At 42.5% G+C, this 57,671-nt stretch carries 45 protein-coding genes and 2 tRNA genes (1 of these 47 cut by a window edge); 31 read left to right on the top strand and 16 right to left on the bottom strand.

Annotation, left to right across the window (positions count from 1 at the left end; all coding sequences use genetic code 11):
* Positions 1 to 82 precede the first annotated feature (82 nt).
* The 3 genes from GGD38_RS16205 to GGD38_RS16195 all read right to left on the bottom strand — a co-directional run bounded on the left by GGD38_RS16205 (position 83) and on the right by GGD38_RS16195 (position 2,150).
* Positions 83 to 469, bottom strand: coding sequence for a hypothetical protein (locus tag GGD38_RS16205; RefSeq protein WP_375297288.1), 387 nt, complete (start codon positions 467 to 469; stop codon positions 83 to 85).
* Positions 470 to 517: 48 nt separating this feature from the next.
* The gene (locus GGD38_RS16200) at positions 518 to 1,102 is read right to left on the bottom strand and encodes a hypothetical protein (RefSeq protein WP_375297287.1); all 585 of its coding nucleotides are present in this window, start codon (positions 1,100 to 1,102) and stop codon (positions 518 to 520) included.
* Positions 1,103 to 1,256: 154 nt separating this feature from the next.
* Positions 1,257 to 2,150, bottom strand: a complete 894-nt coding sequence (locus tag GGD38_RS16195; protein ID WP_375297286.1) for a hypothetical protein — start codon at positions 2,148 to 2,150, stop codon at positions 1,257 to 1,259.
* A gap of 390 nt (positions 2,151 to 2,540) precedes the next feature.
* On the opposite strand from GGD38_RS16195, the gene GGD38_RS16190 reads away from it, so the two are divergent.
* From GGD38_RS16190 to GGD38_RS16170, 5 genes are all read left to right on the top strand, one after another.
* The gene (locus tag GGD38_RS16190) at positions 2,541 to 2,798 is read left to right on the top strand and encodes a helix-turn-helix domain-containing protein (RefSeq protein WP_375297285.1); all 258 of its coding nucleotides are present in this window, start codon (positions 2,541 to 2,543) and stop codon (positions 2,796 to 2,798) included.
* A 32-nt stretch (positions 2,799 to 2,830) separates the two neighbouring features.
* Positions 2,831 to 3,205, top strand: coding sequence for a hypothetical protein (locus tag GGD38_RS16185; protein ID WP_375297284.1), 375 nt, complete (start codon positions 2,831 to 2,833; stop codon positions 3,203 to 3,205).
* Between the two features lie 17 nt (positions 3,206 to 3,222).
* Complete coding sequence (locus GGD38_RS16180) at positions 3,223 to 3,747, top strand: hypothetical protein (protein ID WP_375297283.1); 525 nt, start codon at positions 3,223 to 3,225, stop codon at positions 3,745 to 3,747.
* Between the two features lie 62 nt (positions 3,748 to 3,809).
* Positions 3,810 to 4,301, top strand: coding sequence for a hypothetical protein (locus GGD38_RS16175; protein ID WP_375297282.1), 492 nt, complete (start codon positions 3,810 to 3,812; stop codon positions 4,299 to 4,301).
* Between the two features lie 136 nt (positions 4,302 to 4,437).
* Positions 4,438 to 4,863 (top strand): hypothetical protein, encoded by a 426-nt coding sequence (locus tag GGD38_RS16170; protein WP_375297281.1) that lies wholly within the window; start codon positions 4,438 to 4,440, stop codon positions 4,861 to 4,863.
* A 435-nt stretch (positions 4,864 to 5,298) separates the two neighbouring features.
* Here GGD38_RS16170 and GGD38_RS16165 read toward each other — a convergent pair.
* The 5 genes from GGD38_RS16165 to GGD38_RS16145 form a co-directional block, all read right to left on the bottom strand.
* Positions 5,299 to 5,372, bottom strand: a tRNA-Asn gene (locus GGD38_RS16165).
* 176 nt (positions 5,373 to 5,548) lie between these two features.
* Positions 5,549 to 5,905 carry a Rieske (2Fe-2S) protein gene (locus tag GGD38_RS16160; RefSeq protein ID WP_375297280.1) on the bottom strand — a complete coding sequence of 119 codons (357 nt, stop codon included), beginning with the start codon at positions 5,903 to 5,905 and terminating at the stop codon, positions 5,549 to 5,551.
* A 40-nt stretch (positions 5,906 to 5,945) separates the two neighbouring features.
* Positions 5,946 to 7,133 carry a GTPase HflX gene (gene hflX / locus GGD38_RS16155; protein ID WP_375297279.1) on the bottom strand — a complete coding sequence of 396 codons (1,188 nt, stop codon included), beginning with the start codon at positions 7,131 to 7,133 and terminating at the stop codon, positions 5,946 to 5,948.
* A 340-nt stretch (positions 7,134 to 7,473) separates the two neighbouring features.
* Complete coding sequence (locus GGD38_RS16150; RefSeq protein WP_375297278.1) at positions 7,474 to 8,262, bottom strand: outer membrane beta-barrel protein; 789 nt, start codon at positions 8,260 to 8,262, stop codon at positions 7,474 to 7,476.
* 291 nt (positions 8,263 to 8,553) lie between these two features.
* Positions 8,554 to 8,627, bottom strand: a tRNA-Ile gene (locus GGD38_RS16145).
* A 207-nt stretch (positions 8,628 to 8,834) separates the two neighbouring features.
* Here GGD38_RS16145 and GGD38_RS16140 point away from each other — a divergent pair.
* The 8 genes from GGD38_RS16140 (at position 8,835) to GGD38_RS16105 (ending at position 21,985) form a co-directional block, all read left to right on the top strand.
* Positions 8,835 to 9,377 (top strand): RNA polymerase sigma-70 factor, encoded by a 543-nt coding sequence (locus tag GGD38_RS16140; RefSeq protein ID WP_375297277.1) that lies wholly within the window; start codon positions 8,835 to 8,837, stop codon positions 9,375 to 9,377.
* 120 nt (positions 9,378 to 9,497) lie between these two features.
* Positions 9,498 to 10,625 (top strand): FecR family protein, encoded by a 1,128-nt coding sequence (locus GGD38_RS16135; protein WP_375297276.1) that lies wholly within the window; start codon positions 9,498 to 9,500, stop codon positions 10,623 to 10,625.
* A 168-nt stretch (positions 10,626 to 10,793) separates the two neighbouring features.
* Positions 10,794 to 14,195 carry a TonB-dependent receptor gene (locus tag GGD38_RS16130; protein WP_375297275.1) on the top strand — a complete coding sequence of 1,134 codons (3,402 nt, stop codon included), beginning with the start codon at positions 10,794 to 10,796 and terminating at the stop codon, positions 14,193 to 14,195.
* 18 nt (positions 14,196 to 14,213) lie between these two features.
* Positions 14,214 to 15,731, top strand: coding sequence for a RagB/SusD family nutrient uptake outer membrane protein (locus tag GGD38_RS16125; protein ID WP_375297274.1), 1,518 nt, complete (start codon positions 14,214 to 14,216; stop codon positions 15,729 to 15,731).
* Between the two features lie 150 nt (positions 15,732 to 15,881).
* Positions 15,882 to 17,213: a glucoamylase family protein gene (locus GGD38_RS16120; protein WP_375303846.1), complete on the top strand. Its 1,332-nt coding sequence runs from the start codon at positions 15,882 to 15,884 to the stop codon at positions 17,211 to 17,213.
* A 25-nt stretch (positions 17,214 to 17,238) separates the two neighbouring features.
* Complete coding sequence (locus GGD38_RS16115; RefSeq protein ID WP_375303845.1) at positions 17,239 to 19,038, top strand: family 43 glycosylhydrolase; 1,800 nt, start codon at positions 17,239 to 17,241, stop codon at positions 19,036 to 19,038.
* Positions 19,039 to 19,061: 23 nt separating this feature from the next.
* Positions 19,062 to 21,338 (top strand): beta-glucosidase BglX, encoded by a 2,277-nt coding sequence (gene bglX, locus GGD38_RS16110; RefSeq protein WP_375297271.1) that lies wholly within the window; start codon positions 19,062 to 19,064, stop codon positions 21,336 to 21,338.
* 35 nt (positions 21,339 to 21,373) lie between these two features.
* Entirely contained in the window at positions 21,374 to 21,985 is a 612-nt protein-coding gene (locus GGD38_RS16105) for an HAD family hydrolase (protein ID WP_375297270.1), read from the top strand.
* A 137-nt stretch (positions 21,986 to 22,122) separates the two neighbouring features.
* On the opposite strand, the gene GGD38_RS16100 is transcribed toward GGD38_RS16105, so the two are convergent.
* Positions 22,123 to 22,386, bottom strand: a complete 264-nt coding sequence (locus tag GGD38_RS16100; protein WP_375297269.1) for a hypothetical protein — start codon at positions 22,384 to 22,386, stop codon at positions 22,123 to 22,125.
* A gap of 337 nt (positions 22,387 to 22,723) precedes the next feature.
* Between GGD38_RS16100 and GGD38_RS16095 the strand changes: the two genes are divergently transcribed.
* The 10 genes from GGD38_RS16095 to GGD38_RS16050 all read left to right on the top strand — a co-directional run bounded on the left by GGD38_RS16095 (position 22,724) and on the right by GGD38_RS16050 (position 40,572).
* The gene (locus GGD38_RS16095) at positions 22,724 to 23,188 is read left to right on the top strand and encodes a ribosome maturation factor (RefSeq protein ID WP_375297268.1); all 465 of its coding nucleotides are present in this window, start codon (positions 22,724 to 22,726) and stop codon (positions 23,186 to 23,188) included.
* A 45-nt stretch (positions 23,189 to 23,233) separates the two neighbouring features.
* On the top strand, positions 23,234 to 24,481 hold the full coding sequence (gene nusA, locus GGD38_RS16090; RefSeq protein ID WP_375297267.1) for a transcription termination factor NusA: 1,248 nt from the start codon (positions 23,234 to 23,236) through the stop codon (positions 24,479 to 24,481).
* Between the two features lie 195 nt (positions 24,482 to 24,676).
* Positions 24,677 to 27,997, top strand: coding sequence for a translation initiation factor IF-2 (gene infB / locus GGD38_RS16085; protein WP_375297266.1), 3,321 nt, complete (start codon positions 24,677 to 24,679; stop codon positions 27,995 to 27,997).
* Positions 27,998 to 28,159: 162 nt separating this feature from the next.
* Complete coding sequence (locus GGD38_RS16080) at positions 28,160 to 29,533, top strand: peptidylprolyl isomerase (protein WP_375297265.1); 1,374 nt, start codon at positions 28,160 to 28,162, stop codon at positions 29,531 to 29,533.
* A 173-nt stretch (positions 29,534 to 29,706) separates the two neighbouring features.
* Positions 29,707 to 31,098, top strand: a complete 1,392-nt coding sequence (locus tag GGD38_RS16075) for a peptidylprolyl isomerase (protein ID WP_375297264.1) — start codon at positions 29,707 to 29,709, stop codon at positions 31,096 to 31,098.
* Positions 31,099 to 31,393: 295 nt separating this feature from the next.
* Positions 31,394 to 36,001, top strand: coding sequence for a PAS domain S-box protein (locus tag GGD38_RS16070; RefSeq protein WP_375297263.1), 4,608 nt, complete (start codon positions 31,394 to 31,396; stop codon positions 35,999 to 36,001).
* Positions 36,002 to 36,016: 15 nt separating this feature from the next.
* On the top strand, positions 36,017 to 36,658 hold the full coding sequence (locus GGD38_RS16065) for a response regulator transcription factor (RefSeq protein ID WP_132554895.1): 642 nt from the start codon (positions 36,017 to 36,019) through the stop codon (positions 36,656 to 36,658).
* A gap of 475 nt (positions 36,659 to 37,133) precedes the next feature.
* Entirely contained in the window at positions 37,134 to 38,981 is a 1,848-nt protein-coding gene (locus GGD38_RS16060; RefSeq protein ID WP_375297262.1) for an amidophosphoribosyltransferase, read from the top strand.
* Between the two features lie 249 nt (positions 38,982 to 39,230).
* Positions 39,231 to 39,866, top strand: a complete 636-nt coding sequence (locus GGD38_RS16055; RefSeq protein ID WP_375297261.1) for a response regulator — start codon at positions 39,231 to 39,233, stop codon at positions 39,864 to 39,866.
* Between the two features lie 211 nt (positions 39,867 to 40,077).
* Positions 40,078 to 40,572: a histidine phosphatase family protein gene (locus GGD38_RS16050; protein WP_375297260.1), complete on the top strand. Its 495-nt coding sequence runs from the start codon at positions 40,078 to 40,080 to the stop codon at positions 40,570 to 40,572.
* Between the two features lie 8 nt (positions 40,573 to 40,580).
* Here GGD38_RS16050 and GGD38_RS16045 read toward each other — a convergent pair whose 3' ends face one another.
* Positions 40,581 to 41,411 (bottom strand): glycosyltransferase, encoded by an 831-nt coding sequence (locus tag GGD38_RS16045; RefSeq protein WP_375297259.1) that lies wholly within the window; start codon positions 41,409 to 41,411, stop codon positions 40,581 to 40,583.
* 492 nt (positions 41,412 to 41,903) lie between these two features.
* Here GGD38_RS16045 and GGD38_RS16040 point away from each other — a divergent pair, with 492 nt between their 5' ends.
* A complete protein-coding gene (locus GGD38_RS16040; protein ID WP_375297258.1) occupies positions 41,904 to 42,152 on the top strand; it encodes a hypothetical protein in 249 nt (82 codons plus the stop codon).
* Positions 42,153 to 42,223: 71 nt separating this feature from the next.
* On the opposite strand, the gene GGD38_RS16035 is transcribed toward GGD38_RS16040, so the two are convergent.
* On the bottom strand, positions 42,224 to 43,480 hold the full coding sequence (locus tag GGD38_RS16035; RefSeq protein ID WP_375297257.1) for a pyridoxal phosphate-dependent aminotransferase: 1,257 nt from the start codon (positions 43,478 to 43,480) through the stop codon (positions 42,224 to 42,226).
* A gap of 166 nt (positions 43,481 to 43,646) precedes the next feature.
* Here GGD38_RS16035 and GGD38_RS16030 point away from each other — a divergent pair, with 166 nt between their 5' ends.
* The 3 genes from GGD38_RS16030 (at position 43,647) to GGD38_RS16020 (ending at position 47,822) form a co-directional block, all read left to right on the top strand.
* Positions 43,647 to 45,083, top strand: coding sequence for a redoxin domain-containing protein (locus tag GGD38_RS16030; protein WP_375297256.1), 1,437 nt, complete (start codon positions 43,647 to 43,649; stop codon positions 45,081 to 45,083).
* A gap of 8 nt (positions 45,084 to 45,091) precedes the next feature.
* Entirely contained in the window at positions 45,092 to 47,038 is a 1,947-nt protein-coding gene (locus tag GGD38_RS16025) for a peptidylprolyl isomerase (RefSeq protein WP_375297255.1), read from the top strand.
* Positions 47,039 to 47,108: 70 nt separating this feature from the next.
* Positions 47,109 to 47,822: a porin family protein gene (locus GGD38_RS16020; protein ID WP_375297254.1), complete on the top strand. Its 714-nt coding sequence runs from the start codon at positions 47,109 to 47,111 to the stop codon at positions 47,820 to 47,822.
* Positions 47,823 to 47,876: 54 nt separating this feature from the next.
* Here GGD38_RS16020 and GGD38_RS16015 read toward each other — a convergent pair whose 3' ends face one another.
* Both GGD38_RS16015 and GGD38_RS16010 read right to left on the bottom strand, forming a co-directional pair.
* Positions 47,877 to 49,424: a hypothetical protein gene (locus GGD38_RS16015; RefSeq protein ID WP_375297253.1), complete on the bottom strand. Its 1,548-nt coding sequence runs from the start codon at positions 49,422 to 49,424 to the stop codon at positions 47,877 to 47,879.
* A gap of 103 nt (positions 49,425 to 49,527) precedes the next feature.
* Positions 49,528 to 50,481: a methylenetetrahydrofolate reductase gene (locus tag GGD38_RS16010; protein ID WP_375297252.1), complete on the bottom strand. Its 954-nt coding sequence runs from the start codon at positions 50,479 to 50,481 to the stop codon at positions 49,528 to 49,530.
* A gap of 277 nt (positions 50,482 to 50,758) precedes the next feature.
* Between GGD38_RS16010 and lptB the strand changes: the two genes are divergently transcribed.
* The 4 genes from lptB (at position 50,759) to nhaD (ending at position 55,635) form a co-directional block, all read left to right on the top strand.
* Complete coding sequence (gene lptB / locus GGD38_RS16005) at positions 50,759 to 51,544, top strand: LPS export ABC transporter ATP-binding protein (protein WP_375297251.1); 786 nt, start codon at positions 50,759 to 50,761, stop codon at positions 51,542 to 51,544.
* 173 nt (positions 51,545 to 51,717) lie between these two features.
* Complete coding sequence (locus tag GGD38_RS16000) at positions 51,718 to 53,232, top strand: GH3 auxin-responsive promoter family protein (RefSeq protein ID WP_375297250.1); 1,515 nt, start codon at positions 51,718 to 51,720, stop codon at positions 53,230 to 53,232.
* Positions 53,233 to 53,527: 295 nt separating this feature from the next.
* Positions 53,528 to 54,283 (top strand): 3-oxoacyl-[acyl-carrier-protein] reductase, encoded by a 756-nt coding sequence (gene fabG, locus GGD38_RS15995; RefSeq protein WP_375297249.1) that lies wholly within the window; start codon positions 53,528 to 53,530, stop codon positions 54,281 to 54,283.
* 74 nt (positions 54,284 to 54,357) lie between these two features.
* Positions 54,358 to 55,635: a sodium:proton antiporter NhaD gene (nhaD, locus tag GGD38_RS15990; RefSeq protein ID WP_375297248.1), complete on the top strand. Its 1,278-nt coding sequence runs from the start codon at positions 54,358 to 54,360 to the stop codon at positions 55,633 to 55,635.
* Between the two features lie 119 nt (positions 55,636 to 55,754).
* On the opposite strand, the gene GGD38_RS15985 is transcribed toward nhaD, so the two are convergent.
* The 3 genes from GGD38_RS15985 to paaZ form a co-directional block, all read right to left on the bottom strand.
* On the bottom strand, positions 55,755 to 56,384 hold the full coding sequence (locus GGD38_RS15985; protein ID WP_375297247.1) for a DNA-3-methyladenine glycosylase family protein: 630 nt from the start codon (positions 56,382 to 56,384) through the stop codon (positions 55,755 to 55,757).
* Between the two features lie 174 nt (positions 56,385 to 56,558).
* Positions 56,559 to 57,326: an enoyl-CoA hydratase/isomerase family protein gene (locus GGD38_RS15980; protein ID WP_375297246.1), complete on the bottom strand. Its 768-nt coding sequence runs from the start codon at positions 57,324 to 57,326 to the stop codon at positions 56,559 to 56,561.
* A 21-nt stretch (positions 57,327 to 57,347) separates the two neighbouring features.
* Positions 57,348 to 57,671: the end of a phenylacetic acid degradation bifunctional protein PaaZ gene (gene paaZ, locus GGD38_RS15975; protein ID WP_375297245.1), read on the bottom strand. It continues 1,722 nt past the right edge of the window; 324 of the gene's 2,046 nt are visible here — the last part of the coding sequence; the start codon falls outside the window, past its right edge; the stop codon is at positions 57,348 to 57,350.

Here is a 57,671-nt window from a genome sequence, read left to right as displayed (position 1 = left end):
GCATTAATTTATATTGTTCGATTTATTGCTTGGCAAATGAAATTATTTTCTTCTGAGCTTTTTTAATTGGTAATTACGATGATTAATGTTTTGAATAGTCTTTTACCTTTCTGGTATCTTTTATTGCCGCTACTCTATCATTATCGATAGAGCGGTAGCCATAATCATAACAATAATAATATTCTTTCTTATTATCAGGATGAATTTGCTCCGTGAAGTACTCAAAATGAAATCCTTTTTCAACCAATTTTTTACGCTCAATCACTAAAATCTTTTTCTTTCTGCTCGCCAGAAGCTCTTCAAGTATGCGCCTGTTCTTACGTAAAATATTATTGATGTTTCGTACAACAGGAAGTGAGTAGGAGTATAACCGGTTGTTGTAGTTGTTTCGGCATGAGTCATCGCAGAATTTTTTATCTGAACGACCTTTAATAAGCCTATCGCAAGCCAAACACTTTTTATCCGTCATTTTATCAAACTTTTAAAACCGGTTAAAGTATTATTGCGTATTAACAAATTACAGAGTAGAACCTGGCCACAAATCATACATTTTAGCACGGCTACTCACGCAATCAAGATTAATTAGGAAGTATACAACAAGGTTGACATATTCATTTTCTTTTATTGAATAATCTATCTCGTTTTCGGCATACTCGATTGCATAACCTAACCATTTATGAGAATCATTTATTGCAAGTTTTTGCAGCCGATCGATAAATATTTTATAATAGATTTTCCCATAGCTATCAAGTTTATCTCTTCTTGATTTCGATATGAATTTAAAACAAAGAGAAAAGAAATACTTTGATACAGAAAAACGTCCTCGATCCTTTTCAATGAATGTCCAAATTTGATCTATGATATTGTCTTCAAGTTCATTGAGATCTAATATCCACAAGTCCCACCTGCTTTTAGCTAGCAAGGGGGCGATTTTAGCAAACACGCCATCCGCTGTAGTCCATGTCGTCGTAGCGATCAATTCACAAAAGCAAAGCTTAAAAGGGTTCTTGTATTTGTTTTTAAGGTACAAAAGCCTCTCTTCATTACTTGCGGGAAGGTTTTTATCAATGCGACGATCCAATCGTATATATTTTTTGTCCATTGGGACTTAACTCATTTTTATAAGGTGATTAAATTGAGCTGCCGTGTGAGTGGCAAATATTCTAACGGATTAAAAACGGACCATGTTTTGAAAAACTACATACTTGAGATGCTTTGTCTTGTATGTACTTTTTTACTAGCGTTGATTAATATGCTTATGGTTTCAACAGCTGTTGTGCAGATTTAATCAGACATTGAACATTTCGATAAATATCCCAAACCTGCTGCAAACAAATTACATTAGCCCACCATTCGCCCGAATAAGAGATGCTGGCTTCATACCAGTCGTCTAATTCTCTGATGGCATATTTTATCGGGAACTTTTCAAAAAAAGCGGCTATTACTTTTTTAGGGTCCGCGATCTGTGATTGGGTAAGTTCAGTAAGCGCATGTAAACCTGAAATTTGGTCTTTTATCTCGGCGTTATCGATGTTTTGCAGGGTAATTACAAACAATGCCTCAATTAGGGCAATCAAGTGATCATGAAAAACAATAAGGTTGCTGCGTTGTTCAGCTTCATCATAAACAGTACTATCCACCGATAATCCGATCAATAGCCACCCCTTAATTTCTTCAACGATAAACGCTTTATCTGGGCTGAATACCTGTTTAAGTACATAAAGAGGGTCACTTTCAACATATTCAATTAGGCGCTTAGGCTTGCAAAGGATTTCTTCGTTTTCCTTATTATCATCAATAAGTGGTAGAGTTGAATCTTCGCCCCTCTTTGGCTTTGCTGATTTGGTAACTAATAATGCAGCTTCAATCAATTCCTCAACTTTTTCATAAAAGTAAATTTGATTATTACGGTCATGTGGATCCTCAGAAACGCTGCGTGAACTGGAAACTACTTCAGTTAGCCAATCCCATAATAATTTTCTTGTCTCGTTTAAATGGTAACACTGAAAAAACTCGTAGAAAACCTGAGATGGATCGTTTTTCTGTTCTTCAGTGAGGCGTAACGGCTCATTGTACCACAGGGGATGTTTGTTGTAAGATTTGCCGCTGAAGCCGAAGTTAGAAGCGGATTTGGTTAATGGCTCTTCCATATGTAAAAGTTTTAGTTTACATAATTACATACGAGCCTGCAGAAGTGTAGGCGTAAACGAACGGATTAGATAACGGGCTAAAAAAAGGGTTGTAGCCTACCACCCCTGCAACACGGGCTCTGACAAAGCCCACCACTTTCGTGGTTAACCGCGAAGGAGCAAATAGGCCCAACCCTATAGTGTAAATATAAAGATTGGGCTTCACTTACTCTCGCGGTTTAAATTTGTCAGATTCGTGTTGCGAGACTCGTGATAATGCAATACGTTTTTAAAGGCGTATTGATCAGCTTATAATTTCAATACGAATTTAAATAAGAAAACATAAAAATGTGCTTATAACCCCATTTTATTTTATTAACATACCCAGACTTTGCGAGTTCAACTCTTGATATGGAAACTTCAGATTTCACATTGGAACTTGAAAGGCTCGGAAAGCGTATTAGGCAAGTACGGAAACATAGGAATTTGACATTGCTTGAATTGGAGACAATTTCGGGTATTAACGACAGTGACCTGAGCCGTTATGAGCAAGGGAAGGAAAACCTTGAATTTCTGACAATTTTTAAAATAGCGAAAGCTTTAAATGTGGAGGTTCACGTTTTAACTAACTACGATGGTACTTTGCCTGGTGATAAATCTAAAAAATAAAAAACCAATTGTTTGCAAGCAATAATAGTAACATGATATCTTCTTTTTTGTCATTATTTTTATTTTATTTTCAAGGATTTTCGTATCCTCAGTTCCATCCAATTGGAAACGAAAAGGGAAGTGAACATGTTAAAGTGAATGTAGATTACAGAAATGTTAGGAAAGTGCCTGTTCCTCGTCTAGTTGGTTTGCCACTTTTCGAGGCAATGCAAATGCTGAGAAGTAAAAAACTGGAAGTGGGATTAATCTTTGCTGACGATCAAATTAAAAACTTTACTATCTCAGATCTCATCGTTTATATTCAAAATCCCAAAGAAAAATATGATGACGGAAGGCAAAACTATATCCATAAGGGCGAGCAGATTGATTTGTGGATCACAGATGATAGGTCTAAGATTAAAAAGTAAGCTACGTTATTGATTCTATGAGGTTTGACTTTCTAAAGAAGTTTTGGAATAAGAAAAAGCCCGCTAAAATTAGGCTAATAGGTAACGATCTTGATCAGAATAAATTGAATACAAATAAGCCAGTTCATATTACCGCCGAATTGCTGAATAATCTAGAACGAACAAATGGCATTGAAGAGCTTGTCACACAGCAAGATTTTTATGAAGTGCTTAAGATTGATAAGGCAATAGTCTATTTGCTGGTTAATTGGTCCGGGCCAGAGCTCGTATCTCGCTATTGTGTTTATCAGGCTCTCAAGGAGCTTGGCACCGAAGGCACTCCGTCTTTTAAAATTGATTGTTCAGATCAGTCCAAAGAATATATTGTGGACTGGTTAGAGAAACAGAAAAAAGGAGATATACATTTCTATTATGGTGGTTGGGGAGAAACTTTATTCCTTCACAAAGGAAATATAACTGATTATATAAGTAATCCTGCAAAATTGGGTCTTTCACAGACAAAGGAGAAGCTATCAAATTGGAAAACTTTCGTCAGCCATTAAACTCACTGGGCCGGTCCAAGAGGGAAAAGTTAATAAAAATCAATTCTTTTAAACGTGTCTATATGAAAACAGGTTTGATAGTAGTGTTTCTCTTTTTTTTCTTGGCGGCTAATTCTCAAGATTTTTTACTAAAAAGTGAAAGTGAAATATTTTCTTTTGACACCCAAAATGGTAAACATGTACTATTGGCAAAGGATAAAGCCAATGCTTATATCGTGTACAGGTATGGAACTAAAGACTCTGTTGAGTTTGAGTTTCCGGAAAAGAACAAGGATAGCTGGAATAAATTCAAGTACTCTTTTTATCTAAGAGGAGGTGGTGTTCAGAACGAGGGAATGGATCTGAACTATGTGTATTTTATTAATAAGGGATATAAGTATAGCATATGCGATACCTATAATTCAGTTGGTAACAAATCAGAATTAGGCATTGAAGTCACAAATTTAAAAACGAGCAAAACGGTAGATATAAAAGGAGTGGGAAAGACTCGGAAAGGAACCCTGATAGATTTCAGAGACAATAAGCTTTTAGAGATTGTAGAATTTGACCAGTAGAAGGCTATTTGGGTATAATTAAAATACTCTTTTTTTTATAATAGTTTCGATTCTTCACCCGATACACTTTTCCCTTTGAGAATACCCAAAATATTTAATTTATCAGGTTCGTACAAAGTAAACAAATAAGAACAGTATGAAACGAAGTGAAAAGGCAGTATTGTATTTTGTGGTATTTATGATTGGCGCTTTTATCATTATTTATAATTATTCAGAAAAAAAAGCAAGGGAGCTAAATGCCAATAAAGCGATAGGGAAAGGATCTATAACAGGCATGGATATGGTGCATAAAGGGAGGGGGATTTTCGTCAAGTATGTTTTTGAAGTAAAAGGAGATTTTGTAAAGGATAAAGCAATTATTCCTATAGAAAGTAATCAGTTAGAAATGTTGTCAAAGAATTTAATAGGAAGGGAGTTTCCTGTCATTTATGATACTTTAAATAAAACAAATAATAAGATATTATTTTTTAAAGAAGAATTTATGAGTTATGGATTAGATGTTCCTGATAGTCTTCATTATATCTTTCACTTGCTCGACAGTTTGACATACAAGAAAAATTGAGGTTTTTGATTCAAGAGCATATAGCTTATGATGTGAATTGGGTTAAAAAATTGATTGAGCAACAAAGACAATAAATGAAAATTTCTAAAAAAATCTTTCAACAAAATAGCATAAACCAAATATGAAAAGATTTTGAAATCCGGCTTAAAAATGACAAATATGAGTTGTCCGGAAAAACATCACCAATCTAAATGGATTTATTCTCAATTAACGCCTAGAATCAACAAATATGGGATGGGGGTTATCAGTTTGATTGTATGGCATTTAAAAGTCATAGTCAATAATTCCCAGTACAGACCGAATTACGATTCGTAACTTCACGAAATCAAGCTCTTTTTCACCACCTGTCCCGACTGTTTGAAAATTGTTTGAAAATTCGCCCAAATACGACAAAAGCCACCCGAAGGTGGCTTTGTAAGCTATTGTTTTTGAGCGCTCCCCCTTCAGGACTTGAACCTGAGACCCTCTGATTAACAGTCAGATGCTCTAACCAACTGAGCTAAGGAGGAATTTGTTTTTCCCTTTCGTTGACCTGTAAGAACCGTGGTTGTTTACCGCCCCTCCGAAATGGGCAGCAAAAATAAGGAAATTTCTATTTCTACCAACACTTGCTCAAGAAAAATCAACGTTTTATTGAAATTTTTTTGCTTCACATCATTGAATTTCTCCAATGGAGCGGTGTTACTTACAACCACCCAAACAATCCACCATCAGGCAAACCCACAAATATCGCTTCTCCCCGTACTTCAACCGGGTAGGTTTTTAAATAATATCCTTCCCCACTTGTATTACGGCCATTTTGTAAACTGAATTTATACCGGTGAACCGGGCAAACTACATTTCCAACCGCATCTACATAGCCTTCACTCATTATACCGCTCGCGTGCGGACATTTATAAGCAAATGCATACCACTGCTCGCGATGCCGGGTAATACAAATTTTTTTGCCTTTAACCTCAGTAACAGCAATGCCCTGCTCATTAAAAGTAAGCTCCTGTGGATGTTCGGCTACCTGGTGGTACTGGTATTTTTTCTCGGTCATGCAGACTTAATCTCTAATAGGTAAATAAGGCGCATCGCCATTAATAAAAACCCGTTTTATAGGGGTAACGTATGGCGTATAATTCCTTTACCTTATTTAATATGGTAGATCGTAATTCGTCGATGTTCAATCTTTCGGTTGCAGAAATAAAAACACAATTACCCTGCAATTGATTTTCCCACCGCTCTTTCAGATCTTTTAATATCTCGGCCCGCACCTCTTCTTCCAGCCACGGATCAAACGTGTTTTTTTCGTATTGGTCCATTTTATTGAAGATGGTGATCGTTGGCTTATCTATCACTTCCAGCTCCTGCAATGTTTTGTTTACTACGCCAAGCTGATCTTCATATTGCGGATGGCCGGTGTCAACCACATGTAATAAAATGTCGGCCTCGCGTACCTCGTCGAGTGTGCTTTTAAAACTTTCTACCAGGTGGTGTGGTAATTTGCGTATGAACCCTACCGTATCGCTTAACAGGAACGGCGTTACTTCAAAAACTACTTTACGGGTAGTGGTATCGAGTGTGGCGAATAGTTTATTCTCGGCAAATACCTCACTTTTAGCCAGCAGGTTCATGATGGTGCTTTTGCCTACATTGGTATAACCTACAAGTGCAACACGAATAAATTCACCGCGATCTTTACGTTGAGTGGCTGCCTGTTTGTCTATTTCGCTCAACCGCTTACGTAATAGTGCCAGTTTTTCACGTACTATACGGCGGTCAGTTTCAATTTCCGTTTCACCCGGACCTCTGGTCCCAATACCACCACCCAAACGTTCAAGGTGTTTCCACATACCACGCAGGCGAGGCAGCAGGTACTGATACTGGGCTAATTCAACCTGGGTTTTTGCCTGCGCTGTTTTGGCGCGGCGGGCAAATATGTCGAGAATAAGGTCACTGCGGTCGATGGTCTTTACATCCAGTACCTTTTCAATATTCTGGATCTGTGAGCCGCTCAGCTCATCGTCAAAAATTACAATGTTTATATCACGGCCTTCAATGTAATTCCTGATCTCTTCCAGCTTTCCTTTACCCACAAAGGTGCGGCTATCGGGATGCGGAAGCTTCTGCACAAAGCGTTTTACGGCTTTGGCGCCGGCGGTTTCGGCCAGAAATGCCAATTCATCCAGGTATTCGGTTACCTGCTCTTCAGTTTGTAATTTATGTACCAGTCCTACCAGTACAGCCTTCTCTTCTTTTTGAATGATATTCTTCTTGTCTAACAATTCCTTCGATTTGTGGTGCAAAAGTAAGCTGAAAAACCGGAAATGACGGCGGTTCCCGTGATCAGGCTGCTTGTATTTGCGTCGCGGGCTTTACTGGGATTTTGCAATAAGCGTATTGGGATTTCCCGGGACCTGAAAAGCGCTTAAAAAGGACTTAATAGGGACTTTACAAGGATTTTGCCCCTATGAGGTCCCTGCCAGGTCCCTGCTATGTCCCTGTGAAGTCCCTGTTAGTCCCGATTATGGCACAAAAAAATCCGGAAGAAGTGTCGCTTGTGCGATCCCTTCTTCCGGACTCAATGAATTTTGAACTTTATGTTTTAGCGCTTCTCTGCTTTTTTTATAATCCGCTGATTGTTAAACCAATCTGAAACGGTCGAATGTCGGGGCCTGCGCCATCTTTTACGAAGTTGTTTATCTGGTACTGGCCATAAATTCCAAAGATGCCTTTACTGATGCGGGCGTCTACTACCAGGCGTGTACTATTAAAGAAGCGTTTTGATTTTATCTTTTCTGTGTAGTTGTTAATAGTTCCACCGTTGGCGCTTAAAAGGGTTTTTCCTTTTGTCATGGCGCTTAACATAGTTCCTACTTTACCACCTATTGCACCTTTCCAGCTTTTGTTTGGTTTTGAAGGATCGGCGGTAAAGCGAAGCTCAACCGGGATCTCGAGGTAAGTGGTGGCTACTTTATATTTTTTGAAATAGTTAGAGGCGGTATCGGCGCTGAATGAAAGTGTGTTGTGCGACAGGCCGGCAATATCAACCGAGGTTCTGTTAAGGTAGAAGTTGTCGGTTCCCAAACCAAGACCAATGCCTACACTAAACTGCGGACTGGTTTTAAAAGGGAAGTCGAACATGAAATATGCGTTGAAACTACGGGGTATACCTTTGGTATTAACGGTGTCGGGTATTGAAGACCAACCATTATACCCTAATTGCAACATGAAATGGTCGTTACCGTGACGTTGGCTTAAAGCCTTGAGCCACTCGTTCTTTTTCGTCGTCTTGGCTGCTGCGGGAGCAGGCTCCGGGGCCGGCGAAACTGGAGTTATTGCTTTAGTTGAATCCTGTGCAAATAAGGGAAATACAAATGCCAATGCGAGGGAAAGCGTAATCAATTTTTTCATACTGTTCTCAAATGATTGTCAAAAGTATCTTTCACAGGGTTAATGAAAGGTTAAGGTTACAAAAAAGCCCATAGCACTGCCATGGGCAAAATGAGGTATGGTTGACTTTGTTTGCGCATCAGCCCTCCCGATTGAATCGGGATATCGGCAAACGATACGTCAAATAAGGAAATTAACACTACAGAGACCCTATTTTGATCGACCAGTAAGAGTCGACTAGTGTAAGGGGTACTCTAACCCTTCTCCTTATATTATTAGGAAGAAAAAGCCAACAATGAAATAAGAACTGTGTGGATCCTGTTGGGATCGAACCAACGACCCCCTGATTATGAGTCAGGTGCTCTAACCGTCTGAGCTAAGGATCCATTCCGAGTTTAGTCGGAAAATATCTTGAATAAAAAGAGCTTCGTTTGAAAGAGCAGCAAAATTATAGAAATTCATTCAGTACCCACACAGAAATCTCATTTAATTTTTAAATTACCTGGTGCAGCAGCTTTCGGGCGACCTATTTGGTCTTTTTTTCTGACGATTTGCGTTTTTTTATTATGCCTGCCAGCCCTCATATCCAGGATTTGCAACAACGTATTGCGCTATACAATGACCAGTTGGCCTATAAAGAATTGTTTGCCCTGTTCTTTAAGTCCCTGCAACAATTTGCCATCACTTTCGTGCGTTCGCCCGAGGTAGCCGAAGAAATAGTTTCCGACGTATTAATTAAGGTGTGGAAAAAAAGGGCCGGCCTCAGCCGTATCAATAACCTCAAATTATACCTTTTTATCAGCACCAGGAACGGATCGCTCAATTATCTCCGTACACAAAAGAAAACCATGCTGCAACCCGAGCCGTACTTTGTACAGCTTCAGAGCATTTATTTTAATCCCGAAAAACTAATGCTCACTGCCGAAATGATGAACCGGGTGCAAAAAGCCATTAATGACCTTCCACCCCGCTGCCAGCTTATATTTAAGCTTATAAAGGAAGACGGACTTAAGTATCGCGAGGTGGCCGACTTACTAAACCTTTCTTTGAAAACTATTGAAAACCAAATGGCTATTGCCATTCGTAAAATTGGTTTGGCTATCCATTTCGATATACGCGCCACCTTGTCTTCATGATCACCCTGGTATGAAATTCCCTGTACAGATGTAAGAACCGCCAATAAAAAAATCTTTCAAACTCTTGGGGGTATGCTTTTTAAAGTAGTGTCCTTATAAGTATATACTATTTATATACACATGAGTAAGGACAGAACCTGGTTTTTAGTTGGCAAAAAACTAGCTGGTGAGGCAAGTGCCGAAGAATTGAACGAACTGGAAGGACTGTTGCGTAGCGATCCTGACATGCATTATGCGCTTCAAAACATAACTGACTTATGGAACCTGCCAACGCCTGCAAATAATGATGTAGACGATGCCTTCAATCGTCATATCAGCAGAATGAATGATGCCGGCGTTCAATGGAGCCAGGCCGATCAGGTTGAATACCAACCCAACGAACCATATTCACAACGACGTTCCCGCAAATCGCTTTTTATAATTAGTATAGCCGCTGCCGTTCTAATGGCGGCCAGTTTATATTGGTATAATTCCGTAACACTAAAAACAATTTCAACCCGCCCTTTTGTGGCCGGCCAGGCGGCCCCAAATAATATAAGCACCCGCAATGGTTCTAAAACCACCATCACTTTGCCCGACGGGTCAAAGGTTTGGCTAAATGCCGGCAGTTCGCTTACCTATAATAAAGATTTTGGGGGCGAAATAAGAGAGGTAGACCTTAGTGGCGAAGCATTTTTTGAAGTACAACCAGCCATTTCGCCTTCAACTGCACAAAGAATACCATTTATAATTCATACCCGTCATATAGATGTTCGCGTGTTGGGTACTGCTTTCAATGTGAGATCGTACCCTGGCGATAAACAAACCGAAACCAGCCTGGTGCATGGCAAGGTAGAAGTGTTGATACATAACCGCCCCGACGCAAAGATCGTGTTGCACCCCAATGAAAAACTGGTAGTAAATAATGAAGACACAACGGCGCCGCTTACCGCTAAGCCGGGGGCATCGGGTAAGGAAACGTTTTATTCTGTAGGCAAATTAACCTATACCAACAGCGACAGCATTCTGATTGAAACAGCCTGGGTGCAAAACAAACTTGTGTTCAATAATGAAAGCTTACTTGAAATAGCGCAAAAAATGGAACGCTGGTATAATGTGGAGATCAGCTTCAAGGATGAAAAAATACAAACAGAACGGTTCTCGGGAACTTTCGAAAATGAGGCCATTCAACAAGCCCTGGATTATATAAGTATTGCAACCGCATTTCATTATACCATGCAGGGTAATAAAATAACTATAGATAGATGATTATTTAAATCAAAACGATTGCAAATGCATAATAACAGTTCGTAGACCTTTAAACAAAAGCGGAACCTCATTGCAGTGAGATTCCGCCAGGTAAATAACAGGCTGAAACAATATTTCCTGTTTAAGGCGCAGGAAATACCTATTAATTAACCTACCAATTAACAAAGTATGAAAAAAAACGGAATTCTGCTGAGTTTCGGCAGGGACCCGCTTTTGCTAAAGTTTGTCCTGATAATGAAGCTTTCATTTTTCATAATACTGCTTAGCTGTCTTCATGTTGCTGCCGGTGGCTTCTCCCAAAACAGGATAAGCGTCGACTTTCAATCGACCCAATTAAAACGGGCCTTGTCATTGATTGAAAAGAAAAGCAATTTTCGCTTTTTGTATAACGAAAGGCTGGTTACCAATGCGCCTCGCATTACACTCAATATGACCAATGCCGAAGTGACCGACATATTGACCCGGTTGCTAAATAATACGGGTCTTTCATATCAGCTCATGGCCAATAACCTGGTGATCTTAAAAACTGGTATTGCGACAGTGCAGGACATTAAGGTGTTGGGGCGGGTTACCAGTACAACGGGTGAACCGGTGGCAGGTGCTTCAGTACTTGTAAAAAATACAAGTATAGGAACTACTACCGATGGCGCGGGTAATTATTCATTAACAGTGCCCGATAGCGCTATACTGGTGTTTTCATCCCTGGGTTTTGCTACCCAGGAAGTACCTGTGAACGGGAAAGCTACCATTGATGTTAGTTTGAAAGCTGCCGATGCCTCTTCGCTGGAACAGGTAGTTGTAGTAGGGTATGGTACCAGTACAAAAAGAGATCTAACTGCCCCTGTTGCGGTAATAAATCCTGAGGAATTGAACAAGCGTACAACGGCCAGTCCCATGCAGGCATTACAGGGTAATGTAACGGGGGTGCAGGTAATTACCAGTGGCGCACCGGGCGGTTCACCTACAGTAAAGATAAGAGGTGTAGGTTCATTCAATAATACTTCGCCCCTGTATGTGGTAGATGGGATGTTCGTTGATAATATCGATTTTCTAAATACCAATGATATTGGTGAAATGTCAATTTTGAAAGACGCCTCCGCAGCAGCCATTTATGGGGTACGTGCTGCAAACGGTGTGGTAATTATTACCACTAAAAAAGGAAAATACAATCAAAAGACCCGCGTAACCTATAACGGATACTTTGGTGTGCAAAACCCAACGGGTAATTATAAACTTGCCAATGGCTCACAGTATGCTGCTATGCAGTTGGACAAGCAAACAAAAGCAGATTCTTCACGTGTTACGAACTCGGTAACAAAATTTGGCGGTAGTGGGGTAAGCCCAGCTACCAACACCGACTGGTACGATGAAATATTAAAGAATTCTGCCCTTATGCACAATCACAGCATCGATTTAAGTGGTGGCGCCAGCAAAGTAAGCTATACACTTGGGTTGAATTACTTTTTCCAGGATGGGGTTACAGAAACCGAAAGCAGTTATAAAAGATATAACGGCCGCTTACAAATTGAAGCCAAGCCATATGATTTTTTAAAGATGGGCATCACTGCACATTTCACCAATTTCACGCAACGAAATCCTAATGCCGGTGCATTTTACCTGGCATATCTGGCTTCTCCATTATATCCCGTGTTTGATGCTACCAATACATTGGCAAAGCCCGAAAAATATGCTTCTTCCACTACACTTGGTTTTGCAAACGGCGTTTTTAACAACCCGGTTGCTGCTGCCAATTACTGGTACGACAAAACAAAAGGTTTCCAGGTGCTTCCCTCGGTTTACCTGGAGGCAGACATTATAAAAAATAAATTGTCTGTTCGGTCCCAGTTAAGTCAGCGCTATGGTTCTAACCTGAACCAGAATTATATTCCGGAATATTATGTTGATAATATTCAGCAGGCAAGAGTGTCGGTGCTAACCACTACCCAGGACAGAACGCAGAACTATATCCTCGATAATTTAATAACCTATAGAGGTAACAAAGACAAACATCATTGGACGGTTTTATTAGGTCAATCGGCCCGTCAGGAGCAGTTCAGGTCAACACAGGTGATCACCGATAGCCTGCCGCCCGATCAGGTTTACTGGTATGCCGATCAGGGGCCACGCCGGTCAAATGGTTACAACGAAACAGGTTTTAGAAATACTTCTATCTCCTATTTTGGCAGATTGGAGTATAACTATGCCGGTAAGTATTTATTAACGGGAACTTTTCGTGCAGACGGAACTTCGAAATACCAGGAGAAATGGGGTTATTTTCCTTCAGTAGGTGTAGGTTGGGTTATTTCGGATGAGGCCTTTATGAATGATTCCAGAATAATCAACCTGTTGAAACTTCGCGGATCGTGGGGAAAACTGGGTAACGACAATGTGCCACCGAGTACCGGTTATGCGGTGGTATACAGTGGCAATGATTTTTCAGGCATTTTCAATAGCACCGGCATTACCAATGGTGTACCCACAACCGGTTATCGCATTGATCCCATATTTGGTACTGTAAAGTGGGAAGTGGTTGACGAATGGGATGTTGGTATTGATTTTTCATTGCTAAATAAGCGGTTAAAAGGTTCTGTGGACTACTATAACCGCAGAACGAATGATCTGGCATTTGAAAGAACTTATCCCTTTATAAGCAATGCTAAAGTATATAGTAACTGGGGTAAGGTAGATAACAGTGGTATTGAGGTTACTCTTGATTGGAATGATAAATTAGGCGCACTGGGGTATCATATAGGCGGTAATCTCACTACGGTGAAAAATGAAGTGAAGGACCTCGCTGGTCAGGATAACATTCCGGGTGGTGTAGCCGAATTTCCAACCCGGTCGCAGGTTGGCGATCCTTTCAATTACTTTTACGGATACCAGGTAGCAGGTGTTTACCAGAACCAGGCCGAAATAAATGCCGATCCCATTGCGGTTGCCAATAATATAAAACCAGGGTATTTCAGGTTCGCAGATGTGAACAATGATAAAAAGCTTGATGAGAACGATCGCGTAAACCTGGGAAGCTACCTTCCTAAGATCAATTATGGATTTAATCTTGGATTGGATTACAAAAATTTTGACCTGAGCATTTTCTTTCAGGGTGTTGGTCAAAGCTATATCCTGAACAATAATCGGGCAGCCCGGCAAAAGTTTCCCGATATGAATGGCGATGAGGAATTTGTTACGGGGTTGTGGACGGGCGAAGGTTCTACCAATAAATATCCTTCTGCCATTGCTTCCGCTCAATCATGGAATAATAATGCAAGCTCGTTTTTTGTAGAGAACGGATCATACCTGCGGCTGCAGAATATACAACTGGGATACAATTTTAAACTCGGTGGAACAAATGGCGCATCGTTCAGAGTATATGCTACTGCCGATAGGCCGGCTATTTGGACCAGGTACTCTGGCATAACGCCGGAAATAGCAGCTCCGGCGCAGCTACCGAAAGACAGGGCAGCGGGTCCGACTAACGTGACGCCTACCCAGATATCATCGTTCGGATACGATAATAATGTGTATCCCACCACCGCTGTTTATTCTCTGGGTGTAAGAATTACTTATTAACCTTAATTACTCAGGATCATGAACACAATAAAATATATCTTATTTCTACTGCTTGTAATACAGGCAACAGCATGTAAGAAGTATCTTGATCACGATGTGGAAGACAGACCTCGCAGCACATCGATCGATTACACCAACTTAGGGGCTATGTATTCACCTGTGTCAGGAGCTTATCGCACTGTATCGGGCGAAAATCCGGGTTTTATACACTGGATGGATTGTGGTGTGCGCGTAGTGCGCGGAGATGATGTGGCCAAGGGATCGGCGCCCAACGATCAGGGAACGCTTTCTGATATCAAGAACTTTCAAAATGAAAACCCGGGTGTAGTTACTTTCTGGGGTAATAATAACTATTGGAACGATCACTACGCCGCAGTACTGTATTGCAACGAAGCGTTGAACGACCTAGACAGGTATCGGGCAAATATAGCCGCCGGTGATGTTGCAAACCTGGCATTATACAATCAGTATAGGTTTGAAATAAGGGTCCTTCGGGCATGGGCGCATATACTGATATCACGTGTATTTGGTAATGTGCCTATTGTTACCAACAACGACACTTTAATTTCACGAAGGGCAAGTTCTGTACTTGAAATACGCCAGTGGGTGATAAGTGAAATGGATTCGGCTATTGGCTTTTTAGAAGATGCCCGGCCTAACCAGGCCACTCATAAAGGTGCAGTAACAAAATATACCGCCCTTCTAATAAAGGCTAAAGCAGCTGCCGATGCTGCAGGGAACGATAATGGAAGTCCGTACTGGGACATTGTGCTTTCGGCCACCAATGATATTATCAACAGCAACAAGTTTAGCTTATTCCCCGATTTCTATCAGTTATGGAAGATACCGGGAAAGCTTTCTGATGAATCGTTGCTTGAACTACAGTTTACCGACTTTGGCACCAGTACGGGAACTACGGTTACACCCGGTGTATTTTTTACTTTTCAGGGACCCAATGGGGATCAGAAAGGCAGCCCGGTTTCTGGTTGGGGTTTTTTATCCCCCACACAGGAAATTGTTGATTTTTTCAATAGCCGGAATGATTCTGTTCGCCTGAAAACGACCATATTGAATGCAGGTGCAAGCGGCAGCGATTTTGTAACCAGTCCATCGGGGGATAAGATCTATGGCAATTCAAACGCCCAAACGCGATTTATGGGTAAGGCTTATTTGCCTGCCAATCAAATGACGCCGGGTAGAACCGATTATGGTTCTAACAACAACGTGCGTGTATTGCGATATGCCGATGTGTTGTTGTTAAATGCTGAAGCAAAAGTACGTAAAGGCCAGAATGGCGATGTGCCATTTAACCTGGTTCACCAGCGTGCAAAGCTAAGCCCTGTTACCGGTGTTACCCTACAACAGGTATTGGACGAGCGCCGGGCAGAGTTTGCATGTGAGTGGTGGGGCGAAAGATATAATGATCTGATACGCACCGGCCAGGCTGCCACCGTATTGGCTTCGCAGGGATTTGCACCTGGTAAGGAGTATGTGCCAATACCCCAGGCACAAAAAGACCTGAACCCGAATTTGTAAAGGCTCACTGATTTGTAGTTGCGAAGTTTGATGGTTGCTGCTTCTGTTTAGTGTCAGCCATCAAACTTTAAATGTAGTGTTAATCGTACCCATACATGTACCGAAACCAAACGCAACGCGGCAATGATACGATCCAGGTTAACCCTAATAGTGATTTTAATTTCTGTTTTACTGATCAGTTGTACCAATACGCAAAAAACGACAAATGGCGACGCCAAATTTACGGCCGAGGATGAGGAACTTTTTTCAAAAGTGCAGGAGCAAACCTTCCAATACTTTTGGGAAGGTGCAGAACCCAATAGTGGCATGGCGCGGGAGCGCATTCATATTGACAATGAGTATCCCGAAAATGATCAAAGCGTTGTAACAAGCGGTGGCAGTGGTTTTGGTGTTATGGCTTTGCTGGTTGGCATACATCGTGGTTTTATTACCCGCCTTCAGGGACGTGAGCGGCTCGATAAAATAGTTCACTTTTTGCAAACATCCGATCGTTTTCATGGAGCCATGCCGCATTGGTGGAATGGTGAAACCGGTAAGGTTAAACCTTTCGGGCGTAAAGACAATGGTGGTGACCTGGTTGAAACGTCTTTTCTTATGCAGGGGTTACTATGTGTGCGCCAGTTCTTTCACAATGGCGATTCGGCCGAAAAAGTGCTGGCCGCCCGAATAGATACTTTATGGCGCGAGGTTGAGTTTGACTGGTATCGCAATGGCGCAAACGTATTATACTGGCATTGGAGCCCCAATTATAAATGGGAAATGAATTTTCCGGTGGTTGGTTATAATGAATGTTTAATAATGTATATTCTGGCGGCATCGTCGCCTACACATGGCGTACCGCCCGAAGTATATCATGAAGGCTGGGCGCGTAACGGTCGCATTACAGGTTCCTGCCCGGTATATGATTATAGATTGCAATTGTACCACCAGGGCGACTCGCCATACGGCGGGCCACTGTTTTGGGCGCACTACTCTTACCTGGGCCTCGACCCCCGTGGGCTACGAGACAGGTATGCCGATTACTGGGCCGAAAATTTAAACCAAACCCTTATCAACTACACCTGGTGTGTAAAGAACCCAAAATATTTTAGAGGGTATGGCCCCGATAGTTGGGGACTTACAGCCAGTTACTCAGTGAATGGGTATGCTGCCCATGCCCCGGGCAATTATACCGATCTTGGTGTTATATCGCCTACCGCAGCTTTATCTTCTTTCCCTTACACCCCACAACGCTCCATGCAGGCCATGCGGCATTGGTACAACGATATGAAAGATAAGTTGTGGGGGCCGTATGGTTTTTATGATGCGTTCAGTCAAGCCGCTAACTGGTTCCCCGAGCGATACCTGGCCATAGATCAGGGGCCTATTGTTGTTATGATGGAGAACTATCGTACCGGATTGCTGTGGAAATTGTTTATGAGCTGTCCCGAAGTAAAAGCCGGGCTAAAGAAGCTGGGCTTTACCAGTCCGAATTTTAAATAGGCGGCGCTCCCAAAATAATTATACCATGTTTACCAAACTTGTTATAACCGTTTTTCTCATTGCGGCCACTAACCCGCAGGTGTTCCCTCAAAGCAACAGTAAAGTGGGCAGCTCGCCAATTGGCGGGCGGCCCGCTTTTACTCAAAGAACGTATTGCAATCCCTTGAATATCGATTATGGCTACACGCCCATCCCTAATTTTACCGAGTGGGGTAAACATCGCGCTACCGCCGACCCCGTGATTGTGAATTATAAGGGCGATTATTATTTATTCAGCACCAACCAATGGGGCTACTGGTGGAGCAATGACCTTAGTAACTGGCACTTTGTATCGCGTTTGTTCCTTAAGCCCTGGCATAAGGTGTATGATGAGCTATGTGCACCCGCTGTTTGTGTAATGGGCGATACCATGCTGGTGTTTGGCTCAACCTATTCAACCAATTTTCCTATATGGATGAGCACCAATCCCAAAGGAAATGAATGGAAGGAGGCGATTGATTCTTTTGAGATCGGTGGCTGGGACCCCGACTTTTTTCCTGATGATGATGGCAAGCTGTATATGTACAATGGCAGCAGTAACCGGTATCCATTGTATGGAATTGAAATTGACCGAAAAACTTTTGCGCCCAAAGGTACCCGCAAGGAAATGTATTTGTTAGAACCCTGGCGTTACGGCTGGCAACGCTTTGGCGAATATTTAGATAATACGTTCCTCGATCCTTTTATTGAAGGCGCCTGGATGACAAAACATAACGGAAAGTATTACCTGCAATATGGTGCGCCCGGCACTGAGTTCAGTGGTTATGCCGATGGTGTGGTTGTGGGTGATCATCCATTAGGCCCTTTTACACCGCAATCATTTCCCTTTAGTTATAAACCTGGTGGTTTTGCCCGGGGCGCGGGCCATGGCGCCACCTTTAAAGACAACAATAATAACTGGTGGCATGTGTCGACCATTGCCATCTCAGTGAAGAATAATTTCGAAAGGCGTATTGGAATTTGGCCGGCCGGCTTCGATAAAGATGATGTAATGTATATGAATGCGGCTTTTGGGGACTACCCTTATTACCTGCCTGGGACCCCTTCCCAGCCTCCCCCAAAGGGGGAGGTCTTCACCGGATGGATGTTACTCAACTACAACAAACCCGTTTCTGTTTCATCTACCCTCCCCAGCTATTACCCAAACTTCGCTGTTGATGAAAATATAAAAACCTACTGGAGCGCCGCTACCGGTAATACAGGTGAATGGATACAAACCGATTTGGGAAACCTAAGCACTGTAAAGGCCATTCAGATAAATTATGCCGATCAGGATGTGGAATTCCTGGGTAAACAACAAGGCACTTATCACCAATACAAACTATACCACAGTACCGATGGCAAAAAATGGAAGGTGCTTGTTGATAAAAGCAACAATAAAACCGATGTGCCGCACGACTATGTGGAATTAGAGAGCCCGGTGCAAACCAGGTATATAAAACTGGAAAATATCCACATGCCCACGGGCAAATTTGCCATCAGCGGACTTCGTGTTTTTGGCAACGGCAATGGCAGCAAGCCCGATACGGTAAAGCAGTTTGTTGTTTTACGTACCGAAAAGGACAAACGCAGTGCCTGGCTAAAATGGCGCCCGGTTGATAATGCCTATGCCTACAATGTTTATATGGGCATAGCGCCCGATAAATTGTACAACTGCATTATGATATACAGTGCCAATGAATATTACTGTAAGGCCATGGATATGGAAAAGCCCTGTTATTTTTCTATTGAAGCCATTAATGAAAATGGCGTATCGGCCAAAAGCCAGGTAGTAAAGGTTGAATAGTACTAAGACTAAAACTTATACATATGCGCAGGACATTACTATTGCTTGTTACCTTATTCTCCCTGTTGCACATAGCTGCACAAACACCAGACGCCAAAATGAAAACATTTGTGGCCGGCCTCATGAGCAAAATGACGCTCGACGAAAAAATAGGCCAGTTGAACCTGGTAACACCCGGCTGGGGCGTGCCTACCGGCTCGGTAGTAAGCAAAGGCGTTGAAGATAATATTCGCAAAGGCCGGGTGGGTGGCTTGTTTGGCATATTCGGTCCCGATAAAGTGCGCCAGGCGCAAACGCTGGCTATGAATGAAAGCCGCCTTAAAATTCCGCTGATCTTTGGTCTCGATGTAATACATGGACATAAAACCATTTTCCCCATTCCACTGGGGCTTTCCTGCTCATGGGATACGGCCCTTATTGAACGCAGCGCCCGAATTGCCGCCACCGAAGCTTCGGCCGATGGATTGTGCTGGGTTTTTTCGCCCATGGTTGATATTGCCCGCGACGCCCGCTGGGGCCGTATTGCAGAAGGCTCGGGCGAAGATCCTTACCTGGGCTCAAAGATAGCAAGGGCCATGGTCAAAGGCTACCAGGGTACCGACCTTACAAAAGACAATACAGTAATGGCCTGTGTAAAACATTTTGCCTTGTATGGAGCTGCAGAATCGGGCCGCGATTACAACACCACCGATATGAGCCGCATAAGAATGTACAACGAATACCTGCCGCCCTATAAGGCCGCGGTAGATGCCGGTGTTGGCAGTGTTATGAGCTCATTTAATGAAATAGATGGCATACCGGCAACAGGCAATCGCTGGTTGTTAACCAACTTGCTTCGTACGCAATGGGGATTTAAGGGATTTGTAGTTTCTGATTATACCTCGGTGAACGAAATGATAGCACACGGTATGGGCGACTTGCAGGCCGTATCGGCGCAGGCTTTGAATGCAGGGCTGGATATGGATATGGTAGGCGAAGGCTTTTTGACCACATTACAAAAATCGCTGAAGGCCGGAACGGTTACTACAAAACAAATTGATGATGCCTGCCGGCGTATACTGGAAGCAAAATATAGGCTGGGTTTGTTTGATGACCCATTTCGTTATGTAAATGACACCCGCCCCGGCAAAGAGATTCTGACTGCCGAAAACCGGCAGGCGGCACGTGAAATAGCAGCCCGCTCAATGGTTCTTTTAAAAAATGACCGCCAGGTATTGCCATTGAAGAAATCGGGCACAATAGCGCTTATTGGCCCGCTGGCGAATAACCATACAGAAATGCTGGGCACCTGGGCCGTGTCGGGCGATAACACCAAAAGTATTACCATACAACAGGGAATACAGAACGTATCAGGCAATAGTGTAAGTATCGTATATGCAAAAGGCGCCAATATTACCGACGATAGTGCTTTTGCCAAACGAATTAGTCCGTTTGCAAAACCAACGGAAATAGATGCACGGCATCCTGATGATATGATTCATGAAGCCATAGACGTTGCCGCCAAAGCCGATGCGGTAGTAGTAGTAGTGGGCGAAGCTGCAGAAATGTCGGGCGAGTCGGCCAGCCGTACCGATCTGGATTTACCGGGCAGCCAGCGAAAGCTGGTGGAGGCGTTGATAAAAACAGGGAAGCCATTGGTGGTGGTATTACTAAATGGACGGCCCCTTGCCCTGCCCTGGTTGCAGGAGGGCGCTTCTGCCATTTTGGAAGCCTGGTTTGCCGGTACCGAGGCTGGCAATGCCATAGCCGATGTGTTGTTTGGGAATTACAATCCATCGGGCAAACTCACTACCTCCTTTCCGCGCAATGTTGGCCAGGTACCCATTTATTATAATCACAAAAATACCGGCCGACCGTTTGAGGGTGGCGATCCCAAGTTCAAATCAGATTACCTCGATGTGGTAAATGAACCCTTGTACCCCTTTGGTTATGGGCTAAGCTACTCAAGCTTTTCATACGACACTGTGCTGCTAAGCGAAACCACCTTACGCCCCGGTCAATCGATAACCGCATCGGTTACGGTTACCAATAAAGGCGATGTGGCCGGCGAAGAAACTGTGCAACTATACATTAGAGATATGGTAGGTTCGGTAACCCGACCATTAAAAGAATTGAAAGGGTTTAAGAAAATAATGCTGAAAGCGCACGAGGCTGTTAAGGTAGATTTTTCAATTACCGAAAACGAACTTAAGTTTTATAACAGCGACTTGAAATATGCGGCCGAGCCAGGCGATTTTAAGGTGTTTATTGGCACCAACAGCCGCGATGTAAAGGAAGCTGCATTCAGGTTGGTAAAATAATTTTGAGGCGTAACTTGCGCCCAAACTATCAATTAATGGCACCTGTGAAAAACATAATATTCGACCTGGGCGGCGTTTTGTTGAACCTCGATGTAGCGCAAACCCGCAATGCATTTATTAAGCTTGGTCTTAAGCAAATAGATGAACTGTTTCGCATAGGGCATGCGGAGGGTTTTTTCAAAGACTATGAAGTAGGCGCTATCTCAGATGAGGAATTTGTTGAAAAGGCCCGCCAATTGTCGCTTCCCGGCACCAGCAGCAGCCAGGTAATAGATGCCTGGAATGTTATGCTGCTCGATTTTCCGGCAGAACGGGTACAATTCCTTGATCAGTTAAAGAATAAATACCGGTTATTCTTATTCAGCAATACCAACGCCATTCACCTGAAGTATTTTCACAAAAGCTACCAGGATGTGTATGGCAGGGCCATGGATGATCTTTTTGAAAAGGCATACTACTCGCATGTGATCAACCATCGCAAGCCCGATGTGGCGGCCTTTGAATACGTTATAAACGACAGTAAGCTGCATGCTGCAGAAACCCTCTTTATTGACGATGCACTGGTAAATGTAGAAGGAGCGCGCCAGGCGGGTTTACAGGCCGTTCATTTAACAGATGGGAAGACTATACTCGATCTGGGGCTTTAAAGCTATACAACGGTGAACGTTGATCTAACTGTTTCCGGTTACCGGATCCCGGTTTCCGGGTAAAAAATCGGAGGTCCCGACTGAAGATAGAGTGATCGACATTCAAGGCCCGGGAACTGGCAACCGGTACCCGGCAACTAGTCTTTCACTTCCTCAAAATCAATGTATTCGCCACCTTTTGGCGAAGGCGCAGCGGCCTTGTTGGCTGATGAAGATGATGGCCGGCCTGAGGTGCTGGTATTTTGTTGAAAAGGTGGCTGTTGTTGTTGCTGGCGTTGAAATTCCTTTATTTGCCTGCGAACCCGCCAGCTCATTTTAAGTACAGGCACCAGAAAGTTGAATACAAACTTGTATAAGAAAAAGGCCAGTAATATGTATAAAAGAAGGCGCGATAAATTCATATTATAAAAACTAAAGGTACAAATACAGCACCTAACAAACTGTTAAGTTGGCTGCATCAAAAAAATTATCATAGCTACAATAGGGCCCGTTAAGGTGTTTGGGAACATGGCAAAACTATAAAAAACCAACAAGTATACCTTTTAGAATGTTCATTGGGCCTGCTTTTTAGCTTTTCTTTTCTATATGAATGACGATTGAGGCTTAAAGAAATTGTGGTTTATTCAAAATTAACAAAGGGGTTTTTGGAATTAATTATTTAATTACCTTACCTTTGCCAAGGCAAAAGATGTTTAGAAAGGGAACGGAATCGTTCCCTTCTTTATTTCCCATAAGAGCATGGAAACACCAGTACAGGCAATTGAAAAAATGATTCAGGATATGCTGGCCGATGATCCGGCATATTTCCTGGTTGAGATTAGAGTAAAACCTACCAATAATGTAAAGCTGTTTTTGGATGGGGATCAGGGAGTGACTATTGAAAAATGTATTTCCTGGAACCGGGCTTTATATAAGAAAATTGAGGAGGATAATCTATTCCCTAACGGAGACTTTTCGCTTGAAGTATCTTCTCCCGGCGTTGACGAACCCTTAAAATTGTTGCGACAATACAAGAAGAACCTTGGCCGTACGGTTGAGGTTGTGCTTAAAGACGGTATTAAAATTACCGGTAAAATGCTTGAAGCAGGTGATGAAGGCATTACGGTGGAAGAAACGAAAGGAAAAAATAAAAAGAAAGAGGTGATAAACCACCAATTTCAATTCGATCAAATAAAATCAACAACAATTCAAACTGTATTTTAATAAGATTTCTTCCGATCCGTCGGGAGAAGGCAAAAATTATAGAATATGGCAAGCATAAATTTGATAGAGGCCTTCGCAGATTTTAAGGATGCAGAAAATATTGATCGTCCTACCATGATGAAAGTGGTAGAGGATGTTTTCAAAACCCTGCTGCGTAAAAAATATGGCAGTGACGAGAATTTTGACGTAATTGTGAATGCTGAGAAAGGTGACCTCGAAATTATGCGCCGTCGTACCATCGTTGAAGACGGAGCTGTAATGGACCCGCTGGCAGAAATTGGTTACAGCGATGCCATAAAAATAGAACCAGACTTTGAAGTAGGCGAAGAAATATATGAAGAAATAAATATTCTTGATTTCGGCCGCCGGGCCATCCTGGCAGCCAAACAAACCCTGGCAAGCCGTATTAGTGACTTGAAAAAGAACGTACTGGTTAAAAAATATGGCGACAGAATAGGTGAAATTATCAGTGCTGAAGTATACCAGGTTTGGAAAAAAGAAATTTTATTGCTCGATGAAGAGGGGAATGAGTTAATATTGCCTAAATCTGAGCAAATTCCGCAAGACTATTTCAAGAAAGGTGAAAATATCCGCGCCGTTGTTAAAAAAGTAGAATTAAAAAACAATTCTCCGGTCATTATTTTATCCCGTACCTCTCCCTCTTTCCTTGCAAAACTGCTTGAAATTGAGGTGCCTGAAATATTTGATGGTTTAATTGTTATTAAAAAGATCGTTCGTGAGCCCGGCGAAAGGGCGAAAGTGGCCGTAGAGTCATATGACGATCGTATTGACCCCGTAGGCGCCTGCGTAGGTATGAAAGGTAGCCGTATTCATGGGATCGTACGGGAATTAAAAAATGAAAACATCGATGTTATAAACTGGACCAATAATATTCAACTTTTAATCCAACGTTCGCTTACCCCGGCCAAGATCACTACCCAGGACCTTGACAATGACAAAAAGCAGGCGAATGTTTACCTGAAACCCGACCAGGTTTCACTGGCAATTGGAAAAAAAGGCGTAAATATTAAGCTGGCACAGGAATTAACAGGATATAGCATTGACGTTTATCGCGATACAGAAGGCGAACCCCAGGAATTCGACATCGATCTGGAAGAATTCAGCGATGAAATTGAAACCTGGATCCTTGATGAACTTAAACGGGTTGGTTGTGATACGGCACGCAGCGTGCTGGATCTTACCGCCGAAGAGCTGGAAAGAAGGACCGACCTGGAAAGAGAGACCATCAACGAAGTTCGCCGCATATTGAACGAGGAATTTGAAAAAGGATAGGCTGAAAAGTCGAACTTTGGATCATAGCTGTAAAGGGATTTTGCAAATTAAAGCCGTCTAAATGGAACGCTGTGCAATAGCACAGAATCCATTTATATGCATGGTTTTAAATGATAATGTGACCAAATTGACTTTTTACAAGTAATTTGCTTATCCAAACAGCGAACAAAACAAAAAATTGTCTTACAATAACGAATGGCAGAAACAACAACACTAAGATTAATGGCCGCAGCCAAAGAGTTTAACATCGGCAAAGAAACGCTGGTAGACTTTTTGGTAGGAAAGGGATTTAGCAAAGACGACCTGAAACCTACGTCAAAACTGACGGAGGACATGTACCGTGCTTTGCAACAGGAATTCCAGAGTGATAAGGTGGCCAAGTTAAAAAGCGACCAGATTGATCTGCCGAAGGGAAGCCTGGAAGCTAAGAAGAAGAAAGAGGACGATGCTGCTGCGGCCGCTAAAAAAGAGGTGGTGAAAAAGCAGGAGCCAACGCCTGTTGTGGAAGAGAAGAAGGAGGAAAAAGTAGAGAAGAAAGAAGAGAAAGTAGAAAAGGTAGAGGTTGTACAGAAGGTAGAAGTTGTAGAAAAGGTAGAGCCGAAAGAAGAGAATGTAGAAGTTGTAGAGAAAAAGGTAGAAGAAGTTCCTCCTGTAGTGGAAGTTAAACAACCACCGGTTGTTGCTGAAAAAGTGGAGACCCCACCAGTTGTTGCTGTTGAAGAAAAGAAAGAGCCGAAAGAAGAAGTTATAGAACAGCCAAAAGCTGAAGAAAAGCAACCGGAAGTAATTACTAAAGTTGAAGCGCCTGAATTAGAAGGGCCTAAAGTATTAGATAAGATCGATCTGTCGGCAATAGATTCTTCAACAAGACCGAAGAAGACGCCTGTTGTTGTTAAGAAAGATCAGGAGCCTTCAGTTAAGGCTAAAGAAGAAACCCCAGTGGTGAAGGAAGAAGAACCGAAGACTACGCCGGTGGAAGAAGTACAGGAGCCAAAAGTAGAAAAACCTTCTGTAGCGCCTGTAGCTGAGGAAAAGACGAAAAAGCCCAAAGAGGAAGTTCCTCAACAACAGCAGAAACAACAACAACAACCTGTTAAAAGGGTAGTTGTAGAAAAGAAAAAAGAACAGGAGCCGGTAAAGGAAGTGCCAAAAGAAGAAGAGAAAGCAGAAGCACTGCCCCCGGTTATTGAAAATATTAAAGCAGATAAACTTACGGGACCGAAAATTCTGGGCAAAATAGAATTACCGGTTGGCGACGAAGCCCGCACCAAACCGAAGCCCAACGAGGAAAAAAGGAAGCGCAAGCGCATTCCCATTGAAAAGAAGGACCAGCAGCAGTCGCAACAAACTGCGCAGGAGCGGGCTCAACATCTTTTCAAAAAACCACAACAAGGCGGCGGACAAGGCGGTCATCATGGAGGCGGCGGTCATCACCACGGTGGTGGACAGGGCCAGCAAGGTGGCGGTCAACATCGCCAGGGCGGAGGCCAGCACCAGGGTGGCGGCGGAAACTTCAGAGGCGGCGGTGGAAACCGGCCAAATCAACGCCACGGTGGTCAGGGCGGCGGAAATCGTCACGTGTCGCGCGAGCCTAAAGAGATCAACGAAAAAGAGATCCAGGATAAAATACGTGAAACACAGGCCAAGCTTTCTGGTGGTAAAGGCAGCAATAAGGGCATAAAGAAAGCCCGCCGCCACGAAAAACGCCAGAATATGGCTGAGCGCCAAGGTGTGGAAGGAGAAGATAACAAGCTGCAGGTTACTGAGTTTATCAGCGTAAGCGAACTGGCCAACCTGATGGATGTAAGCTTTGCAGAAGTTATCAGTAAGTGTATGAGCCTTGGTCTCATGGTGTCAATTAACCAACGTTTAGATGCCGAGGTAATTGAACTGGTAGCCGGTGAATTTGGATACGAAGCTGAGTTCATCGATATGGAAAAGCAGCTTGAACTGGAGGAGGAGGAAGATGCAGATAACGAAGAAGATCTGCAACACCGCGCGCCAATCGTTACCATCATGGGTCACGTTGACCACGGTAAAACTTCATTGCTCGACTATATACGTAGCGCGAATGTGGTAGCCGGTGAGGCAGGTGGTATCACCCAGCACATCGGAGCTTACGAAGTAACCCTTCCCAATGGTAAAAAGATAAGCTTCCTCGATACACCTGGTCACGAAGCGTTTACCGCGATGCGTGCCCGTGGTGCCAAAGTAACCGATATTGCGGTAATTGTGGTAGCAGCCGATGATGCGGTGATGCCACAAACCAAGGAAGCCATCAGCCACGCACAGGCTGCCGGTGTACCAATGATCTTTGCCATCAACAAAATAGATAAAGACGGCGCCAACGCCCAAAAGATATACGAACAACTGGCCGGTATGAACCTCCTTGTTGAAGAATGGGGTGGTAAATATCAAAGCCAGGAACTGAGTGCCAAGAAGGGATTGAATGTTGATAAGCTCCTTGAAAAGATCCTGCTTGAAGCAGAGTTACTTGAGCTGAAAGCCAATCCTGACCGTGAAGCAACTGGTACCATCATTGAAGCTACCCTCGATAAAGGTCGCGGTTATGTAGCAACAGTACTGGTGCAGAACGGTACCTTAAAACATGGCGACCTGGTTGTATCCGGTCAGTTCTACGGCCGTGTAAAAGCTATGTTCAACGAGCGTAACAAACGTGTTGATGTAGCGCCACCTTCTACTCCCGTTCTGATCTTAGGTTTGAATGGTGCGCCACAAGCCGGTGAGAAGTTCAAGGTTTATGAAGATGAAGCAGAGGCTAAAGAAGTAGCAAACCGCCGTGCACAGATACTGCGTGAGCAAGGTATAAGGACCAAGAAACACATTACGCTCGATGAAATTGGTCGTCGTTTGGCATTGGGTAACTTCAAACAGCTGAACCTGATCCTGAAAGGTGACGTGGATGGTTCGGTTGAGGCCCTGAGTGATTCATTACAAAAATTATCAACCGAAGAGATTGTAGTATCGGTTGTACATAAAGCAGTAGGTGCAATCAGCGAAAGCGATGTAATGCTGGCAACGGCTTCAGACGCCATCGTGGTTGGTTTCAACGTACGGCCTTCAACGCAGGCAAACCGCCTGGCCGAATCAGAAGGTGTGGAAATCAAACTTTACTCAATCATCTATAACGCCATCGAAGAAGTTAAGAGCGCGATGGAAGGGATGTTGGAGCCGAAGATCACCGAAAAGATCGTTGCCAACGTGGAAGTACGGAACGTATTCGTGTTCGACAAAGCCACAGTTGCCGGTTGTTATGTACTCGATGGAAAAATTCTGCGTAACTCCAAGATCCGCGTTATTCGCGATGGCATCGTAGAGTTCCCAAGAGGTGAAGGACAAAGCGCTGAACTGCAATCACTGAAACGCTTTAAAGACGATGTGAAGGAAGTGCCTTCAGGCATGGAGTGCGGTTTAACCGTTAAAAACTTCAGCGGTATTAAAGTAGGTGATATCATCGAAGCGTTTGAACTGGAAGAAGTAAAAAGAACATTATAAGGTTTCAATAACCAAAGGATCAAGGCACAAGAAGGATTTTCCACTTGTGCCTTCTTTCTTGGTACCTTTATCGTCGAAACTTTTGTTAAATAACAACCTTGCCACTGAATAAATGGTTAGGTAACAAGTAAATTTGGCCCTGTCTCTTTCAAAAATTACCAGATGAAAGTTGTTTTTACATTAATTACCGCCCTGTTTTTTGTGACCATGGGGGTAGCCCAGGCGCCCCGCAAAGTAACTGCCGATAAAATTGTGGGCATTGTAGGCGATAAGATCATTTTAAAATCTGACGTATATAACGATATCCTCGACCGCCAGCGCCGTGGGGAGCCCGTTCCTGAAAACGCCGATTGCGCTATTATGGAACAGATCCTTACGCTGAAAGCCCTGGTACTGCAAGCCGAGAAAGACTCTATTCAGGTGGGTGACGATGAAATAGACGCCCTGCTCGATAACCAGATCCGCGGGTTTATTCAAATGTACGGGTCAAAAGAAGCGCTGGAAGAGATTGCCGGCCGTACCGTTTACCAGATCAAGGAAGATTTCAGGGTTACCTTTAGAGAAAGAAAGCTGGCCGAGCGTATGCGCGATAAGATCGTAGAAAGCATCAAGATCACGCCACAGGAAGTAAGGGAGTATTTTTTAAAGAAAGATCAGAAGAACCTGCCATTTTACGAACAGCAGGTGGTTATAGGGGAAATTGTAATGAACCCGAAAGCCAGCCGCGACCTTGAAAAGCTTACGATAGATGAGTTGAACGATTTCAAAAAGCAGGTTGAGTCCGGTACACAGAAATTTGAAACACTCGCACGTTTATATACCGATGACCCGGGAAGTAAGGAAAATGGTGGTCAATACTCCATTAACCGCACTGAAAAAACCTGGGACCCTGCATTTCTGAATAATGCATTCCGATTGAAAGAAGGACAAATATCCCCGGTGTTCAAATCAAAATTCGGTTACCACATTATTCAAATGGTAAGCCGCGCCGGTGACGATGCCATCGTTCGTCATATTTTGCGTATTCCAAAGATCACCGATGAAGAAATAAATGAAACCATCACCAAGCTCGATTCTGTTAGGGCTAAACTGATAGCCGGAACAATTTCATTTGGTGAGGCTGTAGCAAAGTACAGTGATGATGAAAACTCAAAATTCACTGGTGGTTATAAGCAAGGTCAAAATGGTACCACCTTCCTCGAAATGAACCAGCTTGATAAAGACCTGGTAGAAATGTTAGCCAAGAGTGGTTTGAAAGCAGGCGAATATTCAAAGCCTACAGCATACACCGATGAAAGAGGAAAAAGAGGCGTTCGTATCGTTTATTTAAAAACCCGCACAACGCCACATATTGAGAATTTGAAAGATGATTATGACCACCTGGCCAAAGAGGCGGTGGAGATCAAAAAGCAAAAAGCACTTGAAGCCTGGTTTGCCGGAAAGATCCCAACCTATTATATAATGATCGATCAGGATTTCAAAGGTTGCGGTACCCTACAAAACTGGATGCAATATGCATCTACCGGAAATAAATAGGTCAAATTATAAGTTCTAAATATTTGAAGCCCTCCCGATGCATCGGGAGGGTTTTTATTTACCGGTATCATGATAATGTAGCGGCAAACTTTTGTTAATACCGTTATGGCCGCTGGGTAAACGTAAAAGCAGCAAGTAAATTTAGGTTCTATCACCCATCTAAAACTTCTCAAATGAAACCTGCTTTTACACTTATTACAAGCGTGATATTAGTGACTACAGTTGTGGCACAGCCCACACAAAAAGTAGTAGCCGATAAAATTGTAGGCAACGTAGGCGATAAGATCATTTTGAGATCTGATGTATATAACGATATCGATGACCGTCGCCGGCGTGGAGAACCGCTACCTGAAAATGCCGACTGTTTTGTTATGGAACAAAAGCTTACGCTGAAGGCACTGGTACTGCAAGCCGAAAAAGATTCTTTAAAAATAGAAGATGATGAAATAGAAGCCCTGCTCGATAATCAGGTGCGCGGGTTTATTCGCATGTATGGATCAAAAGAAGCTGTCGAGGATATTTCGGGTCGAACGATTTATCAGCTTAAAGAAGATATGCGTAAACTTTTTACCGAAATGAAACTGGCTGAACGTGTACAATATAAGATCGTAGAGAATGTAAGAATAACTCCGTTGGAAGTGAAAGATTATTTTTTGAAGAAAGATCAAAGCAATTTGCCGTTTTACGAATCACAATTAGTGATAGGTGAAATTGTAGTGAACCCTAAAGCAAGTCACGAACTAGAAGTACTATGTCATGAGGATGTAAGTGATTTTAAAAAACAGGTAGAGGCTGGCACGCAGAAATTTGAGATCCTGGCCCGCCTCTATTCAGATGACCTGGAAACAAAGGACAAAGGCGGATATCTTTTCATCAATAGAACTGAAAAAAACTGGGGGCCCTCTTTCGTTAAGGAGCAGGCTTTTATTAACAATACATTCCGGTTAAAAGAAGGACAGGTTTCACCAGTGTTCAAAACAAAAGCAGGTTACCACATTATACAAATGGTTAGCCGCGCAGGCGACGACGCTGTTATCCGGCATATATTACGTACACCCAAAATAACCGATGCCGAAATAAACGAGTCGATAACAAAGCTTGATTCTGCATGGGCTAAACTTATTGCCGGTACTACTACATTTGGAGAGGCCGTTGCAAAATATAGCGAAGATGAGAACACGAAGTACAATGGCGGTTATCTTCAAAATGCTGAAGGAACTCCTTTTATGGACATCACCCAACTTGATAAAGAATTAGTAGAGTTATTGGCAAAATCAAACATCCAGGCGGGACAGTATTCAAAACCTACGGCTTTCACAAATGAAAATGGTAAACGGGCCGTGCGTATTGTTTATTTAAAAACCCGTACAGCGCCACATCGTGAAAATTTAAAAGATGATTACGACCAATTGGCCAGGGAAGCACTTGCCATAAAAAAGCAAAAGGCTGTGGAGGCCTGGTTTGCTACAAGGATACCGAAATATTATATTATGATTGACCAGGACTTCAAAAGCTGCACTACTTTGAAGAACTGGATTAGATACGCATCCACAGGAAATAATTAACTGACATTATAATTTGAAAATATTTGAAGCCCTCCCGATGCATCGGGAGGGCTAATTTTTTATAATGGTGTTTGGGTAGCGAAATGTCGTTTTTTTCGTTTCTTTACACTTATATGCTTTTGCTGTAATGCATTATTTATTGTAATTAATAGTCATTTAAATGTAAGAGTAAACACTTAAATGGGTTAGAAACGTACAACTGACTGTTGGCATGAACCAGCTTTTAAGTATTTTGTATAAGTATTTACATGTAAATATCACGTTAATTTTTATCATGTAATGCGGCAATAGCTGTATGTTAAAACAGTCAAAGAAATCCATTCCTGAAGTAGCGCCTCATTATACCGCCTTTAGCTTGCAAACAGACATGGCGGGAATAATTTTGTCGGCTTCAGCTGACCTGCTTTCTTTTACTGGTAAGCATAAGGAAGAGCTTATAGGCAACTCTTTCAAAAAGATCATTGATTCGGCCGATAAACCCAAACTACAGGCAATTTTAAATACCGGTGTTGATACCGGCTTAACAATACAACTTGCATTGAAAGGAAAAACGGGTGTACGCCATATTGGGTTTACTGCTAAAAATCATAAAAGCAGCCGCAATACAGCTGATGTAATTGCCTGGGATGCTGTACATGAGAACAAGCCCGCTTTCACTCCTGCTTCAAACAATCTGCTTCAAAAATTCTTCCTGCTCTCAAACGACCTGTTGTGTTTAATTGATGAGGAAGGAAATATAAAAAACGTAAATCAGTTATTTGTCAACCTGCTTGGGTACAGTGCCGCAGAAATGATCGGTAAACAGTTTATACATTTTATACATATTAATGAGCGGCCACAACTGCTTGAGTTGGGGGCACCAATTGAATATTGGTATAGCTGTAAGAACGGTAAGGTGAAAAAGATCAGCTGGTCAACTACATATTTGGAAGATGATAATCTAACGCTGGCGCTTGGCCGGGAATTGGAAGACCATATTCTTCCCGAGAATACCAATGCTACGCTGAAGGAAGTGTACCAGGAGTTAAAAGAAGTCACTGAACGTTATAAAGCATTTGTACAGCAAAGCTCAGAGATCATTTGGCGGTGTGAGTTACAAACACCCATAAATATTAACGACCCTGAAGAACAACAATTGAAACAGTTGTTTGAAGGGTATCTGGCGGAATGTAACGACCAAATGGCGCATTTTTATGGCTATGAAAATGCAGCTGGTGTAATTGGAAAAAAGGTATCGAAGTTCTTCGATCCTAAAGAACCTGTAACTTACCAGGTGGCCCGGGAGTTTATACAACAGGGGTATAAAATTTATCGCCGGTTGTCGATGCATATTGATCATGCAGGTAATAAAAGATATTTCTTAAACAACCTGGTGGGTGTAGTGGAAGATGGCAAACTGTTGCGTGTGTGGACCACCCAAAATGAAATTACCCAGCTTCGGCTGGCCGAAAAAGCCAATCGCTACCAGGCCAGTGTAATGGAGAATGTTTTTGATGCGGTAATGTCGTCTGATGAAAACTACCTCACTAAAAGCTATAACCAGGCAGCTGAAAAACTATTCGGCATAAAGACCGCCGACATTATGGGGCGGGCTATACATGAAGTAATAGATTTCGACATTCACAATTCTTCTCGCGAAAAGCTGTTGGAAGAATTATTTGAAACGGGCGCCTGGAATGGGGAGATTTCTTTTACAAGACCCACAGATGGTAAAAGAGTGGATATGTGGTCGACCCTTTCTTTACTAAAGAATAAAAAGGGTGAGGTCACTGATATCATTTCTATTAATAAAGACATTACCGAAAGAAAAAATGCCGAGCAAACGATACGTGAAGGCGAAGAACGTTTTCGGCAGTTTGCCGATGCAGCCCCGGTCATTATTTGGGTAAGTGATGAATTGGATACTACCATTTACGTAAATAAATGTTTTGAACAATTTACCGGCGTTACGTTTGGTGAATTGGATGGCGATGGTTGGGAAAAGATCATTCATACAGCCGATGTTCCGATTGCTTGCGAAAAATACAAAAGGTATTTCAGGTATCGCGAACCGGTTGTGTTGGAATACCGCCTTAAAAATAAAGATAATGAGTACCGTTGGGTACTCGATCATGGCGTGCCCCGCTTTTTAGAGGACGGCACTTTTGTAGGCTATATTGGTTCTATAGTTGACATACATGACCGCAAACTGGCCGAAGAAAAGATCCGCTTTCAGGTACAGGTAATGCAGGATGTATCGGAAGGTATAATTTCAACCGACCTCAACCTTAACATAATATCGTTTAATAAAGCCGCTGAAAAAATATACGGTATACCTGGTGAAGAGATCATTGGTAAACGGTTAAACGACTTTATTGATCTTACCTATTTATCAAACACCTGGGAAGAAGCCTTACAGCAGGTGCATGAAAATGACAGCTGGGAAGGCCAGGCTTATTATAACCGGCACGATGGTAAACGCGTTTACCTCAATTGTGCATTGTCGTTTGTAAAGAACGACCGTGGTGCCCGTATTGGTTTTGCAGGTATTTACCGCGATATTACAGAGGCCCGTCAATCGCAGGAAGACCTGCGTATAAATGAAGAAAGATACCGCTCGGTAGTGCATGCATTAGGCGAGGGTATTTTGATGCACGATAAACATGGGGAGATCATTGCCTGTAATCGCAGCGCAGAAATGATACTGGGCGTATCGGGCAATTTATTAATAGGAAAAACTACAGGTACCGAAAGTTTATGTATATATGAGAATGGAACGCCATTTCCGCCAGAGCAACATCCATCGTTGATCACCCTACGCACCGGCCGTTCGTTGCAGAATGTGATCATGGGTATTCAGCGAACAGATGGCTCACTGCTTTGGATCTCAATAAACACCGAGCCGGTATATTACACTGAGCAACGGGTACACCCCGATGCGGTGGTTTCATCTTTTGTTGATATTACGCAAAAGAAAGCCGCCGAAATTGAATTAAGAACCAGTCAGCACCAGTTAACAGAATATTCAGAACGTATTACAAACATTCTGGCCAGTATAACCGATGGCTTTATTGCTGTAGATAAGAACCAGAATATATTTTTATGGAACCATGCCGTTGAGCGATTGACGGGGTTGGATGCAAAAGATGTAATTGGTTCTGGTATAGAAAAGATCTTCCCCAATTTTGTTGGTACAGCTGAGTACCGGCGATATGTAGAAGCCATTGAGTACGGCAGCTCTTCTACATTCGATCATTTTGTACCAGCCTTCAATCGCTGGCTCGAAACGAGTGTGTATCCATTCTCTCAGGGAGCATTTATATATTTCAAAGATATTTCTGATCGTAAAAAACAGGAGCGGTTGCTTGAGTTGGAGAAGGAAGTGTTGGAGATAAATGCACAACCAGCCGCCTCGTTAAAAACAACGGTCGATTATTTTTTGGGTGGGTTAGAAAAGATCTTCACCAATATGATATGCTCGGTAATAATGCCGAGTGATGATAAGGAAACTATACTGCACTTATCGGGTGCTGGCCTGCCCGAAGATTATGCACGTTTAATAAATGGCGTACACATTGGACCCGAAGCCGGTTCTTGCGGCACTGCTATATATAGAAAGGAAAGGGTGATAACGGTTGATATTGAAACCGACCCGTTGTGGAATACTTATCGCCATGTGGCCGGGCAGTTTGGTTTACGGTCCTGCTGGTCGTTCCCTATTTTAAATGCTGCCAACGAGGTACTGGCAACCATTGCCATTTATCACCGGTACCCTGCAACGCCAACAGATACCGAGCTGAGCCTGTTTGAACGCATCAGCAGTCAGTTGCGGATAATCATTGAAAATAAAAATGCCGAGTTAAAGATCAGGTTGAGCAATGAGCGGTATTTGCTGGTAACAAAAGCTACCAACGATGCCATTTGGGATTGGGATGTAAGCACCAACACCTTGTATTGGGGTGAAGGCATTTACACCTTGTTTGGATTTAAGCCAGGGTATGTTGATAACTCAAATCATTTCTGGGAAAACTGCATTCACCCCGAAGACCGCGACCGCGTGGTGAATGGGTTAGATAAATTTATAAAAGACAACACCTCTACCATATGGGAAGATGAGTACCGGTTCATAAAACCCAATGGCGAGTATGCACTGGTCTTTGACCGTGGCTTTTTGATCTTCGACCACTCGGGTAAAATTGCCCGTATGGTTGGCTCCATGCAGGATATAACTGACAAGAAGGAACTGGAGAAGAAGTTATTGAAACAGGAAGTAGATAAACAAAAGGTAATTGCCCAGGCGGTGGTAAATGCGCAGGAAAAAGAAAGAGCCGAAATTGGCAAGGAGCTGCACGATAATGTGAACCAGATATTGTCAACGGCAAAACTATATCTTGAGCTGGCGCAAACGGATGATAACAGCCGGCTCGAATTGATCAACCGCAGTACCAATAATATTTCGCTTGCCATTAATGAGATCAGGACCATTTCACGCTCGCTGGTGCCCCCGAGTATCGGGGACCTGGGGTTGATTGACTCAGTGCAGGACCTGGTGGAGAATATTAAAGCCACAAGAAGATTACACGTTGAGTTTTATTATTCGGGAACAATTGATAATGTACTCGATGAAAAAAGGAAACTGATGCTTTTCCGCATCATTCAGGAGCAGGTGAACAATGTGTTGAAGCATGCTTCGGCCAAAAACCTGGTTATAGAGCTCATTGCCGATAGTGAGGGTCATGCGGTAGATCTTACCATCAGTGATGATGGCAAAGGATTCGAGTTGGATAAAGTGAGATCGAAAAAAGGTGTGGGCCTGTCGAACATCGCCAGCCGCGCCCAGCTATTCAATGGCAGTGTGCATATAGTAACTGCGTTGGGCGAAGGATGTAAACTAAAAATAAATGTCCCTATTTCAAATATCTAAACCCCCTTATTGATTATGGAAAAAATTAGTGTATTAATTGCAGACGACCACAAATTGATACGGGAAACCTGGAGTTTCATCCTGAATAACGACCCCCGTTTCACTGTGGTTGCAGAATGCGGCGATTCGGAACAGGCTGTTGAAATGGCCAAGAACAAAAAGCCCCAGATTGTGCTCATGGATATAAACATGTTGCCTATATCGGGTTTTGAGGCCACTGAAAAGATCAGGAAGGTATCGCCTGCTTCACGCATCATTGGCATTTCCATGCACTCACAACCGGCTTACGCCAAAAAAATGTTACAGATTGGCGCCCGGGGTTATGTTACCAAAAACTCATCGAAAGAAGAGATGATAACAGCCATTATGGAAGTGCACAGTGGCAATAAATACATCTGCGATGAAATAAAGAATAATATATCAGAGCTGGTGTTGGAAGAAAACAAGGATGTGCCGAATGTGAATGCGCTTACCGAAAGGGAAATTCAGATCATTAACCTCATTAAGGAAGGGCAATCGTCGAAAGAAATTGCCATGAGCCTGAACATTTCTTTAAAAACGGTAGAGGTGCACCGTCATAATATTCTGAAGAAATTAAAACTGAAAAATTCGGCCTCACTGGTGAATTTTATAAATAATGTGGCTACCAGTATGTAAATAGGGGGATGCTGGTAATCATGTTGTTGTAGTATAAATTCTACAATAAATAGTTATAATTATCAATGCAAAAGAGGATTCCATAACTATTCGGGGGACATACAACTTTCGCGTAAGGGTAAACCTTTATTTTTGGCTGAAAAAATTCATTAAGTGTTTAAAAGACATGAGATATTTTATGATTTCTTTCAGAAAAATCATCAATTTAGCGCTACCAATATCTATAGTAAAACAAATTAAAATCCAACGTCCAAAATCCAAGGATCCTAACGAAAAGCTGAACCGTCCAATGCCCGTTTAAATTAAAAAACAAACCGGCGCAGATATTGATCCAATGTCCTGATGAGGAACAACCCCCATACCTATGAAGACTGGGGGTTTTTTTCATTTTCCCCGCCTTAACATTCCTTTGTTTTCTCTTCTCATTTATTCATTGTAGCTTTGCGCTTTCTTTTCATAATTCGGGAGTAATTACATGAGTGATGCAATAAAACATGAATGCGGATTAGCATTCATCCGTCTAAGAAAGCCGTTCTCCTATTATTTGCAACAATACGGTACAGTAATGTGGGGCCTCAATAAGCTGTACCTGCTCATGGAAAAGCAACATAACCGCGGTCAGGATGGTGCGGGTGTAGCAGCTGTGAAGCTGAATGTTGAGCCTGGTTACCCCTTCTTGCAGCGTATCCGCAGCAGCGCTCCACAACCAATAGCAGATGTTTTCAGTAAAATAAACCAGGAAGTAAAGGAGCTGGAAAAATACCAGCCCGATGTAATGAAGCATGCCGGTTTAATGAAAGGGCATATTTCATTCCTGGGTGAACTGTTATTAGGTCATTTGCGCTACGGTACACAGGGAAAGAATAATGTAGAGTTCTGTCATCCGTTTATAAAACGCCACACCATTCCGGCACGTAATATGGCGCTGGCTGGTAATTTCAACCTCGTTAATACCGACGAGCTGTTTGATCTTATTAATATTGAACCTGGCGAGTTCCAAAAACAAAGCGACCTGGCTGCAATGATGGAAGTAATTCATCATTTTGTGGTAAAAGGCGATGAGAATTCTCCCGGCGAAATGGATGTATTAACGGCTTTACGTAAAGCTGTTCCTCTTTTTGATGGTGGTTTTACTGTAGGCGGTCTGTTGGGTAATGGCGATTCCTTTATATTCCGCGATGCCCATGGAATTCGTCCGGCCTATTATTATATAAGTGAAGATGCTATTGTAGCGGCTTCAGAGCGGTCGGCCATACGCACGGTATTCAACGTTGGTGAAAATGAAGTGAAGGAGTTAATGCCTGGTATGGGGCTGGTTGTAAAAAGCAATGGTGAAATAATTATTGATAAAGTTGTTGAACCCAAAGAGCGTAAGGCTTGTAGCTTTGAGCGCATCTACTTCTCAAGGGGTAGCGATGAAAAAATTTATCGCGAACGTATTGCCCTGGGTTACAACTTAAGTCCGCAGATCTTAAATGCTGTTGATCACGATCTTAAGAATACGATCTTTTCATTTATACCTAATACAGCAGAAGTTGCTTTTTACGGTTTATGGAAAGGGCTCGATGACTATTTGAAAAAAGTTAAGATAGAACGTATTTTATCGTGGGGCAAGGATATTACAGAGGAGAAGTTGTCAGAAATGATCAACCGTAAGATCAGGATAGAAAAGATTGCTATTAAGGACGTTAAAATGCGTACATTCATTACAGAAGATGTAAGCCGTAATGAAATGGTGCAACACGTTTATGATGTAACTTACGGAACAGTAGAGAAAGGCGCCGATACCCTGGTAGTTATCGATGATTCCATTGTAAGAGGTACTACCCTCAAAGAAAGTATTGTTCGTATGCTGGCCAGGCTGGAGCCCAAGAAGATAATAGTTGTGTCTTCTGCGCCCCAGATCCGGTACCCGGATTGTTACGGAATTGACATGAGTAAACTGGGCGATTTCATTGCATTCAGAGCAGCTACAGAGTTATGGAAAGAGATGGGCAAAGAGGATTGCCTGAAGGAGCTGTATGAAAAATGTAAAGAATTGCAACGTTTAGGTCAGTTACATACGGAAAACGTAGTTCAGGACGTTTATAAACCATTCACAACCGAACAGATCTCAAATAAAATTGCTGAATTAATTACCCCTAAGGGCCTAACAGTTCCTGTACAGGTAATTTATCAGACAATAGAGTCCCTTCACGAAGCGTGTCCAACCAATACAGGCGACTGGTATTTTACAGGAAATTACCCAACCCCTGGTGGCAACCGGGTGGTAAACAAAGCATTTATCAACTATATGGAGGGTAAAAATGTAAGAGGGTATTAGATTTGCCTATCATATTGAATATTACAAGATTATTAATGCATTTTTAAAATGAAGTTTGCGTATATCAGAAAAAATGCTTAATATCAAGTACGGGATTATATGTAACACCTTCAATACCCCTAAGAAAGCAACGGTATAAGTCTCATCCATTAGTAGTTGTACAAAAGGTCTATGAAACAGCCCTTAGCTGTTTCGCGTGCCGTTGTGCAGATAATAAGCTCATTCACACACTACTGAAAAAAAAATCGTATGAGTAAAATTACCATCATGATTGTTGATGATCACACCTTGATCCGTGAAACCTGGTCGTATTTATTAGGAAGGAACGAAGACCTGGAAGTAATAGCCGAATTGGGGGATGGTCAACGCGCCATTGAAATTGCCCGGGACAAACGCCCCAATATTGTACTGCTTGATATCAATATGTCGCCATTGAATGGGTTCGATATATTGAAAATGATCCGTAAGCTTTCGCCCGGTTCAAAAGTGATAGCCGTATCAATGCACTCACAACCCGCTTATGCCAAAAAAATGCTCCGCCTTGGCGCCCGTGGTTATGTAACAAAGAACTCACCCCGCAAAGAAATGCTCGATGCCATTCATCAGGTAACTGCTGGCAATGTATACATCTGCCAGGAGGTGAAGAATATTCTTAGCGAGCAAATGATGAATGAAGATGAAGGCGGCGATGGTTTGAACCAGCTATCCGAACGTGAGATCGAAGTTATTAACCTCATCAGAAATGGTTTGTCATCGAAAGAAATTGCAGATAAGTTAGCCATCTCAATTAAGACAGTGGAAGTTCACCGCCACAATATTCTAAAGAAATTAAAGGTGAAAAATACCGCGTCATTGATAAACTACATCAACTCAAGCGGACTGTAATTCTACTTCATACATATAGTTCATAATACATAAAATTGTACGTATTTTCCCTCGTGTGTGAATGCGTTTGGCAAAGTATTTGCGGCAAGTGCACTTGCCGACCGTTTAGCTTCCTATGGGGAACCAATTTTAATAACAGGCCTGTTAAAATATCTGATTCCTTTGATCGAACTCATTATTTTTAGGGGGATTTATCCCCCTATTATTTTTTATGAAATCAGTAATAATCATAAGGCACGCAAAAAGCAGTTGGGACAATATTGGAGAAAGCGATTTTGATCGTCCTTTGAACGACCGGGGTAAAGATGATGCACCCAAGATGGCCAAACGATTGCTCGAAAGAAAAGTTTCAATTGATGCGTTCATCTCAAGCTCTGCCAAAAGAGCCCGCAAAACCGCAGCACTTTTTATTAAGGAATTTGATGGCGATAAAGAAGACATTAAACTTGTACCAGCGTTATACCTGGCGGGTCCCGATGCTTTTTATGATGCCATAGCAAAAGCGCCTGCTTCTGCAAAAACCATTGCCCTCTTTGGCCACAATCCCGGCATTACCGAATTTGCAAACGATTTAACCGATGTGCGGGTAGATGATATGCCTACCTGCGCCATGTTTGCCGTTAAAGCAGATATTAAAGATTGGTCAGAGTTTAAGGATGCTGAGAAGCAGTATTGGTTTTTTGATTATCCAAAGTCCGGACTGTGATAGTGGGATTAAGGGAGGCTTTCAATCGTTTCGCGAATCACTTGCTTATATTCTTCCATTCCCATGGTTAGCAAGCGAAATTCAAATTGTCTTGCATCGTCCAATGCTTTCATTAATAAAAAGCTTGCCTGTGAAACAGTATAGGCTAGTTGTTGGTTGTGCAGGTGCGTGGCCAGGTACTCCTGCTCGGCCTGGCCAGGCGTAGGAACAAGAATACTTTTTTTCTTCAGCTTCATCAGGTCCATCACAGTTGTATAACCACTACGGCTAATTACAATTTCTGCATTACAAATTAATTCGTTCAGCAGGGCGGCAGATGCATGATTGTAAATGGTACAGTTATTTTCAACACGTACTTCATTATTCTCTTTTGGCAATGCTCTTACCAGCACTGTTTTTTCGGGCATCAATTTCATTGCACTCAATACAAGCTCTTCAAAAATGGTGCGTTGTGGCTCGGGCCCCGAAAGAATAATTAAAACATCAATGGAATTGGTTTGTTGTTTGCAGGTAGTGAACCGGCTGAGCCCGCCAATGTATTGAACCGGAATGGCCGGCATTTTTTGGGGGTTCGACAATTCCCCGGCCAATGACCTTGTTCCCTGTTGATCGGGCACCCAGCAGGTGGAAAATTTTTTAATGCGCCGGTAATTCAATTTTTGAAGTAAACCATCGGCCAGTTTACCCAGCCCGGTTTTTATATGTAACTGATGGGTAATGAAAACAGAAGGAATATTGGGCGAATAAAAACCAAAGCGGTTGTCGCTGATAATGAGATCAACCTTTTGCGATTTCAGGAAAATATTCAACCAGGTGTTTTCGTTATTGATTTTGATCAATATTTTTGGTGTCTGAAGGATGATCCGGATTATAGTACCCCACCTTTTTTTACCGTATTTCAAATTATACCCTGATAAGTATACGTAAGCAAGCTGAGGAAATTCTCTTGATAGTACAGCTTTTTGAGTTGAATTACAGGCTATAATAACGTTGCAACCCTGATGTAATAATACGTTGATGATTGGAATACAACGGGTGGTATGTCCTAATCCCCAATCCAACGGCGATAGTAATACGACGGGTTTTTCCGGTGCTGTGTTAAAATTGTTGTTTTCGGGCAATATCAAATACTAATTTGTTCGTAAAATAGTTTAATTTAGTAAGAACCAAGTATATGAAGAAAGTAAGTTATTCCATGATCGTTTTGTTAATAGTCAGCCTGGTTTTTGCCAGTTGCAGTTCAGGTAGAGGGATCGCAGGTGGCGGTTCATCCAAAAAATGCGGCTGTGGTTTAAACAGGGGATTTGTAGGTTATTAAAGCCGATGCAGAAATGAAAAATGCCAATCGTGATTTGCTTGTCCTGGTAAAGGATGCCTATACAAACAAGGAAGCAATGCAATATGAGCTTCAACAACTGAATACGCTGCTGGTGAATTTCGAAACACTGGAAAGCTTTTGTATAGCGCACGAGGTATTCGATATTCAAAAATTCCGGATACTTACGAAAAGATCACAATTGAAAAAGATCATTGAAAAGGATACTTTAAAACCTTTCATGTTTATCTGCAACAAGAACTAGCTTAAAAGAACACCATAATAAAAAAAGCGTCCCGGTTTAAGATCGGGACGCTTTTTTTTGTTTATTGGCGATTAGCTCAATTTCTTCAAGGCATTTCTCAACTGATCGATCATTTTACTGATCTCTTCTTTTTTACAGGTGCCTACGCTTAGGCGGTACCAGGGTGAGGACTTGTCGGCGCCGAATGCATAAAACGGCACTACTGCTAATTTAGCTTCATTAAGCAGGTAGGCGGTTACATCACTTTGTTGAGTGAGTTGTTTGCCATCGGCTGTTTTTTTACCAACCAGGTCGATCTTTATGGTAAGATAAATAGCAGCCTGCGGAGCAATAGCGTCAACAGAAAAGCCTTCTTTTTTTAATTGCTGTAAGCCATTATAAATATCGCGCAAACGCACTTCCACTTCTGCTTTAAATTGCTTTAGATAATTATCTATTGCTTCGTTATTAAGCAGGTAACGGGCGCAGGCTTTTTGTTCGGCCATAGGCGCCCAGGCGCCAAGGTGGCTTAATATGGCGTTCATTTTATCGCGAATAAGCTGGGGGCCAAACGCCCAACCTACACGTACGCCGGTTGCGGCAAAACACTTGCTAATGGCGTCGATGAATATGGTGTACTGCTGCATGGCCGGCCTCAGCGATACGGGGTTGTAGTGTTCAATATCGCCATAAGTAAGCTGCCAGTACATTTGATCGTACATCACGTATAACTTCTTTTCATTATCGCCCCGGCGGCTGTTCTCTTCCAGAACCATATCACAAATGTCTTCCAGATCGTGTTTGGTAAAGGTGGTGCCGGTAGGGTTTTGCGGTGAGCACAATGCAAGCAAAGTAGCGCCCTTTAAATGCGGTTTTATGTCTTTGGCAACAGGCATAAAGTTGTTTTCGGCCCGGGCTTCAATAACCACATGTTCGGCGCCTATAAAGTGCGTATAGTGGTTGTTGTTCCATGATGGAACTGCATAGATCACCTTGTCTTCCTTATCACAAACGGCGCGGTATAATGAATATATAAGCGGCCGGCCACCCGAGGCTACCAGTATTTCGGATGCTTTATAGTTGAGCTGCTCGCGTTCCTTCAGAAAGTGAGCGAGGGCCTCGCGCAAATCGAGGTTGCCGTCTCCGGCGGGGTAGTTGGTAAAATGATTGCGGTAAGCTGTTATGATCTCTTCTTCCAGCTCTTTTGGAATAGGAAATATGGCAGGGTCAAAGTCACCAACGGTAAAATTATAGATCCTTTCTCCGGCACGGATCTTTTCACGGATTTCTCCCCCCAGTTTTACTATTTCCGAACCAATTAATGTTTCTGCAAGATGGCTAAGTTTCATCTGTAAAAATTATAGCACAAAAATAAGATGTTGTGGCCCTTATCTACTTTTTACATGTAATATTTCGGGCATGTTAACATGTATATCCTGTTACCTTTGCACGTAATTAACAACTTAAGCGTTTTTATTTTCAATAATTCAGCTATTTTTCTGTTATTTCAATACTATGAAACGACTTTTTACCCTGGCTACCTTGTTGATAAGCTGCATGTTAGCCAAAGCGCAACAGGGATATAATATTCCCATTACGCTAAAACCTTATAAGAATACCTATGTGTATTTGGGTTACTATTATGGCAGAATGAAAGCCCTGGCCGATTCGGCCCTGCTGGATACCAATGGCAAAGGGGTTTTTAAGGGAAAAGATCCACTACCCGGTGGTATTTACTTCATTGTTTCGCCCCGCAAGGAAATATTGTTCGAAATACTTCTTGACAAACAACAGCAGTTTTCAATTGCTGCCGATTCGGCAACCCTGCCTAATAATGTAGTTTTTACGGGCTCGCAGGATAATTCACTATTTCACTTATATACCCGTTTTACCAATACCATTGGAAACGACATCAATAAAACCAATGAGGAGTTTAAAACGGTAAAGAACGCAAAAGACTCGGCAAAGCTGAAAACGCGGTTAAAACTGCTTACCGACAGAATGCAGGTATATCGCGATAGTATGATCGCTAAAAACCCCAACACCTTCCTTACGGCCCTGTTTCAGGCGATGAAGGAACCAATAGTACCGCCTGCTGCAAAACACCCCGGCGGTAAATATGACTCACTATTTGCATACAGATATTATAAATCGCATTACTGGGATGGCGTTTCATTCAGCGATGGCCGCCTGGTGCGAACTCCATTCTTTGAAGCAAAGCTCGAGAAGTATTATAAGGAACTGGTAGTACCAAATCCCGACTCAATAAAACAGGAAGTTGATCATATGCTGTTGTATTCAAGATCCAACCAGGAAATGTTCAAGTTCCTGCTGGTGCACTTTGTACAGAAGTATGTGAACCCCGAATACATGGGACAGGATGCTGTATTTGTTCACCTGTTTGAAAAATACATCAATACAGGCCAGGCCGACTTTTTTACCGAGAAGTACAAAGACTACATGTTCAAGCGGGCTTATAGCCTTATGGCTAACCTCATAGGCCAGCCGGCGGCGAATCTTGAGCTGGTAGATACGCTTGACAAGCCCGCATCATTATACGATATTAAAAGCGAGTTTACCGTTATTTGTTTTTGGGACCCCACCTGTAGCCATTGTAAAGAAACTGTACCTAAGGTAGATTCAATACTGAAGGCAAAATGGAAGAATGAAGGCGTTACAGTGTACGGTGTAATGGTAGATGGCGGTAAAGACCTTTGGAAGAAGTTTATTCACGATAATAACTTAACCGGCTGGATACATGCCTACCAGTTACCTTCGCAACAGAAAGAAGAAGAGGCGGCAGGAAAACCTAATTACCGTCAGCTATATGATGTTTACCAAACTCCTATCTTGTATTTGTTAGATAAGGATAAACGCATTGTAGCCAAAAAGCTTACCTATTTACAATTAGACGAAGTAATAGACCTTAAACTAAAAAACAAAAAAATCTAAATAGCATTATGACTGTTATCAGTAAAGCGGCAGTTGCTCTATTATTGATCATCATGACTGCCACAGGAAACGCCCAGGTATTGTTTACTTATGGTGGTAAACCGGTTACAAAGAACGAGTTCTTAAAAGCCTACAATAAGAATAATACCGACGGCAAGCCCAGTGACAAATCGTACAGTGATTACCTTGAGTTATACATCAGGTTCAAACTAAAAGTGCAGGCGGCGCTCGATAAAAAACTCGATACGCTGGCAAACCAGAAAGCAGAGTTGCAGGGTTTTCGCAACCAGGTAGTAGAGAGCTATATGCGCGACGAGAATAGTATACATGACCTGGTTAAAGAAGCTATTATTCGCAGCAAAAAGGATATACATATTGCCCATATTTTTGTGGCCGCACGGGAAGATGGCCCCGCAGAAAATATAAAGAAGGCACAGGAAAAAATTAATGCAGCCTGGGCTCAGTTGCAAAAAGGCGAGGATTTTGGAAAGGTTGCATCAGAATATTCAGATGATCCGTCGGCATCGGTGAACAAAGGCGATATCGGTTTTATTACTGCTTTGGTATTGCCTTACACGCTTGAAAATACGATTTACTCTACATCCGTTGGTAAAAATTCGGCGCCTGTTCGCAGCAAGGCCGGCTTCCATATTTTCCGCAACCTGGGCGAAAGACCCGGATTAGGAAGAATGAGAGCAGCGCAAATACTGTTGGCTTTTCCGCCCAACTCTACTGAAGAACAAAAAAAGGAAATAAAGAAAAGAGCCGATTCAATCTATAATGTATTAACAAAGGGTAGCGACTTTAAAGTACTGGTGGCCCAGTTTAGCAATGATAATATTTCATGGCAGGCTGGTGGCGAAATGCTGGAGTTTGGCGTAGGGCAATATGACCTGGATTTTGAGAATGCAGCCTTTGCACTTAAGAAAGACGGCGACATCGCCGCCCCTGTATTGACAAGCTACGGTTACCACATCATTAAACGCTTACACTATAAGCCGGCTGCAGGTGATACCAGCGATGCACAAACAAAAGAAGATTTTAACCAGCGTATGACGTCCACCGACAGAATGGATGTATCGCGAAAGCTCATGTATAAAAAAGTGTTGCTGTTATCTGGTTATAAAAAGCATGCAGTAAATGACAAACATCTTTTTGTAATTATGGATAGCCTTTTACAAAAGAAAAGCTTCCCTGTTTTTGCAGATATAAATGCCAAAACCCCGCTGGTGTCATTTACTAAAAAAACAATTACCGTAAAAGACCTTCAGGCATACCTTGAAACCATACGTGCTTATGAAGGTGTACGTGCCGGCAAAACCGATCAGGACCTGTTAGATGGATTTATTGAAACAAGTGCATTTGATTATTACCGCCAGCACCTTGAAGAGTATAATAAAGAATTTGCTTACCAGTTAAACGAGTTTAAGGAAGGCAACCTGTTGTTTGAAATTATGCAGCGTAATATTTGGGACCCTGCATCAACCGATACAACCGGGTTGAAGAATTACTACAATAGCAATAAAGCTAAATACATTTGGGAAAGCAGCGCCGATGCCATTATGCTCACTGCTTCAAGCCCTGAAGCCGCCGAAGAGTACAGGACCAAAATAAAAGAGAACTATAAAGACTGGAGAAAGTACCTCGATTTAAGTGGTGGCAAATTGCAGGGCGATAGTGGCCGATTTGAATTAGCACAAATTCCCGTTGTAGGAAGAACAAACTTTACCGAAGGCCTGGTTACTGCCAACGTAAAGAATGAAACAGATAATTCGGTTACGTTTGTATACATAATTAAGTTATATCCTAATCGCGAACCACGTGATTTTACCGATGCAAGAGGCTTTGTGATAAACGACTACCAAACGTTCCTTGAAGAAAAATGGATAACCGAGTTGAAAAAGAAATATCCGGTAAAAATTAATGACGCCGTTTTAAATAGTCTGCCAAAGTAATTTAAACCTGGCGCAACTATTCTGGTCATAGCGAGGTAAAAGTTCCAAATCACCCTGTAAAACAACAAGCATGATCGCAAAGCGTTTCATTAATTTGTTTATCATTAGTAGTATTAGCGTAACTTCCTTTGCCCAGAACAGTTCCAGTTCAACCACCAGCGCTGCCTGGTTAAAAGGCGGCGTAAACTTTGCCAATGTTTCTTATAATAGTAAAGGTGAAGTTGATGACGCCAACCTGCTAACCTCTTTTCATGTTGGAATTATGGGCGACATAACTTTTGGTAAAGTGCTGGCTATTCAACCTGGTATCATTTTCACAGGTAAAGGCTCAAAAATTCAAAAAGGTACGTCAACCGATCTCACTTATTATAAGGCCACTGTAAACCCTTATTATATTGAGATACCAGTGAACATTGCGCTCAAACTGCCCATATCAAAAGAATCGAATTTCTTTGTAGGCGCCGGACCGTATATAGCCATGGGCGTTGGCGGCAAACGTAAAATTGAAGGCAAGGCGTTTGGCGTAGCCTATAGCAGTAAAGAAAAAATCGAATACAGCAGCGACGATCCTTCAACCTTCAATAACGAAGAAGGCACCGGGTTGGGCGTAATGAAAAGATTCGATTATGGATTAAACGGTACATTAGGTTTTCAACTCGATGGTGGAATGATAGCGCTTAATTATGGTTATGGCCTGGCCAAGCTGCAATCGGGCTCAAACAGTTCAGAAGATAATGACAATAAGCACCGGGTATTGAGTATATCTGTTGGCTTTAAGTTATAGTGAAAAGATCTTTCACAATTCAACCCTCCCGAATCGATCGGGAGGGTTTTTTATTTATTGTATTTCGTAAATGTATACAACTCTGTTTTGAAAAACCATTTTTCCTTGTTCGTGCAGGAAGGGAAGCGACGACCGGTCTTCTTCGGTAATGAGAAAGCGGATATTGTATTTTTTTAGCGACTGGTATTGATTGTCGGTCCAGGTACTGAAGTACCTGCAATTAAGATAATAACAAAACTGTGTTGATTCTTCCATGGCATAGTTGTCAGATGCAATAGATTGACCTTTTAAGAACGAAAACTTTGGCAATTGCTCATAAAAGCTTTTATAGTACAGGTATTCGCCCGAGCTGCTGGCCAGTTTACGCTGCCCAAGCTTTACAAAAGGAACAATGCTAAATGCCAACAGAACAGCTATTACCGGTACAAAGATCTTTTTATTGATAAAGGGCCAGGCGGCCTGTGCAATAAAGAACAACAACAGGTGAAAAAGAATTATAAAAACCAATACATACCTGTCGAGCACAAACAGTGGCAGGTACAACAATGGATAACAGATAAAGAACCAGGTAATTTTTTTAATACCGTTATTACGGTCAATGCTGATCCTCTTCCTGTTTATAAAAATTATGAAAAGGCTGGATATTAGTAAAAGCCATTTGGCGCCAGTTGCGTCGATGATTCGAATTAGTTCAAGAACAGATGTCTTAATAAGGTTTACCTGGTGCCAAAAGCTTCGGCTATCGTTGAGGGGCGACCACTTGTACTCATCTAATAAGTGGGCCGGATTGGTGTGAGCGCTGTATGCTTTTTCAAAAGGCGGGGCAATTAACCTGGCATTGGTAGGATAAAGGCCACCATAATCGGGGCTCATAAAGTTGTGATTGAACTTACCGGCGGTGGTAACAACTGGTTGTCCTTCGTGTATACTTATTGTAATGATCCAGGCACAGGAAAGTAATATGAAAATGCCATACGTTCTTACAATCGGAAAAAGCTGTTTAGGTTGGCCGCGGCCATGCCCGTAAAATGTATAAGCCAGCCAGGTGAACATAAACAGGTGAATGGGCACAAAATTATACAGCTTTGAAAAGTAGGCAAAGGCAGCTACCAAACCTGCAAGCCATTGCATACGTTTATTAAATGCAAACTGTTTATCAGTAACCAACAACAGGAACAATAAACAAAACGCTGCGGCCATAAGATCGGGAGTTAAAGACGACATGGCATAGAACAGCATTAATAAAAGCGCGTACAGGCTAAAACCAATATAAAACAAAGGCTGGCTAAAGTAACGTTGGGCAAGTTTACACAAAACATACAGCCCCAGGGCAGCAGCCAAAAAGTTTATTACATAACAGCTTTGTGGTACAGGAAAACCTATCAGTTTACAAATGCACAGGAGCCACGTATACATGGGCGACCAGAACCCGCTGATGGCATGTTGCCAGTCGCCGGCAATATATCGTTCGGCCAGGTTGATGTAAGAAAGCGTATCGTTATTGAGGAATTTATGACAGGTGAACTGAAAATACAGTCCAACAAAAGAGGCAATAATAAACAGGCCGGTGAGCAATTTATTAAAGCCTGTTTGTTCGTTCATGGTGCAGTAAGTTTGTTATCAAAGTTGTTGTAAACAACAAGGGTTTAGCAAAGCAGTGTGCCTGGCTAAACCCCCGGTAATTAAATGAAGTGCTCGTGTTTATTTACACAATTTCCTTAACTACATTATAGATCACTTTAGGTTTTCCCAGTGTATAGTAGTGCAGCACCGGTACGTTCGCCTTTTTCAATTCTTTCGATTGCAGTAACAACCACTCCTGTCCTACTTTCTCTACATCAGCATCGGTTTTGCAATTCATGATCTCGTTGCTGAGGTCATCGGGAATATCAACATGGAATGTGCGAGGTATTACCGATAGCTGTTTTTTGCTGGTAATGGGTTTTAACCCTGGAATGATGGGGATGTTGATATCATTCTCGCGGCATTTTTTTACAAAGTCAAAGTACTTCTGGTTGTCGAAGAACATTTGTGTTACTATATAATCGGCGCCGGCTGCTACCTTGGCTTTTAAAAAGGCCAGATCGGTTTGCAGGTTAGGTGCTTCAAAGTGTTTTTCGGGATAACCGGCTACGCCAATACAGAAATCGGTTTTAAAACCATCGCGAATATCTTCTTCGAGGTAAATACCGGTGTTCAGGTTCACTACCTGTTTCAACAGATCGAACGCATATGCGTTGCCGCCTGGTTCCGGTTCAAATACTGTTTCGTTCTTGGCTGCATCGCCGCGAAGTACGAGTACGTTATCAACACCAATAAAGTTAAGGTCAATAAGGGCATCTTCGGTTTCGCGTTTATTAAAACCGCCGCAAATAAGGTGAGGAACAGCATCTACCCGGTAGTGGTTCATTAAGGCAGCGCAAATGCCAACGGTGCCAGGGCGTTTGCGCACTTCTACCTTTTCAAAAGTACTGTCGGCCCTCTTTTTAAATACGTGTTCGCTGCGGTGGTAGGTAACATTTACAAAGGCAGGCTTAAACTCCATCAAAGGGTCGAGGTGCTCATAAATGGAGTTAATGGTCTTGCCTTTTAATGGCGGTAGTATTTCAAAAGAAATAAGCGGGCTTTTGGCCTGGCGAATGTGATCGATAACTTTCATGTAAATAAAAACAAGTTTTTCAAAGGCCCCACCAATATTTAGGTTTTTAACAGAACACCGGTGCCCCTTGCAAGTAATCTTTATGTGTTAAACGAAAAATCAAAATTCTGTTTTCCCTGAAAATAAGCACATTAGCAAAAATGAGTATTTTCAGCCGTATTACCGGTCTGCAAACATAACGCAGGAAATTGGGATGGCAAATACCTGTTAAATTACCGTATCAATGGTCTTCTATTTGAATTAGTTCTGGTATTTTTGCCGGAAACCTTAATTACAATTGATCAGCGAGATTAATACACAGGAACTAGTTAAAATTTACCGTAACCGTACCGTGGTAAATCATGTTTCGGTAAACGTAAAACAAGGTGAAATTGTGGGTTTGCTGGGTCCAAACGGAGCCGGTAAAACCACTTCATTTTACATGGTAGTGGGTCTTATTAAGCCCGATGAAGGAAAAGTATTTCTCGATCAGCAGGAGATCACGCAACTACCTATGTACAAGCGGGCCCAAATGGGTATTGGCTATCTGCCCCAGGAAGCCTCGGTATTTCGTAAGCTCAGTGTGGAAGACAATATTAAAGCGGTGTTGGAGATGACAAAGCTTACCAAAGCCCAGCAACGCGACAAGCTGGAGGGCCTGCTCGATGAATTCCGCCTGCATCACGTACGCAAGAACAATGGCGATTCCCTCAGTGGTGGCGAACGTCGTAGAACTGAAATTGCACGGGCGCTGGCCGTAGATCCCAAGTTTATATTATTAGATGAACCTTTTGCCGGGGTAGACCCTATTGCCGTAGAAGATATTCAGGCAGTAGTTGCCCGGTTAAAGTATAAGAATATCGGCATTTTGATCACCGATCATAATGTGAACGAAACGCTCTCCATTTGTGACCGGGCCTATTTACTCATTGATGGGAAAATATTTCAACATGGTACAGCCGAAGAGCTGGCCGAAAATGAGCAGGTACGCCGTTTATACCTTGGTCGCAATTTTGAATTGAAACGCAAGGATTATTTACATGAAGAAGCGCTGAAAGGCATGGATATTTCTTCAAATAAGTGATCTGCAACTGGTAAGAATGGTTGATTGACCATTTTCAAAGGAAAGTATCTCAATCAGTTATTAGGAAATAAGCTCATGTATCTGGCTATTTGGCCATATATATGAACTCCCCTGTTGCATATTGATGTTTATTCCCCCAAATACCTTATTTTGCCGATAGTGAAAATCCTAAAGTGAGACTATTATCGCCTGCCATATCATCATTGGCCCGCATGCGCCTGTGGCGTATAGACGGGTGGAAGAATAACCCGGCCGACGCCCAACGCGAGGTGTTGCAGGACCTGGTAACTGCTGCTCAATACACTGAGTTTGGTAGAAAGTATAACTTTTCAGGACTGTTCAATGTAAGGACCTTTAAACAAACAGTTCCAATACATGAGTATGAAGACCTGCAGCCTTACATTCACCGCATTATGCAGGGCGAGCAAAACCTGTTATGGAATACCCCTGTATACTGGTTTGCCAAAAGCAGCGGAACCACCAGCGATAAAAGCAAGTTCATTCCGGTTACCGACGAAAGTCTTGAAGACTGCCATTACAAAGCAGCCAAGGATGTGTTAACACTCTACTATCAGTTCAATCCCGATTCGGACCTGTTAACAGGAAAAGGATTGGTCATTGGCGGAAGCCATAATATAAACCCCCTCAATTCTGATGCGCAGTATGGCGACCTGAGCGCTGTATTGTTACAAAACTCTCCTTTTTGGGGGCATTGGTTACGGGTACCCGATCTTAGCATTGCCCTTATGGATGAATGGGAAAGCAAGATCGAAAAGCTTGCAAACAGTACCATAAATCAAAATGTAACCTCCATTTCGGGTGTACCTACCTGGACGCTGGTATTGTTTCGCCGTATACTGGAACTTACCGGCAAAAGCACCATGGCCGAGGTTTGGCCCCACCTGGAATTATATATGCATGGCGGAGTTTCATTTACGCCCTATAAAGAACAGTTTGAAAAACTAATAGGCAAGCCCATACATTACCTCGAAATGTATAATGCCAGTGAAGGTTTTTTTGCAGCGCAGGACCGCCCAGGTGAAGAAGGCATGCTGCTGTTTACCGATCACGGTATATTTATGGAGTTTATGCCATTGGAAGAGTATGGAAAAAAACATCCCGAAACCATCGGTTTGCAGGATGTAGAGCTGGGTAAGAATTATGCCATGGTGGTAAGCACCAATGGCGGTTTGTGGCGGTATTTGTTGGGCGATACGGTTCAGTTCACTTCTTTAAATCCATTTAAAATAAAGGTGAGCGGCCGGGTAAAGCATTTTATAAATGCCTTTGGTGAAGAAATAATTGTAGATAATACCGATAAAGCCATTGCGGTGGCCAGCGAAAAAACCGGCGCCGTAGTAAATGATTATACCGCAGCCCCCGTATATTTTAGCGATAGCGGTAACGGCGGTCATGAATGGCTGATAGAATTTGAAAGAGAACCGGCCGACCTCCATCATTTTGCCCTTGAGCTGGATAGCGCACTCAAAAGTGTGAACAGCGATTACGAAGCCAAACGCCATAAAGATATAGCCCTGCGCCAGCCATTGGTAAGATCGCTTTCCAAGGGCGTATTTACAACCTGGTTAAAAAGCAAGGGCAAGCTGGGCGGGCAGCACAAGGTGCCACGCCTTAGTAATGACAGAAAGTATATTGAAGAAATTCTTTGTTTGAAGCTAGAAGTATGAAGTAAGAGGTATGAGGTAAGAAGATCATGATTGTTAGGGCCTCGAAAGTATTCGCGGCTTAAGCCATAGTACTTCGTACTTTTTTCTCTATTTCCTGATTCTTACATCCGAATTCCAACCAAGGCATAGTGACCTCGTACTTCGTATTTCCTATTTCTTACATCCTACATCCGTCTTCCTACATCTGACTTCTGCTTCCGGCTTTAGAACTTAGAACTGGGAACTAGGAACTCTAAACAAGGAACTCGGAACTCCGACTTCATTTCTGTACTTTTGCTCACCCAAATACGATACTATGAAATTATTAGACGGAAAAGTTGCTATTGTAACCGGTGCAGCCCGTGGCATTGGTGAGGCTATTGCCTATAAGCTGGCAGAGCATGGCGCACACGTAGCATTTAGTTATGTTAGCGACAGCAGCGCCGAAAAGGCCGCTCAGCTTGAGCAAAAAATAAAAGCACTGGGCGTAAAATCCAAAGCGTATAAAAGTAATGCCGGTGTTTTTGCCGAAAGCGAAGCATTTGTAAATGATGTAGTAAAAGAATTCGGTACCGTAGATATATGTGTGAACAATGCCGGTATATCAAAAGATAATTTGTTGCTGCGTATGACCGAAGAGCAGTGGGACGATGTAATGGATATAAACCTGAAAAGCGTTTACAATATGACCAAACAGGTTATTCGTCCTATGATGAAAGCCAAAAAAGGTTCTATTGTAAATATGAGCTCTATTATTGGTATACGTGGTAACGCAGGTCAAAGCAGCTATGCGGCCAGCAAGGCGGGTATCATAGGGTTTACCAAATCGATAGCGCACGAACTGGGTAGCCGCAACGTACGTTGCAATGCCATTGCCCCCGGTTTTGTTGAAACCGATATGACCCATTACCTGAAAGATGGCGATGGTGCAAAAGATTTCCTCGCAAAAATTCCTTTAGGCCGCTTTGGCAGTGCCGAAGAAATTGCCAACACCACGTTGTTTCTGGCTTCTGATATGAGTTCTTATATTACCGGCCAGGTAATAAGCGCCTGCGGAGGGTTGAATATTTAAGCTTAAAATAATTGTATCTTTAAGATAAGTGCCTTCTGTTATGGAAGGCATTTTTTTTACCAAATGATCTATTGATGGTTACTGTTATACTTATCGTTTTTGTGCTTGGTTATGCTGCCATTGCCCTTGAACATGTGATCAGGTTGAACAAGGCCGCTTCTGCTTTAATAACCGGGGTGTTGTGCTGGACGATCTATATGTTGTATTCAAACGATAGTCACCTGGTGAACGAACAGCTTACCGGGCATTTGGGCGAAATTGCCGGCATTCTTTTCTTTTTGCTGGGCGCCATGACCATTGTAGAGCTGATAGATGCACATGATGGCTTTGAAGTAATAACCAGCCGGATAAAAACAACAAAGAAGGCAAAGCTTTTATGGATTATTGGCGGTCTTTCGTTTTTTCTTTCAGCTATATTAGATAACCTTACCACGGCTATTGTAATGGTATCATTGATCAGAAAACTGATCAGGAACAAGCAGGCCCGGTTGCTTTTTTGCGGGGTAGTTGTAATTGCAGCCAATGCCGGCGGCGCCTGGTCGCCTATTGGCGATGTAACTACTACCATGTTATGGATTGGTGGCCAAATTACCACCAGCCAAATTGTTGGTAAACTGTTTTTACCCAGTGTGGCTTGTGCAGTTGCGCCCATGTTATTAATGAGCTTTCGTATGCGTGGACAATTGGAAGTAGGCGGTACCGAAGAAGCAAAAACAATAAAACCCGAAGCGCCGGTGCGCGACAGGAATGTGATATTCATCTCTGGTGTATTGATCCTGTTGCTTGTGCCTGTATTTAAAACCCTTACTCATTTGCCGCCTTTTATGGGCATGTTAATGGGCCTGGGCATTATGTGGATAATAACCGAGGCGCTTCATCATAAAAAAGACACCCAGGATAAACATGTGCTTTCTGTATTATATGCCTTACGAAAAATTGATACACCCAGCATATTATTCTTCCTGGGTATTTTAATAAGCGTGGCCTCGCTGCAGTCAATTGGGGCATTAATGAATGTGGCGCAAACATTAGATCAAAAGATTGGTAACCCAACCATTATTGTTAGTATTATTGGCATTCTTTCATCAATAGTTGATAATGTTCCGCTGGTAGCGGCATCAATGGGTATGTACTCGTTGGAGCAATATCCCACCGATCATTTCTTTTGGCATTTTCTGGCCTATTGTGCAGGAACCGGCGGCAGCCTGTTGATCATTGGTTCGGCAGCCGGCGTTGCAGCTATGGGAATAGAAAAAATTGAATTCTTCTGGTACCTGAAGAAGATTGCATGGCTGGCGTTGGTAGGGTACTTAGCAGGGATTGGAGTGTTCTTGTTACAACAGTTGTTTTAATATACAGTTACAGGTTGCAAGTTGCAGGGAAAACAAGTAATTACAGCCCTGTAACCTGTGCCTTGTAACCTGTAACTGCGTTTTAGATGTAGTTAGCCGAACTTTATTGAACTTCTTTCTTAAAACTTAATATTCCTCGTCTTAATATAATGATGCCATAACAACATAGCTGCAATTGATCTATAGGGCCGCCAGTGTTCGGCAAGAAGTAAAATTTCTTCACGCGGTGTATTGGCTGGTAATTGCTTTACTTCTTTTAAAGCGTTTACCATAGCCAGGTCGCCAATGGGGAAAATATCGGTGCGTTGCAATGCAAATAACAGATACACATCGGCAGTCCAATCACCAATACCTTTAACCTGTTTTAAAATGCCACGTACTTCATCATCGTGCGAGGTGGTAAGTTTATTGAGTCGAATTTTCTTTGAAAGAAGCGCTTCGGCCAGGTGCCTTGCGTATACTGTTTTTTGCCGGCTGAAATAACAGGCTCTCAATTCTTCATCGGTTAATTGTAATAATTTGGCCGGGGTTATTTGCCCTATCTTTTCTTTTAGTTTATTGAATGCGGCCCGCGCCGATGCCAGTGATACCTGTTGCTCTAAAACAATATGAATAAGCGTAGCAAAGGAAGCCGGGCGTGTCCACATGGGTGGATAGCTATGTTGTTGAAGAATGTTCTTAAAGATAAGGTCCCTTTTACCCAGTTCGTTACACAACTGTTGAAAGTTATCGCTGGTAAATTGTTGCATGATGAAAATTGGGCTGACCTGTAGACAGGGAGGCTCTTTATTTTAGTTTCAAGGTACCAGTTACCGGATACCGGTTGCCGGGCCCTACATTCAGGATGCCCGCCAAATAATTAGCGGTCTGAAAATTCAAGGCCTGGAAACTGGTAACCGGGAACCGGAAACTTAACCCCATCTCTATTTTGTTTTTGTTTTAAACTTTTCAATAGCGTTTTTGGTAAAGGCGCTCAGTACCAGTCTGCCGCTGATGGCCGCCCTTTCCAATAACAACCGGTCCCAATGTTCGGTGCCCTGCCAGAACATTCTTTTCATTTCGGTCATGGCTTCAGGATTACTTAGTGCAAGTGTATCTGCCAACCGTTGAACCGATTCATCCATATTCTCAATAGACGCATGCAGTTCGGAATACAAGCCTTTTCTTTTTGCCCATTCGGCATTGCGCCACATAGTGGCGTCAATGGCCAGGCTGTTAAAGGCCGATAAACCTACTTTACGTTCTACTGCCGGGCCAACCACAAAAGGGCCAATGCCTACGGCCAGCTCGCTTAATTTAATATCTGCACCTTCGGTGGCAATGGCATAGTCTGCAGCTGCGGCAAGCCCTACGCCACCGCCAACACATTTGCCTTGTATACGGGCTATAATAAACTGCGGGCATTTACGCATGGCGTTTATCACATGCGCAAAGCCACTAAAAAATTGTAAACCTTCTTCGTGGGTTTTTATGGCAGTAAGTTCATCAAAGGAGGCGCCGGCGCAAAACGTTCTTTCTCCTGCCGAGCGCAGCACAATTACTTTGGTATCCTCATCATTACCTGCCGCATGAATAGTTTGCGCCAGTTCATCGAGTAGGAGGCCCGGCAGCGAATTACTTTGCGGGTGAAAGAACTCGATGGAGTTAATACCATTGTGGTCAATATGTGACTTTACATATCCTAAAGACATAAAATGAATTTTAACAAGCGGTTATTGTATTTTTTTAGCAACCATGGTAAGGATTGTTGCCACGGCCACCTGCTCACCGGTTTCGTCACTTACCTGTACCAGCCATTTTACAATACCTTTGGCAATATCGTTCTCGTCTTTTTTCTCCTGTTCAATTTTTTCTTTACATGTTAGCTGCACGCCAATAGTAGCGCCTGCATAAACCGGTTTAATGAACCGGCATTCTTCAAGACCATAGTTAAGCATAACCGGTCCTTTTTTAGCGTCAACAAACAAACCGGCAGCGGCGCTTAAAATAAAGTAACCATGGGCCACCGGTTTTTCGAATATGGTTCCGCCCAATGA

It is taken from the genome of Niastella sp. OAS944 (assembly GCA_024809215.1).
Taxonomy (GTDB): Bacteria; Bacteroidota; Bacteroidia; order Chitinophagales; family Chitinophagaceae; genus Niastella.
This window is presented reverse-complemented; position numbering and strand designations above follow the sequence as displayed.

Excerpts from the sequence above, each read along its gene's own strand:
- GGD38_RS16115 (WP_375303845.1), top strand. The coding sequence starts at position 17,239 with ATGTTTACCAAACTTGTTATAACCGTTTTTCTCATTGCGGCCACTAAC.
- GGD38_RS16195 (WP_375297286.1), bottom strand. The coding sequence starts at position 2,150 with ATGGAAGAGCCATTAACCAAATCCGCTTCTAACTTCGGCTTCAGCGGC.
- GGD38_RS16200 (WP_375297287.1), bottom strand. The coding sequence starts at position 1,102 with ATGGACAAAAAATATATACGATTGGATCGTCGCATTGATAAAAACCTT.
- bglX (WP_375297271.1), top strand. The coding sequence starts at position 19,062 with ATGCGCAGGACATTACTATTGCTTGTTACCTTATTCTCCCTGTTGCAC.
- GGD38_RS15980 (WP_375297246.1), bottom strand. The coding sequence starts at position 57,326 with ATGTCTTTAGGATATGTAAAGTCACATATTGACCACAATGGTATTAAC.
- fabG (WP_375297249.1), top strand. The coding sequence starts at position 53,528 with ATGAAATTATTAGACGGAAAAGTTGCTATTGTAACCGGTGCAGCCCGT.
- GGD38_RS16080 (WP_375297265.1), top strand. The coding sequence starts at position 28,160 with ATGAAAGTTGTTTTTACATTAATTACCGCCCTGTTTTTTGTGACCATG.
- GGD38_RS16070 (WP_375297263.1), top strand. The coding sequence starts at position 31,394 with ATGTTAAAACAGTCAAAGAAATCCATTCCTGAAGTAGCGCCTCATTAT.
- GGD38_RS16010 (WP_375297252.1), bottom strand. The coding sequence starts at position 50,481 with ATGAAAGTTATCGATCACATTCGCCAGGCCAAAAGCCCGCTTATTTCT.
- GGD38_RS16020 (WP_375297254.1), top strand. The coding sequence starts at position 47,109 with ATGATCGCAAAGCGTTTCATTAATTTGTTTATCATTAGTAGTATTAGC.
- GGD38_RS16190 (WP_375297285.1), top strand. The coding sequence starts at position 2,541 with ATGGAAACTTCAGATTTCACATTGGAACTTGAAAGGCTCGGAAAGCGT.
- GGD38_RS16185 (WP_375297284.1), top strand. The coding sequence starts at position 2,831 with ATGATATCTTCTTTTTTGTCATTATTTTTATTTTATTTTCAAGGATTT.
- GGD38_RS16100 (WP_375297269.1), bottom strand. The coding sequence starts at position 22,386 with ATGAATTTATCGCGCCTTCTTTTATACATATTACTGGCCTTTTTCTTA.
- GGD38_RS16075 (WP_375297264.1), top strand. The coding sequence starts at position 29,707 with ATGAAACCTGCTTTTACACTTATTACAAGCGTGATATTAGTGACTACA.
- GGD38_RS16030 (WP_375297256.1), top strand. The coding sequence starts at position 43,647 with ATGAAACGACTTTTTACCCTGGCTACCTTGTTGATAAGCTGCATGTTA.
- GGD38_RS16035 (WP_375297257.1), bottom strand. The coding sequence starts at position 43,480 with ATGAAACTTAGCCATCTTGCAGAAACATTAATTGGTTCGGAAATAGTA.
- GGD38_RS16150 (WP_375297278.1), bottom strand. The coding sequence starts at position 8,262 with ATGAAAAAATTGATTACGCTTTCCCTCGCATTGGCATTTGTATTTCCC.
- GGD38_RS16105 (WP_375297270.1), top strand. The coding sequence starts at position 21,374 with ATGGCACCTGTGAAAAACATAATATTCGACCTGGGCGGCGTTTTGTTG.
- GGD38_RS16125 (WP_375297274.1), top strand. The coding sequence starts at position 14,214 with ATGAACACAATAAAATATATCTTATTTCTACTGCTTGTAATACAGGCA.
- nusA (WP_375297267.1), top strand. The coding sequence starts at position 23,234 with ATGGCAAGCATAAATTTGATAGAGGCCTTCGCAGATTTTAAGGATGCA.
- GGD38_RS16025 (WP_375297255.1), top strand. The coding sequence starts at position 45,092 with ATGACTGTTATCAGTAAAGCGGCAGTTGCTCTATTATTGATCATCATG.
- GGD38_RS16065 (WP_132554895.1), top strand. The coding sequence starts at position 36,017 with ATGGAAAAAATTAGTGTATTAATTGCAGACGACCACAAATTGATACGG.
- GGD38_RS16130 (WP_375297275.1), top strand. The coding sequence starts at position 10,794 with ATGAAAAAAAACGGAATTCTGCTGAGTTTCGGCAGGGACCCGCTTTTG.
- GGD38_RS16205 (WP_375297288.1), bottom strand. The coding sequence starts at position 469 with ATGACGGATAAAAAGTGTTTGGCTTGCGATAGGCTTATTAAAGGTCGT.
- nhaD (WP_375297248.1), top strand. The coding sequence starts at position 54,358 with ATGGTTACTGTTATACTTATCGTTTTTGTGCTTGGTTATGCTGCCATT.
- GGD38_RS16040 (WP_375297258.1), top strand. The coding sequence starts at position 41,904 with ATGAAAAATGCCAATCGTGATTTGCTTGTCCTGGTAAAGGATGCCTAT.
- GGD38_RS16060 (WP_375297262.1), top strand. The coding sequence starts at position 37,134 with ATGAGTGATGCAATAAAACATGAATGCGGATTAGCATTCATCCGTCTA.
- GGD38_RS16095 (WP_375297268.1), top strand. The coding sequence starts at position 22,724 with ATGGAAACACCAGTACAGGCAATTGAAAAAATGATTCAGGATATGCTG.
- GGD38_RS16170 (WP_375297281.1), top strand. The coding sequence starts at position 4,438 with ATGAAACGAAGTGAAAAGGCAGTATTGTATTTTGTGGTATTTATGATT.
- GGD38_RS16055 (WP_375297261.1), top strand. The coding sequence starts at position 39,231 with ATGAGTAAAATTACCATCATGATTGTTGATGATCACACCTTGATCCGT.
- GGD38_RS16135 (WP_375297276.1), top strand. The coding sequence starts at position 9,498 with ATGAGTAAGGACAGAACCTGGTTTTTAGTTGGCAAAAAACTAGCTGGT.
- GGD38_RS16160 (WP_375297280.1), bottom strand. The coding sequence starts at position 5,905 with ATGACCGAGAAAAAATACCAGTACCACCAGGTAGCCGAACATCCACAG.
- GGD38_RS15985 (WP_375297247.1), bottom strand. The coding sequence starts at position 56,384 with ATGCAACAATTTACCAGCGATAACTTTCAACAGTTGTGTAACGAACTG.
- GGD38_RS16175 (WP_375297282.1), top strand. The coding sequence starts at position 3,810 with ATGAAAACAGGTTTGATAGTAGTGTTTCTCTTTTTTTTCTTGGCGGCT.
- GGD38_RS16050 (WP_375297260.1), top strand. The coding sequence starts at position 40,078 with ATGAAATCAGTAATAATCATAAGGCACGCAAAAAGCAGTTGGGACAAT.
- GGD38_RS16015 (WP_375297253.1), bottom strand. The coding sequence starts at position 49,424 with ATGAACGAACAAACAGGCTTTAATAAATTGCTCACCGGCCTGTTTATT.
- infB (WP_375297266.1), top strand. The coding sequence starts at position 24,677 with ATGGCAGAAACAACAACACTAAGATTAATGGCCGCAGCCAAAGAGTTT.
- GGD38_RS16180 (WP_375297283.1), top strand. The coding sequence starts at position 3,223 with ATGAGGTTTGACTTTCTAAAGAAGTTTTGGAATAAGAAAAAGCCCGCT.